Raw genomic sequence first — 57,671 nt, forward strand, 5'->3', positions numbered from 1 at the left:
TATCAACGCCGCTCAAAGGTGCTGATGGCCGACCTGGGATAACAGATCCTTCGCCGGGTGGCGTTGCGCCGGCCCGGCCTCTCTTTCTCACCTCATTCAGAGGGACTCAAATATCGCGCTCAGGCCGCTTCGCCGTTCTGTACGGGTGGCAATCGCCTGCACCAGCACACGCTCGTCGGTATAGAGCGACAAGCGCTGACGCGCGCGGGTGATGGCGGTGTAGATGAGCTCGCGGGTAATCACGGGTGAAAGCTGGGTGGGCAGGATCAACGCCGCATGGTTGAACTCCGAGCCCTGGGACTTGTGTACCGTCATCGCCCATGCTGTTTCATGTTCAGGCAAGCGACTGGGCTGCACAGACTTCACGCTTCCGTCCGGCATCAGGAACCAGACGCGCAGCCCCTGTCCACGGTCAAGCGCAATGCCAATATCGCCGTTAAACAACCCCAGCGCGCTATCGTTACGGGAAATCATCACTGGCCGACCTTCGTACCAGCGTGAATGCGGCGTGCGGATGATTTTGCGCTTTTGCGCAAGCAGTTGCTCAAGCCTGTCGTTGAGGCCGCTGACACCAAAAGGCCCTTCCCTCAGCGCGCACAGCAGCTGATACTCGCCAAACGCGGCAATGACCTGCGCAGGCGTATGTTGCTGCTGCACGCTCGTCAGGAAGTGCTGATAGCCCAGCAGGGCATCATCCAGCATCGCCTGATACTCTTCCCCGGTTTGCAGCGATTTCTTCTCAATATCACTGAAGCTGCCGTCAAAAACGGCACTGGTCGCATGCCGATCCCCTCTGTTCACGGCCGCCGCCAGTTGGCCAATGCCGGAATCACTCCCGAACCGGTAGCTTTTTTGCAGCAGACAGAGGCTGTCTCGCAGCGCCGCCGCGAGAGACTGACTTTCGGCTACGAGCGAACATCCAGTGAGGCGGGCTAACTCCTCAGCACGTTCCGCGGTATACCCAAGACTCGCATAGGTGCAGATATCGCCCAGTACGGCCCCGGCTTCCACCGAGGCAAGCTGGTCACGATCGCCCAGGAAAATTACGCGCGCGTGGGGAGGTAAGGCGTCAATCAGCCGCGACATCATCGTCAGGTCGATCATCGACGCTTCATCCACCACCAGCACGTCAAGATGCAGCGGGTTTCCGGCATGATAACGCAGGCGCTGGCTGCCCGGCTGGGCCCCCAGTAGCCGGTGCAGGGTGCTGGCTTCATTGGGGAAAAGCGCAAGCTGTTCCTGCGTGAGCGGCAGTTTTTGCAGCGCGCCGCCTAACGACTCCGTCAGCCTGGCCGCCGCTTTGCCGGTGGGCGCCGCCAGGCGAATACGGCATTTTTGCTCACCCGACAGCTGAATCAGCGCGGCAAGCAGTTTTGCCACGGTGGTGGTTTTACCCGTGCCCGGTCCGCCCGAGATCACCGAGATCCGCCGCGTTAAGGCGACGGCCGCCGCCACTTTCTGCCAGTCTGTCGCCTCATCTGAGGTAAACAGGGCATCCAGCGTTTGCCGGAGCCGCGCTTCTTCACAGGGAAGCGGCGCATTTGTCTCGCTGAAAAAGCGCGCTACCGTCAGTTCATTACGCCACAGCCGGTTAAGGTACAACCGGTCGCCAATAAGGATCATGGGCGTCTGGGTATCGGCTCTGCTGACAGCAGGAGAGCTTAGCAAAACGCTCTGCCAGTCTACCAACTCGCCCAGCAGGGCAAAACAGGACTGAAGAGCCGCAGGCATTTTCTCATCAATGGTCAGGCGCGAAAGCGGCAGGCAGACATGCCCTTCCCCCGCGTCGTTGCTCAGGATAGCGGCAGCCAGCATCACGGCCGGCTGCTCGCCAGCCACCATGATGGCGAACTGCACATCGAGATGGCGCAGTAAACGCTGTTCTACGGCTTCCAGCAGTAATTCCTGCATCGTCATGCCAACTCCTCCGTGCCTGCGGCAAATAAACTGTCCATTTTCTCAATCAGTGCCGCGTCCGGGCGCGTACTAAAAATACCAGACTGCGGATCGGCGGCATCCACCCCGCGCAGGAAGATGTAAATCACCCCGCCAAAATGGTCTTCGTAGCGGTAATTTGCAATGCGATGACGCAGATAGCGATGCAGCGCCAGGGTATACAGCTGGTACTGCAGATCGTAACGATGCATCTGCATGGCAGAGGCCATCGCCTGTTGGGTATAGGCTTCGCTGTTTTCACCCAACCAGTTCGATTTGTAATCCAACAGGTAGTAACGCCCTTCATGGCGGAACACCAGATCGATAAAGCCCTTCAGCATCCCCTGAACCTGACGGAAGTTAAGTGGCGGGCAACCGGCTGATAGCGGGTCGTGCTCGCGGATCAGCGCATCCAGTGCCTCGGCTCTTAGCGGGCTGGCGATGGGGAGATAAAACTCCATCTCCACCTGCTTATCTCTGGCGGTCAGCTGGCTGAGCGAAACACCCTGTGCCGTGAGCGGGGCGTGAAGGATAGCGGTGATCCATTCGCTGAGCACCGGCTGCCATTGCGCGTCGTAGCCGCCGCTTTGCAACATTTTCAGCACCCACTCCTCAGAGACAGGTTGCGTGAAATCCAGCTCTTCAAACAGGCTGTGTAAAAATGTGCCCGGTGACGCGCCGCGCGGAAATTGATGAGGGGTCAGCACCGGTTCATCTGGCACACTGCCGGTACCTGCGGCATCCACGTCAAGCTTAGGCATCAGATCCTGCGCAATGCTCTGCCCGTGCTGCTGTAAACCGGAATAGCTGGTAACGCGCCAGTCGTCTGCAACGGTTCGCGTAATCTGCCGGGCCTGCAGGTCGGTTATCTGCTGTTCTGGCAGCTGCCAGCGACTGTTATCGGGTTGCGACGGGATATGCAGAGCAATATGTTCCCCGCACAGTGTTTCAATACACTGACGCAGCCCGGCAGCATCTTTTGGCTCACCAAGCTGAATCAGCCTGCCCAGCGCGCTCAGATGAAAATCGGTCTCGCCTGCCTTTTCGCCACGGCGGCGAAATAGCGGAGCGATACCCAGACTGCAGTGCCAGACCGAGCGGGTCAGGGCCACATAGAGCAAGCGTAAATCTTCCGCCAGGCGCTCGGCCTCGGCCAGTTCTACGCTGGACTCTGCTTTGCTGAGATCGAGCACTGCCTCGAACGACTCGCGATCGTGATAAAAAGCCTGATCCTGCACCCGATAATTGGCGATAAAAGGCAGCCAGACCAGCGGATACTCCAGGCCTTTCGACTTGTGAATGGTGACGATTTGCACCAGGTGCTTATCACTCTCAAGACGCATCTGCTGGCTCGACGAGTTACTGTTCGGATCGGCAATTTGCTGCGCCAGCCAGCGCACCAGGGCATGCTCGCTCTCCAGCTGCGTGCCCGCCTCCTGCAACAGTTCGCTGATATGCAAAATATCGGTCAGACGGCGCTCGCCGCCCGCTGTGGCGAGCATATTCTCGGCAATATGACGCTGCCTCATCAGTTCACGCAGCATCGCCATCACGCCGCGTTTTTGCCAGCGCTCGCGGTACTGCACAAACTCTTCGACCACCGCATCCCAGGCGGCTTCGTCGCAATTTAGCGCATCAATATCGCGCGCGTTCAGTCCCAGCATGCTGCTTGCCAGCGCGCTGCGAAGGGTGCTTTCCCGCTCCGGCGCCAGCACAGCCTGCAGCACCCACAGCATCTCCTGCGCTTCCAGCGTTTCAAAGACGCTATCGCGGTTAGAGAGATACACGGACGGGATGTTCAGTGACGTCAGGGCATCACGGATAAGCGCCGCCTCCTGACGGCTGCGCACCAGCACCGTAATATCGGATGCTTTTACCGGAGCTGATGTGTTCCCCTTCCAAAGCAACGCCTCACCGCGCGTACCTGCGCTGAGCCAGTCCCGGATCTGCGCGGCGCAGTGCTGAGCCATCGCATGTTGATAGTCCGTAACGCCGCACCCCTCGCCGTCCAGCAGCCAGAAATTCATGGCGGGCTGGTTCACGCCGTTGAATTCAAAGCGCAACGAAGCATTTCTGGCGGCGAACTTTACCGGCTGGAAGGGAATCTCCCTGAACATAAACGCCGAATCCATGCGGCTGAAGAGCGCATTGACGCTCTCCACCATCCCCGGCGAGGAGCGCCAGTTGGTGTCCAGGGTGTAGTGCGCTTCAACCTCGCTGCGGGCTTTCATGTAAGTGAAAATATCCGCGCCACGGAAGGCATAAATGGCCTGTTTTGGATCGCCAATGAGCAACAGTGCCGTGTTGGGCTGCTGTCGCCAGATGCGGCGGAAAATGCGGTACTGCTGGGGATCGGTATCCTGAAATTCGTCAATCATCGCCACCGGAAAGCGCGTGCGGATGGCGGCGGCAAGCGCCTCGCCATTTTCACTGCACAACGCCGCGTCCAGGCGACTTAGCATATCGTCAAAACCCAGCTCACCCCGGCGGCGTTTCTCACGCGACACCGCTTCACGGATCTCCGCCATGGCGCGGGTGATCATCAGGTCGTTAAGGGTTAATGGCTCTGCCAGCAGGGTTTCAATCTCAACAAACAGCGGGTGCTCCGGGACAATGCCATCGGCTTTGGTTCGCTCAACCAGAAAACGCCGGGAAAATTTTTCCAGCGCATCCGGGAGCTGGTAACCGCGCGTCTCTTCCTGCGCCCAGGCAGTGATCTTGTCGATCCATTTCCCCTGATTGCCACGGTTAAACTTGCGCCTGTCGATCCCGGAGTTTTCGATAATGGCGTCGATCTCGCCGACAGACTCAATCCATTTTTGCTTAACGGCAGCAATCTTTGCGACGATTTTTTCATGGCGCGAGGCCAGCGTTTCATCCGCAGGCGGTGGAGATTTAATGACCGGGGCCTCCCCCTGCAGATAGCGCTCAATGGCGCGCAGAAGCTCCTCAGGGCCTTTCCACAACGCATGTACCGCTTCGGCGATCTCCCGCTGTAACGGATAGCAGTGGCGACGCCAGAAATCAGCACAGGCCTGATAGCGAAGCTCAGACTCATCTTCAATAAGCTGCAGTTCAAACAGCATGCCGGATTCAAACGCGTTCAGACTCAGCATGCGCTGGCAAAAACCGTGGATGGTGAAGACAGAGGCCTCGTCCATTTGCCGTTCAGCCAGAAGCAGCCACTGTGCGGCCTGCTGTTTATCGGCAATCTCTTCCAACAGGCTCGCGTAGAGTGGGTTATCCGTGCTTTCGCGCAGACAGGCGATACGCAGTTCATGAATATTGGCACGGATACGGCCGCGCAGCTCAGCGGTGGCGGCCTCGGTGAAGGTCACCACCAGCAGCTCCTCCACGCTTAACGGACGCGGAAAAGCGGCCTGGCCGCCAAGCCCCAGCAACAGACGCAGATAAAGCGCGGCGATGGTGAAGGTTTTTCCCGTTCCCGCTGAGGCTTCAATCAATCGTTCACCCTGCAGAGGTAAACGTAAGGGATCAAGGGACTCAGCGGTGTCGGTCATTCTTTCTTACTCCAGGGCATAGATTGCTGCAGGGCGCTGACGCTCTTCCAGATTTTCCAGCCTTTCGGGTTAACGTAGTCCGTTTTTCCGTTCTGGCTACCAGAAACCTGAGACAGAATGGCTATTCCCTGCGGTTTTACCACCGCCTGATGGAAGAAGTCGGCAACCTTCTGAGGCGTCAGCTGTTTTATCTCGGCCACTACTTTATCACGCGAATCAAATTTCAGATTACCGCGATCGAAATCTTTGCTCAGCTGGGATGCTTCTTCACCCAGCGTCTGAGGCGGCTGCATCACCTGCGCGATGACGGCCTGCTGGATTTGGGCAAACTCATCCGGCTTCATGGCTCGCAGTTTAGCTTCCGCTTGCGGGAAGAAAGCCTGGTAACGCTGCCAGAGATAAGCGGGCTGTTTATCGCTGCTCTGCAGCAGGAAACCCAGCCCCCACTGGCGGCCAACGTTCATGGAGAATGCAAAGACCGCGTAGCCAAGCTGCTCTTCTGTGCGCAGCTGATTGTAGAACCACGGCTGTATAATTTGTCCCAGAACGGCACTCTGCGCAGAGCTGGCAAATTCATCATAGCCCGTAGGAACAAACACGGCGGCCAGCGCGGAATCCGTGCTGTTACCTGCTTTTTCAAAAATCACATTCTGTTTTTTCTCAACCAGCACGTCCTGGTTACGGCACCACTCGTCGCCTTTTGAACCGAGCTGCTGACGTACGTTCTCTGCCAGCGTTTTGGCCTGGTCCTCGCTCATGTTGCCGACGATAAGAAACTCCGGACGCGTGTTAGTTTTCAGCGCGTCGCGGTAGGCCAGCACCTCTTTTAATGTGATGGATGGCAGCAGCGCCCGGCGATCTTCACGCTGGAAATAGGGGATTTGCGACAGCATCTGCGCCGGCATAATCGCCTGATCGTACGCCTTGCCTTTCTCAGCGGAATCCATCATCTGCGCATACCAGGACTTCGCCTGCTCAAACTGCTCTTCCGTTGGCGTGTAGCTGAAATAGCCCTCCAGCAACGCCTGGAACAGCTGAGGCAGACGCTGGGTATAGCCGTTTGCATTGACCATCAGTCCGTTATTGGCGTTGGTAGAGAAGCTGATCCCACCTACGGCGGCCTGGTTGCTGAGCTGGTCAAGTGCGATACCGGCCAGATAGTCATTGAGCGCAAACATCACCTGATTTTTGGCGCTATCCATCGCTTTCGGGTTGCGAAGAACAACGCTGACATCGGCTTTTGGCTCGCTGGCGAAGTAGTGGCTTGGGGTGTACACCACGCGCAACGTCGGCTCATCAACAATAAGCTGCGGGTGTGGGTACGCTTTCGCGGTTTTAATCAGGGAGAAATCATCCGGGATGTAGGGATTCAGCTCCGGCAGCTTCAACGCGATCTCGCTGGCCTTTTTCTGCCAGTTTGCGAACGTTTGCTCACTGATTTTATCCACCTGGTAAGGGGCATCCACGAAATAGGCCGTTTTGTTATGCGGCTCGTTCGGGCTGATGTACCAGATACGGGCATTCTGTGGGGTCATCATTGCCAGGCGCGCTTTTATCGCCTCAGCGTCATACTGGTCGGCAATGTTGACCGCGTCCAGGGTATGTTCAACCGGCACGCGGATCATGGTATCCGCCAGCCACTCAACATAGTCCATGTCGCGGGTAATGGACGGATAGCGGAAATCGAGATCCAGCACGTGTGCCAGTTCGTCAAAGTAGCGTTTATCGACGCCTTTATCGCGCAGCAACGAGAGATAGCTGAAGATAGCCGCGACCACCTCATCACGGTGCGCCAGCCCTTTGTCGGTCAGGGTGGCGGAAATCGCCAGCACACCGCTGTTGCCGTTAACCACTGGATCGGAGTCGGCACGGATCCCTTCCACCAGCCCCTGCTTTTGCAGCCAGTCAGAAAGCGTTCCCGGGCTGCGGTTACCAATAAGATAGGTGACCAGTTCATCCGTTTTACTGCGGAACTGTGCGGTATTGTTATCAATGCGGAACTCAACGCGTAACACCTTGCGCGGCAGTGCTGGCACGTAGTGGATCACGATCCCTTTCTGCGCGTCGGTGACAACCGGTACGTTTATCTGCGGCAGGTCGATGTTTTTATTTGGTACCCGTCCAAAGGTCTGCGCCGCCATGGCTGCCAGTTCTGGCAACGGTTTGTTGCTGTAGATAACCGCTTTCATCAGGTTTGCGGAGTAGTATTTGTCGCGAAACGCGTGCAGCGCATCAAGCACCGGGCTGTTTGGTTTGTCACTCAGCGTCTCGAGGTTACCCCCGGAAAAACGGGATCCAGGGTGCGCCGGGTTGATGGTTTCGGCGCTCACCTGCGCCATGCGCATACCGTCTCGCGTACGGGCCAGGGTCAATTCAGCATTGACGGCATTACGTTCACGGTCAGCGTATTTTTTATCCAGCAGCGGTGCGGCAATGGCATCGGCGAGACGATCCACCGCCCCTTCCAGCGCATCATTTTCGACTTCCAGATAAAACGCCGTCCGATACGGTGCCGTACTGGCGTTGTGGCTGCCGCCATGCATTTTCAGAAATTCGGAGAGGCTATCCGGCTGGGGGTATTTTTTGGACCCCATCAACGTCATATGTTCCAGATAGTGCGCAAGACCCGGGTGCGCTTCGGGATCTTCCAGCGACCCAACGGGTACCACAAGCGCCGAGAGGGATTTCACCGCCTGCGGATCGGAAACCAGCAGCACGGTCATCCCGTTATCAAGGCGGACAGCCTGATACTGACGGGTATCTTTTTCGCTCTTACGGATAGTTTCCTGAACGGGTTGCCAACCGGAGTCTGCCTGAGTGACGGGAGCCCAAAGGGCGACAAACAAAACAAACGCTTTGAACAAGGTGCTGCCTGGCATTAACGACCTCTTTATCACGGCTACATCATTAACAAACTTCGTGCTGGACACGCCAGCATCTCTTTCTTTCTGTACATCAGTCCGTGATAGCAGGTGCATCATAAATGAACACCCTTTGCTGCGCAATTTTTATACAGCGCTCAGGACTGATTAAATTTGAACAACGGTAACAGGTAACGTTGTGCCTCTTCCGTGATGGTCTCAAAGTATTCTGGCTCAAGCGTTCGCCATAACCGTTGATACCAGACATCATCGCCTTCACCACGGACCATCATGTTACCTTCCCAGGCCTGAACAAATTTACTCCGCGCTTTCTGCAGTGAAACGTCATCCGTTAACATCGCATCATTCTGCGCGTCATAACAGGCTTTTATCCACGCCCCGCCACTTTCAGGCAGTAACAGCAGCGGCTTGTTCATCCCCTGACGGTAACCTTCAATGTACAAGGACAAGTAATGTAACGCCTGCTCCGGCTCCATTGGCGGGAAACGCCACTCGCCCTCCTTGCGTACAAACATCCGACTTTCACCCTGGTTACCGCCAGCACTGTAGACAAGATGTTCGAGCCAGAGTTGCAAACCCTGTGAAACGCTCAGCATGGAAGGCCGCCAGCGCAGCAGCCCGTCCGGTTGAACCTGCGTCAGCCAGCCCGTCAGCTGGATACCGTTGCAGTTGAGGTCGATTTCAAGGCTTGTTCCCGGCTGTCGGCATTCGATAACACGCTCGGCAAGCGCCTTCATCTCTATGCACTGCGCCTCCCAGACGATCTCCCCAAACGCACCATACGGTAATTGCCCCGCAGCGCGATAGCGGCGGAACAGTTTGTCAGCATCTTCCTGCTCCACCAGCGCATTCAGCAGCTGGAGGTTTAACTGATAACGTTCCAGCCCTTCCAGCGTAAACGGTTCTGCGTCAGGAATTTCGCTCTCTTCCGAGCGGAAATTTATCTGCAACCGCTGCTGGAAGAAGGCGCGTACCGGATGCGCCCAAAACCGCTGCAGTTGTTCGAAGGTCAGGGTTTCAATGGGCCGCGCGTCGAGCTCCTGAATGAAATCACTGTGCGCCTTCCCCTCTTTTTTCGCCGCGGGCAGCCACTCCTGGGCATAGCTCTGCAATTCGCTGGCGACGTAGTTCATCGGGTCAAACGGCATACGGCTGTGACAACAGGTGATATGCGCTTTCACCCGCTGGTCGCTCTCATCGCAGTTACGTTCTTCATCCCCCGGCAGGTAGTGGCTCTGTCCGATATAGTCCACCAGTTCCTGCACCAGAACAGAGGGAAAACGCTCGCTGTTGTCCTGAATCGACCGACCGATATAACTGATGTAAAGCTTGTTCTGCGCGGAAATAAGCGCCTCAAGGAAGAGGTAGCGGTCATCATCACGACGGCTACGGTCGCCCCGCTTCGGTGCCGGGCTCATGAGATCAAAGCCCAGCGGCGGCAGGGCTCGCGGATATACACCGTCATTCATACCAAGCAGACACACCACTTTGAAGGGAATGGAACGCATGGGCATCAGCGTGCAGATATTGATCGGCCCGGCAAGGAAGCGCTGGCTGATACGCTCCTGATCGAGGCGCAGGGTCAATTCATCCCGCAGAAGCGAAAGCGGGATCGCTTCGTTATAGTGGGAGTTCACCCCCTCATCGACTATCGCCTGCCACTGTGTTTCAATCAGCGCCATTGCGGCTTCCGTGTCACTGTCCGGCAGGAAGAAATCATTGAGCAGTTCCCGGCAAACCGGCAGCCACTCCTCCAGCGGACGCGGCTGCATTAGCGCACGTCGCCAGCGGTTAAGCTGCATCAGCAGCGAGGCTAAATGCCCGACAAGCTCCGCGATGAGCCCGCTGGATTCATCATAAGGCAGGACCTCGTTCCACTCGCCCTGGCTGCTTTCCATGGCATACCCCAGCAGCATACGCGTCAGACCAAACTGCCAGGTGTGCTGCCCGGTAGGGGGAAGCTCAAACTCCTGTACGTTGTCGTCATCGATCCCCCAACGTACGCCAGACTCGTTTACCCACTGACGAAGGTAGCGCAACCCCTCTTCGTTAATGTTAAAACGAGCGGCCAGCACGGGGACATCGAGCAATGCCAGGACATCTTCGGAAATGAAGCGGCTGTCGGGCAGTGACAGCAGGGTAACGAATGCCTGCAAGGCCGGGTGAGACTGGCGAGCCCGACGGTCAGAGATGGCATAAGGCAGGTAGCGCTCTCCCGTCGCACTGCCGAAAACGGCCTGAATAAAGGGGCTGTAGCTGTCGATATCCGCCACCATCACCACGATATCACGCGGTGTCAGGTCAGGATCGTCCTGTAGCATGGCGAGCAACTGATCGTGCAGGACTTCGACTTCACGCTGCGCACTGTGGCAAACATGCACCGTGATACTGCGATCGTCGGGATCCAGTCTCCGTTTCGTGTCGCTGCGTTCAAATTCTTCGGCCGTCACGCCCATCACCGCGCGATTTTCCAGATCCAGAATATCGGACTGGATATTGTGCAGCAGGCTGTCCGGCGTGATTTCAACAAACGCATCCACGTCGCCTTCGCCTGACGAGGTGATATCAGAGAGCATATGAATGTAGTCCCGGCCCAGCTTGCCCCATGAGGCAAGCAGCGGGTTAGGCAGGTTCTGAATGCCCTGCTCATCAAAAAGCTGCGCGGCAGAGGCACTGTCTTTAAACAAGGGCACCGTGCGTTCTTCAAAGAGACGTCGCCGCTGGCGCGTCACAAGCCGCGAAAGCCACCGGTCATCCTGAATGTCGCCCCAGTAATGGCGGCAGGGGTTAGTAAACAGAATATGGATGTCGGTGTGTTTTCCGAGCGCTTTCAGCGCATCCAGATAGACGGGGGGCAAGGCGGAAATACCGCAGATAAATACGCGGGAGGGCAGCCGGGCCGGTCGGTCAGTGCTATTTTCCAGTATGGAGATGAACCGTTGGTAGAGGTTCGCACGGTGCCACTTGGGTTGACCCAGCTTTTCGGTATGCTCCACCAGCGCTTTCCACAGCGGCGCCTGCCAGACCTGCGCCTCCGGCAGACCTTCCACTAACTCACCCGCCTCCCAGCGAGTCAGCCATTCCGGACGATACACTAAATACTGGTCATAGAGATCCGCGGTACGTGATGCCAGCTGGAACAGCTTGCGTTTGTCGGTATCGTCATGCAGGTAGTGGCGCAGCATGGCAAACTCATCATGCGTGAGCATATCTGGCAAAAGCGCCATCAGCTTCCAGCTCATGCTCTGTTTGTTAAACGCGCTCTGCTCCGGGATGTCAGGCAACACGCGGACAAACATCTCCCAGATAAAGCTCGCGGGAAGCGGAAAATCGATATTCGCCGCGATGCCAAATTTACGGGAAAGCGACATCTGCAGCCATTGTGCCATACCGGTGCTCTGCACCAGCACCATTTCAGGCTCAAACGGATCGTCGAGCCGCTCGCGCTCAACGATAAATTCCATCAGCGCTTCCAGCACATCCAGACGATTTGAGTGGTAGACCCTTAACATAGACGCTCCCGACTACTGGCTAACCGGGCAATGCAGACGCGTCATCTCACCGCGTCGACCCAGAGGAGAAATAAGTGTAACCGTGATGCTGACACATCCAGACTGCGTTGTCTGCATCCGGTTTATCTGCCAGCCTGCTGGCAGCGCACCAGCATCCATCTGCGACTGCGTCCAGGCGATGTGCCAGAGCTGACGATACTGGCTAAACAGGGCAAAGCGGGAAGCCAGCGCCCGGTGATAGCCGGACAGCGCCGTTACGATCGCCACCAGCAGCATCATCGCCAGCAACACGTCGACCATGCTGAACCCCTTTTCATTCTTTACGGCAACCGACATAACGCACGCTCCTTTAGCGGGCAAAAATCACTCCAGCCATGAGGTAAAAAGCGTATGTGCCCGTTGACAATCTCCCCGCCACGCCAGAGCAACAGCTCTCCATCTCCAGCGATGAGTAACACCTGCGACTCATTCAGTACACGCAAACAAACACGTTGCGTTTGTCTCTGTTTGCACTGTACATCAGGCTGCAACGACCAGTGCTGAACGCGCCCCCACTCCAGCGCAGACTGCGCGGCTGCCTGCTGCTGGATGGCGCGGCTCTCGTCGCCAACCAGCATGGTAAATGTTATGAGTTGCTGGTTAAGGCCGGTCAGGATCAGTGTGCCTAACACCAGTAACAGCAGAACCAGCGTCAGTGAGGCAATCCCATTCTGGCGGTTCACAAGTTAAACCCCGTAACGCCATAGCGAGCCTGGTAAGGGGCAGCGTGCTTATCATTCACCCCGCTGGCGGTCAACTCGAGATATAACGCTGGCGCAAATCCCGGGTGCTCATGTTTACGTACCACAAACGTATGGATCATAAGCCGGGCCGGGTCGGTAAGCTTCTCCCATCCTTTTCCTTCACACCCCGTCGCGCCCCGCAGGATTTCCAGCGCGCCTGATTCCAGACGAAACCCCGTACTTTCGTTATCCGATGCTGAGGTGTCCCAGGTGCCGTTACTGTTTGCATCCCACCGGACAATCACACAGCTTCCCTCCCTGCCGATGGTCAGGCTCTGCCCCTGACAATTACCCGCGCAATACCCCGCGCGCTGTAACTGCTTGCCAATCGCGAACAGGCGTTGCCAGATCTCTTCTTCACGCTCTTGCGCCCTGGATTGCAGCAAAACTGCCCGTTGCAGCTCCGGTAAAAAACGCGACGTGCTGAGTAGCAGAATGCTGCTGATCGCCATTGCAATCAGCACCTCTGTGAGTGAGAAGCCGTGCTGGTTCATCGGCATGCATTTTCCCCTGTAACAGTGCACATCCTGATACGCCCTCCGTTTGAGACGACAATCATCCATTCTCCTGCCCTGCTCTGTACGCGTATCCGCCCTGCCCACGCCGTGTCCCTTAATCCATAGAATCCTAATGAAGGCGTAACCTCCCTTAGCACGACGTCAGGCCACAACGGTCTGAGCACATACGGGCTGTTGTTCTCACAGCCCTGCACCGCAGAGCTCATCAAACAGGCGCCTCTGTCGTCCTGCTGAAGCGTAATCAGGTGGTCACGGTTGTGACGATTGGCATCGTTTCGCAGAAACACCAGATAGTCGCGGACCTGACAGGCGACCTGCCACAACCTCTGCCGCTGTTGCCAGTTGTCCCAGCCGGCGAGCCCTGTCGCGCTGAGGATAATAACCAGCGAAATGGCAACCAGAGTTTCGATAAGCGTAAAGACGTGCTCTTTTTTCATGCCGGGAGTGTGGCGAAACGCCGTGAACATGACGAGCCGCAATTCGGGGTTTTACGAGGCGTTATCCAGAGAATGTTATCCGTTGCAGCGCGTTGCACGCCGACTGGACAACGCCTCGGGAAACAGAGTACAGACGAAAAAAAACCGGCGCGTAAATGCGCCGGTTATGTAACGATTTGCTGTATCAGATTGCGACAGGCGCTTTGATGCCCGGATGCGGGTCGTATCCCTCAATCTCGAAGTCGTCAAAGCGGTAATCGAAGATCGATTCCGGTTTACGTTTGATAATCAGCTTCGGCAGTGCACGCGGCTCACGGGTCAGCTGGAGATGCGTCTGTTCCATGTGGTTGCTGTACAGGTGCGTATCCCCACCGGTCCAGACAAAATCGCCCACTTCCAGATCGCACTGCTGGGCCATCATATGTACTAACAGCGCATAGCTGGCGATGTTAAACGGCAGGCCGAGGAAGACATCGCAAGATCGCTGGTAAAGCTGGCAGGAGAGTTTGCCATCAGCCACATAGAACTGGAAGAACGCATGGCACGGTGCCAGCGCCATTTTATCCAGCTCACCCACGTTCCAGGCAGAAACGATAATACGGCGCGAGTCCGGGTCGTTTTTCAGCTGGTTCATCACGGTGGTGATCTGGTCAATATGGCGGCCATCAGGCGTTGGCCACGCACGCCACTGCTTGCCGTACACCGGGCCCAGATTGCCGTTTTCATCTGCCCATTCGTCCCAGATAGAGACATTGTTTTCGTGCAGATAGGCAACGTTGGTATCGCCTTGCAGGAACCAGAGCAGTTCATGAATGATCGAGCGCAGGTGGCAGCGCTTTGTCGTCACCAGGGGGAAGCCTTCTTGCAGGTTGAAGCGCATCTGGTGGCCAAAAATGGAGAGCGTCCCGGTTCCGGTACGGTCATTTTTCGGCGTGCCCTCGTCGAGCACTTTTTTCATCAATTCAAGATACTGTTTCATGGTTCCTCAGGAAAGTTGTTGCTGTGGACGACGACGATACGCCCAAATCATCATAATGGCACCCGCCACGATCATCGGAATGGAGAGGATTTGCCCCATGCTGATGTACTGTACCCACTCGCCGGTGAACTGCGCATCCGGCTGGCGGAAGAACTCAACGATGATACGGAACGCACCGTAGCCAATCAGGAACAGGCCGGAGACAGCCCCCATCGGGCGCGGTTTGCGGATAAACAGATTCAGGATGATAAACAGCACCACGCCTTCCAGCGCCAGTTCATAGAGCTGAGACATGTGACGCGGCAGAACGCCGTACGTATCAAAAATGGATTGCCATTCAGGATGAGACGGCAGCAGCGCCAGGTCTTCTGCGCGCGAGCCCGGGAACAGCATAGTAAAGGAAACGCTCGGGTCGACACGTCCCCACAGCTCGCCGTTGATAAAGTTGCCCAGACGACCAGCCCCCAGACCAAACGGAATCAATGGCGCGATAAAATCCGATACCTGGAAGAAGTTGCGTTTGGTGCGTTTGGCAAAAATCACCATCACCAGAATCACACCAATCAGGCCGCCATGGAAGGACATCCCCCCGTCCCAGACGCGGAACAGATAGAGCGGATCGTTGAGGAATACCGGGAGGTTATAGAACAGGACATAGCCAATACGGCCACCTAGGAACACACCGAGGAAGCCCGCGTAAAGCAGGTTTTCGACTTCGTTTTTGGTCCAGCCGCTGCCAGGACGACTGGCGCGACGGCCAGCAAGCCACATAGCAAAAATGAAGCCCACCAGGTACATCAGACCGTACCAGTGAAGCGAAACGGGTCCTACTGAGAAAATGACCGGATCAAATTCCGGAAAATGCAGATAACCACTGTTCATCTGTCACCACAAGATGTTGTTATTCCGCTGAAAGTGGACAGCGGTAGAGATGCGCCCCGGCGGTCAGCAGAGGCTCCAAAGTTGCGAATCATAGCACAAGGCGAACGCGGAGGATGCGCCAGAGATGTAAAAGATGTGTATAGAGGATGATGTGGGATGTTGCCCTCTCCCACGGGGCTGAGGGATCCCCACAGAAAAAGTGCGCACAGACGGCTCCCTCTCCTCCTGGGAGAGGGCTGGGGTGAGGGGGAACACACTGCTCTGGTGGTCATTCTGAGAGCAGCGTTATTGCTTCTGTTTATGAATCATTGTGGATCCCTCAGCCTACAGGTAGAGAGATAAAAACTTCAGCGGCCACCGCGGATCAGGCCGCCCATGCCGCGTCGCTCCATAAACGCGGCGACCTGATGACGCACTTCTGTTGCCAGTTGCGCTTCAAGACTGCGCTCGGCCAGCTCGCGGGCATCATCGATGTCAATATGGCGCAGCAGGTACTTCACACGTGCGACAGCGCGGCCGTTCATCGACAGATGGCGATACCCCAGGCCGATGAGGATCGCAACGCACATTGAATCCCCGGCCATTTCGCCACACAGCCGCAAATCGATACCGTATTGCTCCGCTTCACGGGCAATCATCGCCAGCGCCCGAATGATGGCCGGATGCAGGCTGTCATAAATACTGGCAACACGCGTGTTGTTACGATCGACGGCCAGAATATACTGCGTCAGATCGTTGGTCCCGACAGAGATAAAGTCGACCCGGTTCGCCAGCTGCGGCAGCATGAAGACCATGGATGGCACTTCGAGCATCACCCCGATCCGCGGTTTGGGGATCGCGTAACCGATCATCTCTTCGACTTCACGGCCTGCACGTTCGATCAACCGTCGCGCTTCGTCGATCTCGTCGATGCTGGTGACCATAGGCAGTAAAATGCTAAGGTTCCCGGTTGCCGCATTCGCGCGCAGCATGGCGCGCACCTGGATCAGGAAGATCTCAGGCTGATCCAGCGTAATGCGGATCCCACGCCAGCCCAGGCACGGGTTTTCTTCACTGATTGGCATATACGGCAGCTGTTTATCCGCCCCAACGTCCAGGGTACGCAGGGTAACCGGCTTGTCGTTAAACATCTGCAACATGCCCTGATACTGTGCGACCTGCTCCTCTTCTGAGGGAAAGCCGCTTTGCAGCATGAACGGGATTTCAGTGCGATATAAGCCGATGCCATCAATGCGGCTGCCGAGCTTCTCTTCATGCTCGGGGCTTAACCCTGCGTTGAGCATAACTTTGATGCGCTCGCCGCTTTTGAGCTGTGCAGGCAGGTCGACGTCATCTTCCGCCAGCTTGCTTAATTCATTCTCTTCACTGATAAGGCGCTGGTATTCCTGGAGCAGGACCGGCTCAGGATCGACCAGGAGCTCACCGCGATAGCCATCCACCACCAGCGTGCGTCGGTGCAGCACCGAGGGCTGAATGTCTGCCCCCATAACGGTGGGGATACCCAGGGCACGTACCATAATGGCCGCATGGGAGTTAGCTGCGCCATCGCGCACCACCACACCTGCCAGCCTGTCCTGCGGCAGCTCCGCCAGCGTGGTCGCGGACAATTCATCGGCAACCAGCACAAAGCGTTTTGGCCAGGCATTCGGCCCCTGGATCGTGTCATCAAGGTGGAACAGCAGACGCTGACCGAGTGTACGTAAATCTCCCGCACGCTCTTTCAGGTAACCGTCTGTCAGTGCGGCAAATTGCTCCGCAAATTTTTCGATGACCTTTTTAACGGCCCATTCCGCTACGGCACCTTTATCAACCTCGGCAAAAAGCTCACGGCGCAGACGCGCATCGGAGAGCAGGTGCGAATAGAGGTCAAAAATGGCCGCCGTCTCTTTTTGCGCCCCGGCGGCAAAGCGTTTGCTGTAACGCCGAAATTCGTTGGCCGCCTCTTCCAGCGCCGCGGTGAGGCGCTCGCGCTCAAGCGCTTCATCCAGCGTTGAGGCTTCGTACACCTGTTCCATCAGCGGCAGGGTGGCGTCCATCCAGCCTTCAGCAATCGCCACGCCAGGCGAGGCCGGCAGCGCACGAATACGCGTGTGACGGTACTGCCCAAACAGGGCGGCAAGCTGAGACTGAGAGAGGATCGCAGCCATCTGCGTGGCTAGCGTCACGAGGAAAGACTCTTCGCTTTCGTCATACTGACGCAGTTCGCGCTGCTGAACGACCAGTACGCCAAGCAGTTGACGACGCTGGATGATCGGTACGCCCAGGAAGGCGCGGAAACGCTCTTCTTTTACGGAGGGAATGTATTTAAAGCTGGGGTGCTTTTGCGCGTCGGCAAGGTTGATGGGTTCAGCCAGTCGCCCCACCAGGCCTACGATACCTTCATCAAAGGCGAGCGTAACGGTACGACCGCGTGGTTTTTTTAAACCACGGGTCGCCATCAGGTAGTAGCAACGTCGGTCATGATCGGCCAGATACACCGAACAGACTTCAGTTTCCATCGCAAGACAGATGTCAGTGACCAGAATATTCAGCGCCTCGTTCAGACGAGGCGCACTGGCCACTTTCTCGACTATTTCTCGCAAGCGGGTGAGCATGATTTGCGTAGCTTAACCTCTTTTACGTCGCCAGGCAGGTGCGCTCTGCGGCTTAGGCGGGATCTCCTGAAGCTGCATGACAACACTTGCGAACTCTTTCATCACCCTACGGTAAACATCGCGTTTAAATGACACGACCTGACGAACAGGATACCAGTAACTCACCCAGCGCCAGCCATCAAACTCCGGCGTACTGCTGGTTTGCATATTGATATCTGAATCGTTGCCCACCAATTGCAACAGAAACCACTTCTGTTTCTGGCCGATACAAACCGGCTTTGTGTCCCAACGCACCAAACGTTTCGGTAACTTGTAACGCAACCAGTTGCGGGTCGAAGCCAGGATGCGAACATCTTTTCGGCTTAAACCGACCTCTTCAAACAGCTCCCGGTACATCGCTTGTTCTGGGGACTCCCCTGGGTTGATCCCGCCTTGCGGAAACTGCCAGGAGTGCTGACCATATCGCCGGGCCCACATCACCTGGCCCTGACGATTACAAATTACTATTCCTACGTTCGGGCGGTAGCCATCGTCATCAATCACCGGACTACCCCAAACTAAATCTGATATATGAATGATTGTTTCACACTACAGGGAGGCGGTAAACCACTCTCTTACAGGCCTGCAACCTAATAACATTTGAATAACTCACAAATATGCGCAGAGTTATAAACAGATAAGCGGCAACAAGGGCAATTTTATTCACCTTTTCTGTGGATATAGTTGTGAAGAAGTGTGGAATTACCGATGAACAACCTGAAGAGCCCTTCGCTACACCGTGTCACCCGCTGAAAACATTCCTATAATATTCATTTAATTAGCTCTGTTTTTAGCGCCCCAGGAAGGAATTACGTGACGATCATCACACCTATGATCGTTATGCTGATGAAAGATCGAACAGCGTCGGTTTTATCCACAGATTGTGCCAATAAGTTAGGCACAATTTGTGTGAAAATTCGATTTTCGTCGCACGTCAAGGCTGTAAATTGAAACAGTAGTCAGGGTTATTCCCAGTTATCCCACTTTTCTGTGGATAACATGGTGTAAGATCCTGTTTATTGCCAGTGACCAGAATTGAACAACCCGTTTTTCGTTTCATAAAGAACGGTCTGGCATGACTAAAAAAACCTAAAAATCATGCACATGGCATATTCGTACAGAAAAAGTTAAACTCTATCCACAGGGGATACTTTCTTAGTTTATTTTTTAATCAAAAGGTTGCCGTCATGCTTGCGCTTTCACCCATGCTTTCTCCGCCAACAAGCGAAGCCCAGTTGCTTGGGCAGGCGCAACGTCTGGCGGGCTTTTCGCTTGGCGAACTCGCAGCGATGGCAGGGTTGCCGATCCCAAAGGATCTGAAACGGGATAAGGGCTGGATCGGCATGTTGCTTGAACTGTGGCTGGGGGCAAGTGCGGGGAGTAAACCCGAGCAGGATTTTGCGGCTCTGGGCGTTGAGCTAAAAACCATTCCCATAGACCGTCTGGGAAAGCCTCTTGAAACCACCTTTGTCTGCGTGGCGCCGTTAACCGGGAATACCGGCGTGACGTGGGAAACCAGCCATGTTCGCCATAAACTCAAGCGTGTGCTCTGGGTTCCGGTTGAGGGTGAACGCCAGATCCCGCTGGCTGAACGCCGGGTAGGCGCGCCGCTGCTCTGGAGTCCCGATGAAGATGAAGAGCGGCAGCTAAGGCTGGACTGGGAAGAGCTGATGGATATGATCGTCCTTGGACAGGTAGAGCGCATCACGGCCCGACACGGAGAAGTTTTACAGCTGCGTCCGAAAGCGGCCAACAGCAAAGCCCTCACCGAGGCTATTGGCGCCAAGGGCGAACCGATACTCACGTTGCCGCGCGGCTTTTATCTCAAAAAGAACTTCACAGGTGCGCTGCTGGCTCGCCATTTCTTACTGAAAACATAGTTTTTTACTCATTTTGCGAACTATCAAACATAATCGACGGGGATTTAAGATTTTCCCCCTTTCTCCTTTCGATATATCAGGTTAATACTACACTATGATTTGATACGAGCCAGGTGAGGACGATAACGATGAAAAAATGGGCAGTGTTGATTTCAGCAGTGGGTTTAGCGTTTGCGGTATCGGGCTGTAGCAGCGATTACGTTATGGCGACGAAAGATGGCCGGATGATCCTGACCGACGGTAAACCTGAAGTCGACGATGATACCGGCCTGGTCAGCTACCATGACCAGCAGGGTAATAAAATGCAGATCAATCGCGACGAAGTTTCGCAGATTATCGAGCGATAAACAGATAAAGGTCAGTGGCTTGCTGGCCTTTTTGATTTTTTTCTTCCCCTTTTGCTTCCCCTCTGCCATGTTTATATTCCTTTGTCGGGAGGTTCCTGACGTGGTCTGTATTTCTAATGAAGGAAGCCGGCTATGCATTATCACCGTATCCCCCACAGCGCTCTGGAAATAAGCCAACTGGGGTTGGGCACGATGACATTTGGTGAACAAAACAGCGAAGCCGATGCCCATGCACAACTCGATTATGCCGTCAGCCAGGGCATTAACCTGATTGATGTTGCAGAGATGTACCCTGTACCGCCTCGTCCGGAAACGCAGGGGCTTACCGAAACCTACGTCGGCAACTGGCTCGCCAAACGCGGGAATCGCGAAAAGCTGGTTGTTGCGTCAAAAGTCAGCGGCCCCGCACGCAACAACGATGCCGGGATCCGTCCAAACCAGATCCTCGATCGCAAAAATATCCGCGCCGCGCTGGATGCCAGCCTGAAGCGCCTGCAAACCGACTATCTCGATCTCTATCAGGTTCACTGGCCGCAGCGCCCCACCAACTGCTTTGGAAAGCTGGGCTATAGCTGGAATGAGAGCGCCCCGGCCGTTACGCTACTGGAAACGCTGGAAGCCCTGGCCGAATGCCAGCGAGCGGGAAAAATCCGCTACATCGGTGTCTCTAACGAAACGGCCTTTGGCGTGATGCGCTATCTGCACCTGGCAGACAAACATGACCTGCCCCGCATCGTCACCATCCAGAACCCATACAGCCTGCTCAACCGCAGCTATGAAGTGGGTCTGGCCGAAGTGACACAATACGAAGAGGTGGAATTGCTCGCCTATTCATGTCTGGGCTTTGGCACGTTGACAGGGAAATACCTCAACGGCGCGAAACCTGCCGGAGCGCGTAACACCTTGTTCAGCCGCTTTACCCGCTACAGCGGTGAGCAGACACAAAAAGCCGTGGCGGCCTATGTGGATATCGCGAAACGTCACGGTCTTGATCCGGCTCAGATGGCTCTGGCCTTCGTGCGTCGTCAGCCGTTTGTTGCCAGCACTCTGCTGGGAGCAACGACCATGGAACAGCTGAAAACGAATATCGAGAGTTTCCATCTGAATCTGAGCGAAGAGGTATTAGCAGAGATTGAAGCAGTGCATCAGGTATACACCTACCCGGCACCGTGATAAAAGCAAACGGCAACCTGGTTGCCGTTTTTAATGTTTGCGCCCTCTCCCGTAAGAGAGGGCCGTGGTGAGGGCGTCAGGCCGCTCTTATCAACGGCGACGCTGCCAGAGCCATAATCCGGCAATCGCCAGCGCAAACAGCGCACCGAATCCTACGCCAATCCCCACCACCGGCACACCGACTTTAACGGCCAGCGAATAGAGCCCCAGCATTAACAGCATCGCCAGGTTTTCACCGAGGTTTTGCACCGCAATGGCATTCCCTGCGCCAACGGTCTGCTTGCCGCGCTCCTGCAACAGCGCATTGAGCGGCACAACGAAAAAGCCCCCCAGAATACCAATCAGGACAAGCAGCGCGTAGGCGGGTAGCAAGGCGTGCTGCAGCGAGAAGATAAGCACCACCACGCCAATCAGGATCCCCGCAGGCATGCAGCGTGCAACGGTCTCAAGCGTCACCAGCTTCGCCGCCGCGCCAGCCCCAACGACAATCCCAATCGCCACCATTGCGTTAAGATAAGTCGGTGTCGCATTGTCAGTAATCCCCAGCGCCACCGGCACCCACAGCACCAGCAGGAAACGCAGCGTGACGCCTGCGCCCCAGAACATGCTGGTGCCCATCAGGGAGAAGCGAGTTTCACCGTTACGCCACAGTACGCGGCAGGCGTTGAAGAAACTGCCTGTCATAGGCGTAAAGCGCCAGGATTGCCCCGGGCGTGCCACCGGCAATTTTGGAATAAACAGGTTGGCTACCACCGCCCCGCCATACACCACTGCACACACGCTCAGCGCCGCCAGCACATGCCAGTCAGCCAGTACGCCCCCTGCGACAGAGCCGAGCAGGATCGCCGCAATGGTAGAGGACTCCATCAGCCCGTTGGCTTTCACCAGCTTATCGCCGGTCGTGAGTTCCCCCAGGATGCCATACTTCGCCGGGGAGTACGCCGCTGCGCCAATGCCCACCAGCGTGTAGCCGATAAACGGGTTGATACCAAAACAAATACTGGCGGCGCCCAGCAGTTTCAGGCCGTTCGCAAACATCATCACCCGGCCTTTCGGGAAGCTGTCCGCCACCTGCCCAACAAACGGAGCAAAAATAATGTAAGCACCCACAAACACCATCTGCAGGATGGGCTGGCTCCAGTCTGGATAAAACTCGGCCTTCAGCAATGCCAGGGTGGCAAACAGTAACGCATTGTCACCGAAGGCAGAGAGAAACTGGGCGGCAATGACCGCCATCATGCCCTTCGACCAGAGTGAAGTGTTAGTGTGTACTGACTCACGCATTTTGCTGTTCCGCCTCGTCAACCATACCCTTCAGGGTCACGAAATCGGGCTTACCGCTGCCCAGCACCGGAAGCTGCTTCAGGTAACGAATATCGCGCGGTACCGCCAGCTCAGGAATGCCATGTTCACGCGCATGCTGTAGCAACCGGTCGCGTTTCAGTTCGCTGTCGGTGGTGAACAACACCAGCGCTTCGCCTTTGCTGGCATCGCTCTTCACAACCGTAGCATGCAGCTTGTCAGCGGATACCGCTGTCGCCAGTTGCTCAACCATCTCCAGCGAGACCATCTCACCCGCAATTTTGGCGAAACGTTTAGCCCGGCCCTGGATCTGCACGAAGCCCTGTTCATCGAAACGGACAATATCTCCGGTGTCATACCAACCCGTCTCACTCTCGCCATTGACGTTTTCCGCCGTCGGCACTTCCAGCACGCCCGGATTTTCCACTCGCAGATAACCGTTCATCACGTTTGGCCCCTTGAGTTGCAGACGGCCACCGTCCTCAATGCCAGGTACCGCCAGCAGACGCGCATCCATTCCCGGCAGAATACGGCCCACCGTCCCCGGCTTCGCCGCCATCGGCACGTTGATCGAGACCACCGGCGCGCATTCGGTAACGCCATAGCCTTCAAGAATGCGCAGACCAAACTTGTCCTGCCAAATCTGGCGCGTGCTCTCCTGCAGTTTTTCCGCCCCGGCCACCACATAGCGCACGCGGTAAAAGTCATACGGATTGGCAAAGCGCGCGTAATTACCGAGGAAGGTTGAGGTGCCAAACAGCACGGTGCAGTTACGGTCATACACCAGCTCCGGCACAATGCGATAATGGAGCGGGCTTGGGTAAAGGAACACTTCGGCACCGGTCAACAGCGGGGTAAAAAGCCCCACTGTCAGGCCAAAGGAGTGGAACAGCGGCAGCGCCGACATGAACCGGTCATTGGCGGTAAAGTCAGCAATACTTTTAATCTGCTCCACGTTTGCCAGAATGCTCTTGTGACTGTGAACCACCCCTTTCGGGTTCCCCTCTGAGCCAGAGGTAAAGAGGATAATGGCGTCATCTTCCGGCTGCTGTTTGACCTGGGCCAGACGCGGCATCAGCAGGTGAGCGAAAATCCACAGCTTGTCACCCGTCGTCACGTCCGCTTTCAGATCTTCCAGGAAGACCCAGCGTACCTGCGTCAGCTGCTCCGGCAGGTGCCACAGCTTGCCTTTATCGAGGAACTGGCGCGAGGTGAAAACGGTATTGATTTGAGCCGCGGTGATGGCGCTGGTCAGCCCTTTTACGCCCGCCGTGTAGTTCATCATCGCCGGGATACGGCCCCGGGAAACCGCACCAAAAATCACCGCCGCGCTGATCCCGGCGTTAGGCAGCATCAGGCCAATCTTCTCGCCTTTCTGGCTATATTTCTCAAGAATACGTCCCACGAACAGGGTTTTGGTCAGCAGCTTGCGATAGGTGTCCGGGGCGAAGTTAATGTCTTCAATGCAGTTTTTCTTCGCGCCATAGCGGTACTGCGCCGACAGCAGAGATTCATAGAGCGTTTCGCGCGGGCGGACGGCCATCCGCGCTTCCATCATGATCTGGTGCAGCATTTCACCGGCGATTTTACGGCGGTCACGCGCACGCGGCGCGTCGGGCATCGGTAATGAGGTTGGCGGCAGAATATGCAGGGTGATTTTCGGGAACAGGCGCTGCTTCACTAACCCTTTCAGACGACTGAAATGGGTGAGCTCCGCCCCTTCAATACGCAGTGGCACAACGGTCGCTTTTGACTTCGCCGCCACAAACCCTGCCCCGTCGTAGATTTTCATCAGCGAGCCGGTGACCGAGATCCGCCCTTCCGGGAAAATCACCACCGGACGTCCCTGCTCAACCAGACGTACCAGATGTTTAATCATCATCGGTTTTGTCGGGTCGAGCGGCACAAAATCAATCAGCGGGGTGAGCCAGCGCATGTACCACTGCTGACTAATAGAGGTATAGACCGCAAACACCGGGCGCACAGGCAGAAACAGCGCCAGCAGGATGCCGTCGATAAAGGAAACATGGTTTGGTGTGATAAGCACGCGCTCGCCGCGGAGCGCCGTTGCATCGCCCGTTAAACGGACGCGAAAGAGGATACGGAACAGTGTGCGAAAGAACCCAAAAAGCATCTCAACTCCCTTTGCCAGCCAGTGTGAAGGGTTAGTAAATGGTGGCAGATTACACGAGAAGTGGTACAGGAGCGACAGCAAAAATAGAGGCGAAAAAAAACCTGCGCATCCGCGCAGGTTGGTGCAAGAGATGAGTACGAAACCGTACTAAGAAATCTCACCAATCAATACCTCTGGGATCTCAACTTTATCAATGTCGTCTTCTTTCCCGCTATCGGACAATCGCAACAGCCTGAGGCAAAGTGTAACTAAAGGTTCAGATTGACATTATTCCGACATGTCTGGCCGTGTAACGATTACACCGCCGGGGTTGTGCTGCGTCACGTTTGTGGAGAGGGAAAGTGCGCCCCCCTTGAATGCACGGCGCTTTTCCGCAACACTTATTGGCGTGTAAACGCTTACCCCCACTAAGAAGGTAATGAATGGCGACAATAAAGGATGTGGCCCGTCTGGCAGGTGTTTCCGTCGCGACCGTGTCGCGCGTGATCAACGACTCCCCAAAAGCCAGTGACGCATCACGCCAGGCGGTGCAAAACGCCATGGAATCTCTGAACTACCATCCTAATGCTAACGCCCGTGCGCTCGCTCAACAGTCAACCGAAACCATCGGGCTGGTTGTGGGTGATGTCTCTGACCCCTTTTTCGGCGCCATGGTGAAAGCGGTTGAGCAGGTTTCTTATCAAACCGGGAATTTTTTGCTGATCGGCAATGGCTATCATAATGAACAAAAAGAACGCCAGGCTATCGAGCAACTGATCCGCCACCGCTGCGCGGCGCTGGTTGTCCATGCCAAAATGATCCCCGACGCCGAACTCATTCATCTGATGAAGCAGATCCCCGGCATGGTGATCATCAACCGGATTATTCCCGGGTTTGAGAAACGCTGCGTGGCGCTCGACGACCGCTACGGTGCCTGGCTTGCCACCCGCCATCTGATTCAACAGGGTCACACCCGCATTGGTTATCTCTGCTCAAACCACCCCATTTCCGATGCCGAAGATCGCCTGCAGGGGTATTACGATGCCCTGCGCGAAAACGGTCTGCCGTGCAATGACCGGCTGGTGGCTTACGGTGAACCCGACGAGAGCGGCGGCGAACAGGCAATGACAGAGCTGTTAGGACGTGGAAGGAACTTCACCGCTGTCGCCAGCTATAACGACTCAATGGCAGCCGGAGCTATGGGGGTGTTAAATGACAACGGGATTGAGGTGCCGGGAGAAATTTCCCTTATTGGCTTCGATGATGTGCTGGTCTCCCGCTACGTGCGCCCTCGCCTGACCACCGTCCGCTACCCCATTATCACCATGGCCACGCAGGCGGCCGAGCTGGCGTTAGCACTCGCCGAGCAGCGTCAGCCACCGGAAATCACCCACCTGTTTAGTCCAACGTTAGTGCGCCGTCACTCTGTTGGGGCACCCGCCGAAGCCCCGGACGAATAGCGATAGAGATGTACCGTTTTGTCCGGGTACTCCAGCGCATCGCCGATATACTGCCAGCCGTAACGTTCGTAGAAGTCACGGCAGGCAGACCAGAGATGCAACGTGTCATACCCGGCCTGTGCGGCATAGTGGATAACATGCTTTTGCAGCAGCCCAGCCAGCCCCTTGCCTCGCGCCGCGTCATCCACATACAGGGCTGCCAGCCAGGGGCAAAGATCCTGTCGGGTGATCAGATCGCAGCGCCAGAGCCCTACGGTGCCCACAAGCTGTTCGTTCTCCAGGGCAATAAAGGTCAGCGGTAATGCGCCCGGCGTCTGGCTGTGCTCAACAATACTGTGGAAAAACGCCCGGGGCAGGCCGTCGCCAAAGGCCTGCCAGATCCAGTCGGTCACCTGCTCCGCATACTGCGGTTCGGCGTAGAGCGGCAGAATAGTCATACCAGCTTCCCCTGGAAAATAGGCACAGATTCAAAGAGATAGCCGTCAAAATCCGGCGCATCTTCGTCTGAGAGTTCAAGTAAGCTTTTTTTCACGTTTTCCAGATGCTGGAACATTGCCTGCCAGGCGCCCATGACGTCACGGCGGCGCAGCGCGGCCAGGATGGTTTGCCGGTCACCCAGCCATTTCAGGCGGTACGCGCGGCTGGCGATGTGGCCATTAAACTGCTGCCACAGCGGACTGCTGTCCATGTGATGCCAGATACTCTCCACCGTCGCCAGCAGCATCTGATTTTGCGTCGCGCCCGCCAGGACCAGATGAAACATCTTATTGTTGTCCTGACTATTATCGTCGGCGGCAATCGCGCGTTGCTCCTGCTCGATAATACGGCGCAGATTGTCGATGTCTGCACGGGTCGCCATTTTGGCGGCAAACGCGGCAATATTGCTTTCGAGGAGCTGACGGGCCTGTAAAATCTCAAACGGCCCCACGTCGCTATTGAGAAAACGCTCTTCTTCGTTTTCATGCTCTTCGGGGATGCGCATCACATAAACACCGGAGCCCTGGCGAATATCCACCGTGCCCTGCAACTCCAGCATCAGTAAGGCCTCACGCACGATGGTGCGGCTTACGCCGTACTTCTCGGCAATATTGCGCTCAGGAGGAAGACGCGAACCAACGGGATAGTGCCCCTGGATAATCTGCGCCCGTAAATCCTCGCCAATTTCCTGGTACTGTTTTTTTTCCGGCAGGATGACAGCCTTATCCACGTTTTCACCTGTTTTTTCAGTTAATGCGCAGACCGGGCGTCCTCCCGGCCAGTTTGTGCGCTATTTTACCAGAACCGGCATGCTTTTCGCCTACTTCCATTCATCATCAACCTGAAGCGTGAGCCTCCGCGTATCGCGTAGCTGCCGGAACCAGGAGGCTGATTTTTTTGCTCGTCTGGCACGCTGGTTATCCAGATCAATCTCAATCAACCCGTAGCGGTTTTTAAACGCGTTCATCGGTGAGACGTTGTCGGTAAATGCCCACAGCATATAGCCATGGCAGTTCGCCCCCTCCTCCCGCGCCAGCAGCGTGTAGTAGAGGTGTTCGCTGATGAAATCGATGCGGTAAGTGTCGTCGATAATCCCATCGCGATTGCGAAATTGCGCTTCGTTTTCCACTCCCATTCCGCTTTCCGCCACGAACCAGTCGATATTGCGATAGTCATTTTTAATCCGCATCGCCATGTCGTAAATAATGCGCGGGTAGATCTCCCAGCCGCGGGAGCGGTTCATGCGCCGCCCCGGCAGTTCAAACGGCTCGTAGTAGTATGCCGGGTGGAATGGCGTGTCCGGATGCCAGGCGCGGGAAGGTGCCTTCACACGGTGCGGGTAGTAGAGGTTAATCCCCAGTTCGTCGACGGTGTTATCCGCAATCAACGCCAGTTCGTTCGCGGTGTACTCCCACTCAACCTGATGCTGCTCCAGCAGGGTAAAAAGCTCTGCGGGATAGCGCCCGTGGACCAGCGGGTCGAGGAAGACACGGTTGTAGAACAGGTCATACATCTCAGCGGCCCGCAGGTCATGCGGTGCGCGGGAGCGGGGATAGGTCACCTCCGGGTTGAGAATACAGCCCACAGAACCGCGATAGCCTTTCTCGCGAAACAGCTTCACCACCTTTGCCGTCGCCAGCACCTTATGGTGATTCCACTGCATCCACGTGCCGGTGTTCTGCTCATACGGCCAACGCAGCGCGTCCAGATAGACGCGGGTCTGGACGACAATCGGCTCGTTGAAGGTAAACCAGCGGGTCACTTTACCGTGGTAGCGTGCAAAGACCTTTTCCGCATAGCGGACAAACAGCTCAACCACATGCTTTGACGCCCAGCCGCCGTAGGTATCCAGCAGCACGCCCGGCAGTTCGTAATGTTCGAGGCAGATCATCGGCTCAATGCCCTGACGGTGCATCTCATCGAACAGCGCGTCGTAGTAGGCAGCGTACTCTTCATCCACCGTCGCGTTTTCGTAGTCGGTTAAAAAGCGTGACCAGTTAATCGAGGTGCGGTAGTGCGTCAGCCCCGCCTGCTTCATCAGGGCCACATCCTCGCGAAAACGGTTGATAAAATCGGTCGCCACCGCCGGGCCATAGCCGTTGTGCCAGACGTGACGGTCATTCTTGTACCAGAGATCGATCCATGAATCCTGCCCCGGCTTTTTACCGCTCCAGCCTTCGGTCTGCCAGGCCGATGCGGCCGCGCCGAGAATAAAATCCTGCGGTATGGCTATCTGTTTTGTGCTCATCGCATCCTCACGGGTTGTCAGTGGCCTGCTGCAGCGCGGCCTGCTCTGCGCGGCGTGAAGCGATTTTCACAAACGGCAGATAGATAATCACCGCCGTCACAATGCAGATTAGCTGGGTGATCACCGCCCCCATCGAACCTGCCGTAGAGAGCCAGGCGTTGATCAGCGGCGGCGTCGTCCACGGCACCATCACCACCGCTTTACCGGCAAACCCGGTCACGGTGGCGAAGTAGCCGATGGAGCCCGTCACCAGTGGAGTGATAATGAAGGGAATGGCGAGGATCGGGTTAAGCATGATTGGCATACCGAAGATCACCGGCTCGTTGATATTAAAAATCCCCGGGCCGATGGAAAGCTTGGCGATCTCTTTCATCTCTTTGCGTTTGGTGGCAATCATCACCGCGATCAGCAGGCCGATAGTCAGGCCCGAACCGCCGATGCTCATATATACATCCCAGAACGGCATGGTGATGATGTTCGGCACCTCTTTACCCTGCTCAAACGCACTCATGTTGACGGTGATCGCCCCCAGCAGCAGCGGCTCGCGGATCGGCTTGATCATCTGGTTGCCGTGGATACCAATCACCCAGAAAAGCTGTGCAACGAACATCAGCAGCAGGATCCCAGGCAGACTTTGCACCACCCGCTCCAGCGGCTGTTGCACCACCTGATACACCGCGTCGTAGAGATACATCCCGGTGATCTGATGAAACACAAACCCCAGCGTGGCAATGGCAGTGGTGGTAATAATCGCCGGGATCAGCGCGGAGAACGACGCGGCCACGTTAGGCGGCACGGTGTCCGGCATTCGGATCTTCAGCCCCGGGCGGTTCTCCAGCCAGCAGTAGATTTCAACGGACAGAATGGCGATAAACATGCCGAGGAACAGGCTGCGGGTATCTGAGAACTGGCGCAGCAGCACATCTTTCACCACGTGCATTTCGCCATCCACCAGCATCTCCACGGTGGTGGGCGTCACGCAAATAAAGCAGATCACCGCCAGCAGCCCCGGGAAAAGGGATTTGATACCGTTGATGCGCCCCAGCTCAATGCCAATCAGGAATACCGCGCCAATGTTGAGGAAGTTCAGCGTGGCGTAATTCAGCGCGCTGGTGATCGGCTTTAGCGCGGCGAGGAACGACAGCGACGAGAAGCTCGCCAGGCCGTTTTTCGGATCCAGCACCATATTGGAGATCAGCACAGAGAACGCCCCAACGATGATGACCGGCATTAAGGTAATGAAGGCTGACTTGATCGCCATGATATAGCGATAACTGTTGAATTTAGTGGCGAAACTGCCCAGAGCGTCGATCAGTTTTTCCTGCAATGCCATAGGGTATTACCTCAGTAAAAGGGCTTTTATTGAATAAGGTGTACAGCCGGATACTATTGGCATACCAAAAATAGCTTTATGAGGGTAATGGTTCTGTGATTAAGCTCTCAACACCACCAGCGGTATTCCAGATCGTGATTTATGACCAATTTGGTATACCAATTGCAGCAATTTCTTCGGTTCTGACAGATCGTTACTGAAAAGCGTGATCGTGATGGGCGTTTTGCCCTTCCCGCGTCGCTTATGCGCCGGATGGTCTGTGTTAAACTGCAGATCGTTACGTGGAATCAGGAATGTCTAATGGCAACAATGCTGGATGTCTCACTGCGCGCAGGTGTATCAAAAGCCACGGTATCGCGCGTGCTGAACGGCACAGGTCAGGTCAAAGAGAGCACGCGTCAGCAGGTGTTCGCGGCAATGGAAGAGCTGGGGTATCGCCCGAATTTTCTCGCGCGTTCGCTGGCTAACCAGACCAGCAACAGCATTGGTCTGGTGGTCTCAACCTTCGATGGCTTTTACTTTGGCCGCCTCCTTCAGCAGGCCTCCCGGCAGACCGAAACGCACGGGAAGCAGCTGATCGTCACCGATGGTCATGACGCGCCGGAACAGGAAGAACAGGCGGTACAGATGCTGGCCGATCGCAAGTGTGACGCCATTGTGCTCTACACGCGCTACATGAGCGAAAAAGCGATCATGAAGTTGATCCACTCCGTGCAAACCCCGCTGGTGGTCATCAACCGGGAAGTCAGCCAGGCTCCCGATCGCTGCGTCTTCTTCGAACAGCAGGATGCCGCCTTTAAGGCCGTGGATTACCTGATAAACCAGGGCCACCGGGAGATCGCCTGTATTACCGTCCCTATCCACACCCCTACCGGTAAAGCCCGCCTGATGGGCTACCGTAAGGCGCTGGAAAAGCACGGCATTCGTCTGGATGAGCGGCGGATTAAGTACGGCGATGCGGGCATGACGCGGGGGTATGAGTTGTGCAGGGAGTTGATTGCTGACGGTGTGCCGTTTAGCGCCCTGTTTGCCTGTAACGATGATATGGCGCTGGGAGCGTCCAAAGCCTTGCACCAGGCAGGGCTGAAGATCCCGCAGGATATTTCACTGTTTGGCTTTGACGATGCGCCCAGCGCAAAATGGCTCGAGCCTGCGCTCTCATCGGTCTATCTGCCGATAGATAATATGATTGTCACGGCCATCGACCAGGCGATCCGGCTGGCAAAAAACCAGCCGGTAGAAGCGATCCCGCCGTTTACCGGTACGCTGGTACTACGCGACTCGGTAACCACGGGGCCATATTTTACTCAGACGAGTTCCAGCGCCAGCAACTCCTGAATGGTCTGGCGGCGACGGATCAGCCGCGCCTTGCCGTTATCAAACAGCACTTCCGGCAGCAGCGGGCGGCTATTGTAGTTAGAAGACATTGACGCCCCATAAGCGCCGGTATCGTGCAGCACCAGATAATCCCCGGGTTTCACCTCCGGCAGCGCGCGGGTTTCTACTTTACCCCCTTCATGCTGGGTAAAGACATCGCCCGATTCACACAGCGGGCCTGCGACAACCGTATCAATACGTGGGGCGTCGGTTAAATCGCGGCCATCGGCGGCGAGCGCTGAAATATGGTGGTAGCTGCCATACATGGACGGACGCATCAGGTCATTAAAGCCCGCATCAATCAGCACAAAGTGTCGCGATCCCATCTCTTTCACGCTACGCACCTGAGCAACCAGCACGCCAGATTCGGCCACCAGGAAACGACCCGGTTCAATTTCGAGCTTCACCGGATGCCCCACATGCGCGGCAACTTTGTCGCGGGCGGCGCTCCACAGGCCGTAATAGTGATCGGTATCGATCGCCTCTTCCCCTTCACGATAAGGAATCGAAAGGCCGCCACCGGCGGAGATCGCCTCCAGATCCTGCCCAAAGTCGATAACCTGACGCACCATCGCGCCGCACACCTGTTCCAGGTGACCGTAATCCACGCCCGAACCAATGTGCATATGAATGCCCACCAGCTTCAGGTTGTAACGCTGTAATACCTCTAGGGCGGCGGGCATATCGGCATACCAGATGCCGTGTTTACTGTTTTCACCGCCAGTGTTGGTTTTCTGGCTGTGACCATGGCCAAAACCGGGGTTCACACGTAGCCAGACGCGGTGGCCGGGGGAAACCTGTCCAAGCTGTTCCAGCATATCCACAGACCCGGCATTAACCGGGATCTGCAGTTCATGCACGCGGGCAAGCGTCGCGTCGTCGATCAGATCCGCAGTAAAGACAATTGCGTCAGGATCGGTTTTAGGATCGAAGCCAGCCGCCAGCGCGCGCTCGATTTCCCCCAGCGACACGGAGTCAACCTTCACGCCCTGCTCGCGCATCAGGCGCAGGATATGGATATTGGAGCACGCCTTCTGGGCAAAACGCACCACGTCAAACTGATGCAGCGCAGCAATCTTCTCGCGAACGATTTGCGCATCGTAGACCCATACCGGGCAGCCAAACTCGGCAGGCAGGCGCAGCAGGTTATCGGCATTTAAATCGGTGTCAGTCTGGTTAAGCGGGCGTGGCATGGTCTTCTCCGGGTGGTCGTCTTTTTATGATTACGCCACAACAGAAAGAGAATAAAAAATATCGTTTTATCGCGAGTCTATGCAAAAATGATATGGACAGTCCTTCGCTTCCAGGTGCCCTATGCCCGCCGTCAACTTACGCCATATTGAGATTTTTCACGCCGTGATGACCGCCGGCAACCTCACCGAAGCCGCGCAGATGCTGCACACCTCGCAGCCTACGGTAAGCCGCGAGCTGGCACGGTTCGAGAAAGTGCTGGGACTGAAACTGTTTGAACGCACCCGGGGCCGGCTGCACCCAACGGTACAAGGGCTGCGTCTGTTCGAGGAAGTGCAGCGCTCGTGGTATGGGCTGGACAGAATTGTCAGTGCGGCGGAAAGCCTGCGCGAGTTTCGTCAGGGCGAACTGTCGATTGTCTGCCTGCCCGTCTTTTCACAATCCTTTTTACCGACGCTGCTGCAGCCTTTTCTGGCCCGTTATCCAGAGGTCAGTCTCACTATCGTGCCGCAGGAATCTCCGCTGCTGGAAGAGTGGCTTTCAGCGCAGCGTCACGACCTGGGGTTAACCGAAACCCTCACTACCCCAGCAGGTACAGAGCGCACGGAACTGCTCACGCTGGATGAGGTTTGCGTGCTTCCTGCCGGGCACCGGCTTGCCAGTAAAGCAATGCTGACCCCCGCTGATTTCCACGGGGAAAATTACATTAGCCTGTCGCAGACCGACAGCTATCGACAGCTGCTGGACACGCTGTTTGCCGAACATCAGGTAAAACGCCGGATGGTGGTGGAAACGCACAGCGCGGCCTCAATATGCGCGATGGTACGTGCCGGGGTAGGCGTAGCCGTGGTTAACCCGCTTACAGCGCTGGACTACGCCGGGAGCGAGATTGTGATTCGCCCGTTTAGCCTCTCCGTCCCGTTTACCGTCAGCCTGATCCGCCCCCTGCATCGCCCGGCGTCGGCACTGGTAGATGCCTTTACCGGGCATTTGATTGAGCATGCGCGTGAGGTGGCGCTTCGCTTACCTGCTCTGCAAAATCCGTTATGACAGCATAAACTCCACCGCATCAGCGGCGTGAATGGCGGCAGTGTCGAATACCGGGATCGGGCTTCGCTCAGCCGGTACCAGCAGGCCGATCTCGGTACAGCCGAAGATCACCCCTTCTGCCCCCTGCCGGGCAAGTTGTTCAATCACGCTGACGTAATACGCCCGGGAAGACTCACTGAAGGTGCCGAGGCAAAGCTCATCAAAAATAATCTGATTAATGCGCGCCCGGTCGGCGTCATCCGGGATCAGGCTTTCGATACCGAACTCACTGCTCAACCGGCCACGGTAAAAATCCTGCTCCATGGTGTAGCGCGTTCCCAGCAGCGCCACGCGACGCATCCCCGCCGCGCCAATCGCGCGCCCGGTCGCATCCGCAATATGCAAAAACGGCAGCGGGCAACGCGCTTCAATGTGCGAAGCGACTTTATGCATCGTGTTGGTACAGAGCAAAATCCCTTCGGCACCGGCACGCTGAAGCCCGAGTGCCGCCTGCGCCAGTATCTCTCCGGCTTTGTCCCATTCACCGCTCGACTGGCACGCTTCAATCTCATGGAAGTCCACGCTGTGCAGCAGCAGACTGGCAGAATGCAGTCCCCCGAGGCGCTGCTTCACCCCTTCATTAATTAAACGATAGTAGGGAATGGTCGATTCCCAGCTCATGCCACCCAGCAGGCCGATTGTTTTCATTATCCCTCCTTCTTTGTTTATCTCAGTGAAGCAAACTTGTGATCGCGTTTCCAGTTCTTTGTCGCGCCGTTTCTTTTTAAAAGAAGGTGATATAAATTAAATGAAACAATATTTCATTTTATGACAAGGGAAAGCATGTTTATTTTCCACAACGAGACCACGCTTGACGATCTGGGTAACGGCGTAACCCGTCGGATCCTGGCCCATAGCGGTAAGATGATGGCGGTTGAAGTGAATTTCGCCCAGGGCGCGATTGGCCCGATGCATAGCCATCCGCATGAACAGCTAACCTATGTGCTGTCCGGTGAGTTCGAATTCACCATTGGTGAAGAGAAGCATATCGTCAGGGCCGGCGATACGCTCTACAAAGCGCCACACGTCATGCACGGCTGCGTGTGTCTTCAACCCGGCACCCTGCTGGATACCTTTACCCCCGTACGGGAAGATTTTCTACAATAAAAAAGGGCGCTGATTTCAGCGCCCTTTTTCTCTGCGTCAGTTATTCCGCTACCGGCTCTGGCAGCGGGTTACGGCTAAGCATTGCTTCACGAAGCAATACGCTACCGCAGGCGAACAGCCCACCCAGAATCCCCGCCAGCATGACAATCAGCGCTTTCCCCGGGCCATCTTTTTTCACCGGCATGGAAGGCGAAAGCTGATATTTGAAGGGTTCCAGTTTAACGTCTTCAACGGAGAGTTTTTTCAGCTGCGCCAGATAATATTCACGGTTCTGGAAGTCTGCATTCAGCTCAGACACATCCTTAAGATTTTTCTCGATCTGCAATTTCTGCGCGATACCGTCAGCGCCGAGGGCAACGGAGTAATCCGGATCGTCTTTTACGGCCTGTCCGTTGCTGTAGACAGGTTTCTTAATGCCCGCCGCGTTAGCCACTTCCAGCGAATAGTTAAGACGCTGCAGATTGGTGTTGTGAATATTGGTCAGACGCACCCGATCCAGGTCCAGCTGCTGCTCTACCACCTTCGTTTTGAGGGCGAGCTGGTTACGGATATTCAGCATGATCTCTTGCTCGACAATCGCGGCAATATACTTGATATACCCTTCCAGAACGGTTTGCGCATCTCCCGCCGTGGGGGCGGTGAAGCTGAGCGTCCAGGAGACGTAAGGCGCTTTATCCGCGTCTTTTACCTGAGTGTTATCAATCGCTTTCATCTTCTCAGAGATATTGACCACCGCACGATGCAGCTCCAGCGGATCCACGTTTGTCCCCTCAAGCTGTGACATAACGTAAGGGGAGGATTTCATATACTCTTCAAGCAATGACTGCGACTGAAACTTTTTGATAAACAGTCCAAACACTTCATCACGGGACACTTTTACGTCCACATCCAGAACCTGGAGTGCCACCATCATCTGGCGCAGCGGGTTCCACTGCGTCTGTTCGGCAGGCGTGATCACCGCTTTACTGGTCCATTTCTGCGGCAGTAAAAAGGCAATCGCCAGTCCGGCCAGCGCAAACGCGAACGCAATTGCGATGATGCGTTTTTTGGCGGCAAGCAGGATGTCTAACAGCCCCAAAAGGTCGATTTCTTTAGTGCTGACAGCCGGGGTGGCATAAGAAGGAAAATCGAGGTCCGTGTTTTTTTTGAAATCCATCGCTGACATAGACGTTCTTCTGTTAAGAGTGCAGGTAATTTCTGCCTCGTGAGTTCAAGTGGTCCGATGATACAAGAAAGTAAGAATAATCTGAACGCGATATTGATCTATCTGTGTACTGGCTATCAAAGTTGGTAGTTAGTACCTTTCCGGTATTATTGTTATTAATCATCCGCTTTTCTTTCTGCTTACATGCAAGACCTGCCTTGATCGCCAGAAATAGCGGCAAAATGCCACCCTCCTCACTTTATTGAAACAGCGTTTCGATGCTGATCACATTTCCATCATTAAGCGAATGACGCGGGAAAAAATAGCCATAATATAAAATAAAACACTGTTTTATTATTCGAAAACTACGGTTCGGATGTCCTGAAACTCATACCGTCATTTCACCCACTGATTGCCAGGTAGGTCTGTATGAATGAAAACAAGCTGCTGGGGCTCGCATGGATATCACCCTACATTATTGGGTTGATACTCTTTACGGCTTTCCCCTTCGTCTCATCGTTTTTCCTCAGTTTCACGGATTACGATTTGATGAGCCCGCCGGTGTTTAACGGCATCGAAAACTATCGCTATATGTTTACTGAAGACACGCTCTTCTGGACATCAATGGGTGTCACGTTCGCGTATGTATTTTTGACCATTCCGCTGAAGCTCGCGTTTGCATTAGGGATTGCGTTTGTTCTCAACTTCAAATTACGCGGGATCGGCTTTTTCCGTACCGCTTACTATATTCCGTCGATCCTCGGCAGCTCCGTGGCGATTGCTGTCTTGTGGCGCGCCTTATTTGCGATAGATGGTCTGCTGAACAGCTTTATTGGCGTATTTGGCTTCGACCCGGTGAACTGGCTGGGTGAGCCCTCTCTGGCGCTGATGTCCGTGACCCTGCTGCGCGTCTGGCAGTTCGGCTCCGCGATGGTCATCTTCCTGGCGGCGCTGCAAAACGTTCCGCAGTCTCAGTATGAAGCGGCAATGATCGACGGCGCGTCCAGATGGCAAATGTTCATGAAAGTGACCGTGCCGCTGATTACGCCAGTGATTTTCTTCAACTTCATCATGCAAACCACTCAGGCATTCCAGGAATTTACCGGGCCGTACGTCATTACCGGCGGCGGGCCAACCTACTCGACCTATCTGTTCTCGCTCTACATCTACGACACGGCGTTTAAATATTTCGATATGGGTTATGGCGCGGCGCTGGCGTGGATCCTGTTCCTGGTGGTGGCCGTCTTTGCCGGTATCGCCTTTAAGTCGTCGAAATACTGGGTGTTCTACTCCGCCGATAAAGGAGGCAAAAATGGCTGATATTCAACACCTTTCCACGGCAAGAAGCGTCGCCGAACGCGAGGTTGCCCGTACGCAGCGCAGAGAGAAAATCAACGCCACCGTTCGCTATACGATCCTGCTGTTTGTCGGCCTGCTGATGCTCTACCCGCTGGTGTGGATGTTCTCAGCGTCGTTCAAACCGAACCACGAGATCTTCACTACCCTGAGCCTGTGGCCGGCACATGCCACCTGGGACGGGTTTATCAACGGCTGGAAGACCGGGACCGAGTACACCTTCGGCCATTACATGCTGAACACCTTTAAGTACGTGATCCCCAAAGTGATCCTGACCATTATCTCCTCCACCATTGTGGCGTATGGTTTTGCCCGCTTTGAGATCCCGTGGAAAAAATTCTGGTTCGCCACGCTCATCACCACCATGCTGCTGCCCAGCACCGTGCTGTTGATTCCGCAGTACCTGATGTTCCGTGAAATGGGCATGTTGAACAGCTACATGCCGCTGTACCTGCCGCTGGCCTTCGCCACGCAGGGGTTCTTCGTCTTTATGCTGATCCAGTTCCTGCGCGGTGTGCCGCGTGACATGGAAGAGGCGGCGCAAATCGACGGCTGTAACTCCCTTCAGGTGCTGTGGTACGTGGTGGTGCCGATCCTGAAACCGGCCATTATCTCCGTCGCCCTGTTCCAGTTCATGTGGTCAATGAATGACTTTATCGGGCCGCTGATTTACGTCTACAGCGTGGATAAATACCCGATTGCATTAGCGCTGAAAATGTCCATCGACGTTACCGAAGGTGCGCCGTGGAACGAAATTCTGGCAATGGCGAGCATCTCCATTCTGCCATCCATCATTGTGTTCTTCCTGGCCCAACGCTACTTCGTGCAGGGCGTCTCCAGCAGCGGAATTAAAGGTTAAGAGGGAAATATCATGGCTGAAGTTGTCTTCAATAAACTGGAAAAGGTTTACTCCAACGGCTTCAAAGCCGTACATGCTATCGACCTGAAGATCGCCGAGGGGGAGTTTATGGTGATCGTCGGTCCATCCGGCTGTGCCAAGTCCACCACCCTTCGCATGCTGGCGGGGCTGGAAACCATCAGCGGCGGTGAGGTGCGGATCGGCGATAAGATCGTGAACAACCTCGCACCGAAGGAGCGCGGCATTGCGATGGTGTTCCAGAACTACGCGCTCTACCCGCACATGACGGTGCGCGAAAATCTGGCCTTTGGTCTGAAGCTGAGCAAACTGCCGAAAGAGCAAATTGAGTCGCAGGTAAACGAAGCGGCCAAAATCCTGGAGCTGGAGTCGCTGCTTGACCGCCTGCCGCGTCAGCTTTCCGGTGGACAGGCCCAGCGCGTTGCGGTTGGCCGCGCGATTGTGAAAAAGCCGGACGTGTTTCTCTTTGACGAACCGCTGTCAAACCTTGATGCCAAGCTCCGTGCCTCGATGCGTATTCGTATTTCAGATCTGCATAAGCAACTGAAGCAGTCCGGTAAACCGGCCACCACCGTCTACGTCACGCATGACCAGACCGAAGCGATGACCATGGGCGACCGTATCTGTGTAATGAAGCTGGGCCACATCATGCAGGTCGATACCCCGGATAACCTCTACCACAAGCCCAACAACATGTTCGTCGCGGGATTCATCGGTGCACCGGAGATGAACATTCGTAAAAGCCAGCTGGTGGAAAAAGCCGGTCAACTGCACATCACCATCGGAAATGAAACCATGCCGCTCAATGCACAAACGCAGGAAAAAGTCGCTGCTTATGCCGGTCAGGACGTGTTCTACGGCGTGCGCCCGGAATTTGTGTCGATCTCAGACTCGCCTTTCCCGGATGGGTGCAGCGGCGAAATGGTGCGCGTGGAGAACATGGGCCACGAATTCTTTGTGTACCTGAAGGTAGCAGACCACGAACTGACCGCCAGAATCCCTTCGGAAGAGGCTAAGCCGATGATTGCTAAAGGGCTTAACCGCAAAGTCTATTTCCGCTTCGACATGAATAAGTGCCATATTTTTGACGCAAAAACTGAACTGAACCTCTCTCTCTGATGGAGCAAGAAAAATGAAAAATGTGCTTTTAAGCGCAGCAATCTCCGCGACCCTGGGCCTTACTGCTTTGCCATCGATGGCGCAAACTACCGATTTACGTATGTCCTGGTGGGGCGGTAATGGCCGTCACCAGGTGACGCTGAAAGCGTTAGAAGAGTTCCATAAACAGAACCCGGACATTAACGTTAAGGCGGAATACACCGGCTGGGACGGGCATCTTTCCCGTCTGACCACCCAGATCGCAGGCGGCACAGAGCCGGATGTGATGCAAACCAACTGGAACTGGCTGCCGATCTTCTCGAAAACCGGCGACGGCTTTTACGATCTGAACAAAATGAAGGACGTGATAGATCTAAGCCAGTTTGATGCCAAAGAGCTCCAGTCCACAACGGTCAACGGCAAGCTGAACGGGATCCCAATCTCCGTGACCGCGCGCGTCTTCTACTTTAACGACGAAACGTGGAAAAAAGCGGGCATCGACTACCCAAAAACCTGGGACGAACTGATGGCCGCCGGTAAAACCTTCGAAAGCAAGCTCGGCAAGCAGTATTACCCTGTCATACTGGAACAGCAGGACACGCTGGCGCTGCTGAATTCTTACATGGTTCAGAAATACAACATCCCTGCCGTGGACGAGAAAACCAAAAAATTCACCTACAGCAAGGCGCAATGGGTGGAGTTCTTCCAGACCTACAAAAAACTGATTGATAGCCACGTGATGCCGGACACCAAATACTATGCGTCGTTTGGCAAGAGCAACATGTATGAGATGAAGCCGTGGATCCAGGGGGAATGGGGCGGCACCTATATGTGGAACTCCACCATCAACAAATACTCCGATAACCTCAAGCCACCGGCAAAACTGGTGCTGGGCAGTTACCCGATGCTGCCGGGTGCCACGGATGCGGGCCTGTTCTTCAAACCGGCACAGATGCTGTCGATCGGTAAATCGACCAAAAACCCGGAAGCGGCGGCAAAGCTGATTAACTTCCTGCTGAACAGTAAAGAGGGCGTGGAGACGCTGGGCCTGGAGCGTGGCGTACCGCTGAGCAAAGTGGCGGTTCAGTACCTGACTGAAGCCGGTACCATTAAAGAAAACGACCCGTCGGTTGCAGGCCTGCGTCTGGCGCAGTCGCTGCCTGCAAAACTCAGCGTGTCACCTTACTTTGACGATCCGCAGATTGTGGCACAGTTCGGCACCTCGCTGCAGTATATCGACTATGGTCAGAAATCGGTGGAAGAGACCGCTGCAGATTTCCAGCGTCAGGCTGAGCGTATTTTGAAGCGGGCGATGCGTTAAAAGGCGACGCCTTACCGGGCCGACAAGGTATTGTAGGCCCGGTAAGCGAAGCGCCACCGGGCAATAACATTACACGCCAATATTACGTAATTTCTCCCCGCTCATCAGCTTGCGTTCAATATGCTCCAGCGTCACGCCTTTGGTTTCAGGAATCAGCCAGAAGGTCACCCCGATAAACACCACGTTCAGTACCGTGTAGAGCCAGAACGTTCCTGCTGCACCAATGGCATCCAGCAGCGTCAGGAAGGTTGCGCCGATGATCATGTTCGACACCCAGTTGGTGGTGGTGGAACAGGTGATGCCAAAGTCGCGGCACTTCAGCGGCTGAATTTCAGAGCACAGGATCCACACCACCGGTGCGGCGCTCATGGCATATCCGGCGATACACATCATGGTCATCCCGACAGAGAGCCAGGAGAGACCGCTCGAGGCGGTGCCATTATCAAACTGCATCAGACAGTAACCGAGGATCAGCGTACCGAGCGCCATTACGCTAAAGCCAATCTTCAGCGCCGGTTTACGACCGGCTTTATCCACGGTAAATACCGCGATAAACGTGGCAAACATAAAGGTCAGCCCGACCACCAGCGTTGCAATCATCTGCTGTTCGGTGGTGGTGAATCCGGCCATTTTGAAGATACGCGGCGCGTAATACATGATGATGTTCATCCCGGTGAACTGCTGCATCGCCTGCAGCAGCATGCCAAGGAACACCGCGCGACGCACGTTGCGGTTGGCTTTAAACAGCGACCAGCCGCCCTGCTTCAGCTTCAGGCTTTCGCGGATCTCGTTCAGCTCTTCACGCGCTTTCTCTGAGGTATCACGCAGCATGCGCAGCACCTCTTCCGCTTCCACGTGACGACCTTTCTGCGCCAGCCAGCGCGGGCTGTTCGGCAGGAAAATCACCAGTACAATCAGCAACAGCGCGGGCAGCGCCAGCACGCCCAGCATGGCGCGCCAGTTACCGCTGTAGCTGAAGTAAGTATCTGACAGAAACGCCAGTACGATACCCAGCGTGACCATCAGCTGGTACATACTGATCATCTTGCCGCGCACGTTCTCGCTCGCCATCTCCGAGAGATACAGCGGCGCAGTGTAGGAGGCAATCCCGACCGCCACGCCCAGCAGGACGCGGGAGAGCAGCAGCACTTCCACGTTGGTGGCGAACGCAGAGCCAATGGAGCCTGCCACAAACAGGATCGCCCCAACCATCAGGCTATATTTGCGCCCGAGACGGAACGAGAGCCAGCCGTTGAACAGCGCGCCGATGGCCGCGCCAAGCATCATGCTGCTCACCACCCACTCCTGCAGGCGACTGCTCAGCGTAAAGTGATCGGTAATAAACGGTAATGCGCCAGCAATGACGCCGATATCCAGTCCAAATAACAAGCCAGCCACTGCCGCCGCAATGGAGACAAACTGGTTCATGCGGCGAGTATCGCGCAGCGCCGCGGGCATGAGGGTAGAGTCATTTATAGATGTCATAGTTTCCTGCCTGAACAGAGAAATTCGTTAAGTGAAATTACGAGATAGCGAAGAAAAGTGTCAGGCCGGAATTCGCGAAGATATGGATTATTTCGCTATGGCATGGCGATCTGTGATGGACATTACAATTTCAACTCGCGGTGAAATATCGCCATATTTTACTAATTGATTAATATTTAAGTAATAAAACTGTGATGCGTGTCATTTATGATTTTTTAGTATGGATTTTTCATCTTTGTCGATATGGATAATGACAATTTTTGAGCAAAAAAAACCTCCACCCGCAGGCAGAGGCTCTTTCGTCAGCGCGAATTAACGCGCCAGCCAGCCGCCATCAACCGCTACGGTATAACCGTTGATGTAGTCCGACGCCTTCGATGCCAGGAACACCACAGGTCCTTTCAGATCGTCCGGCAGCCCCCAACGCCCTGCCGGGATTCGGTCAAGGATTTCCGCGCTACGCTGCTCGTCCGCACGCAGCTGCTGGGTGTTGTTGGTCGCCATGTAGCCCGGGGCAATGGCGTTAACGTTGATATTGTGCTTCGCCCATTCGTTCGCCAGCAGACGGGTGACCCCCATCACTGCGCTTTTTGACGCGGTGTAAGACGGCACCCGGATGCCCCCCTGGAAGGAGAGCATGGAAGCGATATTGATAATCTTGCCGCCGTTCCCCTGAGCGATGAAGTGTTTCGCCGCCGCCTGAGACATAAAGAACACGCTTTTGATATTCAGGTTCATCACGTCGTCCCAGTCGCGCTCGCTGAAGTTAATCGCGTCTTCACGGCGGATCAGCCCGGCATTATTGACCAGAATATCGATGTGACCGAATTCCGCCACGGCGCGATCCAGCAGGTCAGGAATGGCGTCGATTTTACGCAGATCCGCGGTCAGGCTCAGGAAACGGCGGCCCAGCGCGGTCACGCGCTCGATGGTTTCCGTAGGCTCGACGATGTTGATGCCCACGATATCGCAGCCCGCTTCTGCCAGCCCCAACGCCATGCCCTGGCCCAGACCGGTGTCACAACCGGAAACCACAGCCACTTTACCTTGCAGAGAGAATGCATCCAGAATCATGTTTGTTCCTTACTCTTTCGATGCCTGTCAGCAACAGGCAGATTTATGCTTAACTGCCCGCGACTAGCGCAGATCTTTTACCGCGACGTGGTCCATGTCATCAAAGACCTGGTTTTCACCGACCATTCCCCAGATGAAGGTATACGCCTTCGTCCCCACCCCGGAGTGAATTGACCAGCTTGGAGAGATAACCGCCTGCTCGTTATGCATCACGATATGGCGTGTTTCCTGCGGTTGACCCATCATGTGGAATACGCAGGCATCCTCATCCATGTTGAAGTAGAAATAGACCTCCATACGGCGCTCGTGGGTATGGCACGGCATGGTGTTCCACAGGTTGCCCGGCGCCAGCTCGGTCAGCCCCATGCTGAGCTGGCAGGTCTCCAGCACATCCGGAACGAAGTATTTGTTGATGGTACGACGGTTGCTGGTGAGGTTATCGCCCAGTGTCACCGGGGCTACGTCTGCCGGGGTAACTTTTTTGGTAGGACAGGTGGTGTGAGCCGGGGCGCAGTTGTAGTAAAACTTCGCTGGCGTGCTGCCGTCGACGCTGGCAAAAACCACCTCTTTCGCGCCCTTGCCGACATACAGCGCGTCGCGGTGACCAATTTCGTAGCACTGGCCGTCAACCGTAATGGTGCCCGGCCCGCCAATGTTAATCACGCCCAGTTCACGCCGTTCCAGGAAATAGCTCACGCCGAGCTGCTTACCCACTTCCCCACCCACGGAGACAGTTTTGGTCACCGGCATAATTCCGCCCACAATAATGCGGTCAATGTGGCTGTAGACCATGGTGTAGCGATCGGCTTCGAACACCTGCTCAACTAAAAATTCACTGCGCAGCCCCTGCGTGTCGAGGGTTTTGGCGTGCGCGCTGTGGATGCTTTGTCTGACGTCCACGATAACCTCCAGAATGGATCGTGCCCGAAGGCAGAAAATTAACGAAACGACGTTCCGTTTTAAGGATAAGCACAGTGTAAACGCCCATAATGGGGTTTTCAATTACATTTAAAACATCGTTTCATTTTTTGTGATTCTTTATACCAGAAATGGTGTTCCGATCACGGAAGCGTCAGGATTCGCCGCTTCACCTCACTCAAACTGACAAACTGCGCGATAAGTCACACTAAATAAAACGGTGTTTTGATAATTTAACACCTGCTTTTTAATCTTATTTTTATTGCCGAAAGGAGCGCATTATGGCTAAAGGTATGCGGGTCAAGCTGAACTACGAGATCGGCCGGGATCCGGATACAGGCGTCGAAGTCACGCGTCTGACCCCGCCTGAAGTAACCTGTCATCGCAACTACTTTTACCAGAAGTGCTTCTTTAATGACGGCAGTCATCTGCTGTTCGCCGGAGCGTTCGATGGTCACTGGAACTATTACCTGCTGGATCTGCAGAACGCCGAAGCCGTACAGCTGACAGAGGGCGCAGGCGATAACACCTTTGGCGGATTTCTCTCCCCGGACGATCGCGCCTTCTACTATGTGAAGAACGATCGCACGCTTCTGGAGGTCTCTCTTGAGACACGGGCAGAGCGTGAAGTGTACCGCGTCCCGGATGACTGGGTCGGTTACGGCACCTGGGTGGCGAACAGCGACTGCACCAGCCTTGTGGGCATTGAAATTGCGAAACGCGACTGGACACCGCTGAACGACTGGCAAATTTTCCACGACTTCTTCCATAAAGGGCCACACTGCCGGCTGCTGCGCGTGGATCTGAAAACCGGCGAGAGCTCAATCATTCATGAAGAGAAGAAGTGGCTGGGGCATCCTATCTATCGTCCGTTTGATGACCATACGGTGGCGTTTTGTCACGAGGGACCACACGATCTGGTCGATGCCCGGATGTGGCTGGTCAACGAAGATGGCACCGACATACGTAAAGTCAAAACCCATGCACAAGGTGAAAGCTGTACCCACGAATTCTGGGTCCCGGATGGCTCCGCGCTGGTATACGTCTCGTATCTGAAAGGCCAGCAGGGTCGTTCCATCTGCCGCTTCGATCCACAAACCGGCGTGAATGAGACGATAATGCAGATGCCATCCTGTTCACATTTGATGAGTAATTTCGACGGCACGTTACTGGTGGGCGACGGTTCCGGCACACCGGTGGATGTGAAAGACACCCACGGTTACACCATCGATAACGATCCCTATCTCTACGCCTTTGACGTGGCCAAAAAGCGCTACTATCGCATCGCCCGTCATGACACCTCCTGGGCGACGGTAGAAAATAGCCGCCAGGTCACCCATCCGCATCCCTCCTTTACACCGGACGAGAAAGCGGTACTGTTCAGTTCCGATAAAGACGGCAAACCTGCCCTCTATATTGCGAAACTTCCCGCGCAACCGGATATGTTGTCTGCATGATTTAAAAATGTGTTTCTGTAACTGGCCTTGCCCTCCTTACGGAGGGCTTTTTTTGCTCTGAACGTTTTGCCCGGTGACGCTGCGCTCACCGGGCCTGGAGGGAAATATCAGAAGGAATACGCCACGCCTAAACGGAAGCGGGTCTGACGTTCATCGCTCTCTTTCACACCCACGTTACCCACCTCAACATATGGCGCCCAGTTTTTATCCCATTTATACGCCAGCTTCGCGTTATATTCGGTGGAATAATCTTTATTATTATTACGGACCATCCCTTCCGTACTTTTTGCATAAACATAATTCAGTTCGGTACGCCAGTCTCCCATAACCCAGCCGACCCAGGCATCACCACGGTTAACTTTGTCATCGTCTTTATTAGAGCTCGACGGATAACGGGTATATTCATAACGGTAACGCGCGGCCACGTAAAAGCCATTATCGAAACTGTATTGCAGGTGCAGGTTCGGTTTATAAATGGTACGGCTGTCGTTACTCTCAAGCGTGAACGCGGGAGTCAGCGCAATATTCTCTGTCGCTTTCCAGCGCCAACTAATTTGATCTTCATGACCGTTACCCACCACATCCGCAAACGGCTGGTCGGCCTTATCGCCACCCGATTTCCATTTCGCTTCTACAGAAAAACCGACGCCATTCGCAAAGCGATGCGAGACTGAAACACGATCTGCATTTGCGCCGCTGTCGATGTATTCATGACGCAGATCGACGGTCACCGCCTGCGCGGCGAAAGAAGTACCAATAAGAGAAGCTACAACCAGAGATTTGTTAAACATGACAAAAACCCTCAATTAAAATAACGTTTCATTTTTATGAAATGGCAGTTTATTTTTTAATAAATGCTATTTTAGTGAGCAAGATCGTAATTATTTGTTTCATTTTTTTCGGTACAAATCGGCGTGATACACGTCAACAAACAAGTGGGATTTAGGCGAAATTAATGGAGGGAGATCACGTCAGGCAGGAATAACGCGCATAAAAAAACCTCCCATCGGGAGGTTTTTTTTATGAAGGAAGGGATTAACGTTCGATAGCCAGCGCTACTCCTTGCCCACCGCCGATACAGAGCGTGGCAATGCCTTTACGGGCATTACGCTTTTTCATCTCGTGAACCAGCGATACCAGAATGCGGCAGCCGGAAGCACCGATGGGATGACCGAGCGCAATCGCACCGCCGTTGACATTCACCCGCAGCGGATCCCACTCCAGCATTTTGCCCACTGAGATCGCCTGCGCGGCAAAGGCCTCGTTGACTTCAATCAGATCCACATCGGAAAGCTGCCAGCCCGCGCGATCCAGGCAGCGGCGGGTCGCATACACCGGCGCGATCCCCATTAATGCCGGATCAACCCCCACGCTGGCAAACGCCTTAATCCGGGCCAGCACGGGGAGATCCAGTTCCTGCGCTTTGCTTTCGCTCATCATCATCACCGCCGCCGCACCGTCGTTAATCGAAGAGGCATTTCCCGCCGTGACCGACCCTTGCGTTTCAAAAGCAGGATTGAGCATGGCCAGCCCTTCTGCGCTGGCATCGGTTCGCGGCTGCTCATCGGTGTCGACGACAATCGTCTGACCGTTCTGACGCTGGGCGCACACCGGGACAATTTCATCGCGAAAACGCCCGGAATCAATCGCGGCACGCGCTTTCTGCTGCGAGCTCAACGCGTAAGCATCCTGCAGCTCACGGCTTATACCGTACTCACGCGCCAGGTTTTCCGCCGTCACGCCCATATGATAATCATTAAACGCGTCCCACAGCCCGTCATGCACCAGGCTGTCGAGCAACTGGCTGTTACCCAGCTGCGCGCCGGTGCGGCTGTCGGTGAGGACATGCGGCGCGCGGCTCATGTTCTCCTGCCCACCGGCAATGACCACATCCGCTTCACCACACTGGATGGCCTGCGTGGCAAGATGCAGCGCCTTTAACCCTGAGCCACAGACGTCGTTGATGGTGATTGCCGAGACGGTGTTGGGCAGGCCGCCTTTTAGCGCCGCCTGACGGGCAGGGTTTTGCCCGGCGCCGGCCGTCAGGACCTGTCCGAGGATCACCTCATCGACTTCATGTGCCGGGATCCCGCTGCGCTCCACCAGCGCTTTCACCACCACGCTACCCAGTTCAACAGCCGAGTGACGCGCCAGCGCTCCCTGAAAACAGCCGATAGCTGTACGCAACGCACCCACTATAACGACATCTTTCATCACCACCTCTGCGTTAAAGGACATGACGATAGTAGAGGATTGTTACTGGCATTTATCTTAATTGTTTAAAAATAGTGAGTTTAATCACAAGGATCAGCGTGCGTCCTGCAGATACTGCCGCAGCCAGCTTCCGGCGACGCCGGGAGGGGATCGTTTATTCCATAGCAAATCAATACCGATCGCGCGAGGCCAGCCAGGAACATTCAACTGCACCAGCGATTTCGCGGCGGCAAATTCTTCCACCAGCGCACACGGCAACACGCACCAGCCAAATCCCTGCACCGCCATACTCAGCAGTAACAGGTAATTCGGTGCCGACCAGACCGGCCCCCGGGCGAGCGTTGCCTCGCGCTCCAGGTAGGTGCTGAGCCGCAGTTCCCGCCAGCCGTGCAGCTCATCGGCCTGCACTTCATGTTGCCCGGCCAGAGGATGCGTGGTCGCGACATAAATCGCCATCCGGGTTTGCATCGGCAGCCGGGTGACGCCGATATCGGTCGGGTAAGCGTCACGCGCCTCCGTCAGGCCAACCTGCGCCCTCTCCTTTTGCAGCAGATCGATGACGTCCTCTTCCTCGCCAATCAGGCACTCAAATTCCGTATGGGGAAAACGCTGGTCAAACTGGTTCATCAGATCTTCCAGCACGTCCGGGTTAAGCGTATCAGAGAGGACAAACGTCAGGCGCGCCTCCGTTTGCGCGGTCAACGATACCGCCAGTTCGTCCAGCCGCGTGCTGGCGGCGAGGATCGCCTGGACATAGCCCAGCACCTGCTCTCCCTGAGCGGTTAACACCGGCTGGCGCGCCGAACGGTCGAACAGATCAAAGCCGAGGTCAGCTTCAAGATTGGCAATCGAGGTGCTGATTGTTGACTGGCTTTTACGCAGCCGCCGTGCGGCAGCAGAGAAAGAGCCCGCTGCCACGGTTTCAACAAACGCGGTAAGGGCTTCAGGTGAGTAGCGCATAACCTATCTACTTTATCGATGGATACCATCTTTAATATATCACCTTTAGCGATAAAAATAGGCACCATCAACGCCCATACCGGCGAATTAACGAGGTCGAAAGCTATGCAACATCAGGATGCACTCCAACGTAAACTGCCGGAGCGGATCTTCCACGCGGTCTGCTTTGAGGGGATTGCCACGGCGATCCTCGCCCCAACGGCGGCGTGGCTGATGCAGCGTTCCGTGGTGGAGATGGGTGGGTTGACCATTATCCTCGCCACCACGGCCATGCTCTGGAACATTATTTATAACTTCGGTTTCGACCGTTTCTGGCCTGTCCAGCGCGTAAAACGCACGGCAAAAGTCCGCGCGATGCATGCCCTGGGGTTCGAATGTGGGTTTATCGTGATTGGCGTGTCGATTGTCGCCGCGGTTCTGGGCGTCACGCTGCTACAGGCATTCACGCTGGAAATAGGTTTCTTCCTGTTCTTCCTGCCCTACACCATGTTCTACAACTGGGCGTATGACACGTTACGTGAGAAATTCCTGAAGCGCCGTCAGCAGCGACGCGCTCTGGCGGGCTAACTCCCCCCTGGCCGGACGACTGGTCCGGCCAAACTCCGTCGAAGCAACTGCGCTCTCAACGCATAACTATGGTAAATTGCACTCCATTCTGAATGGTTTGCTAGTTGATACGTTGCTCTAATGTCGAAAATTTGGTCAAAAGATGAGACTCTGTGGAGTTTCGCTCTCTATGGCACGGCCGTGGGCGCAGGAACGCTGTTCTTGCCCATCCAGCTGGGCTCCGCAGGCGCTATTGTCCTGTTCATTACCGCCCTTGTGGCCTACCCATTAACCTACTGGCCGCATAAAGCGCTGGCGCAATTTATCCTGTCGTCAAAAACGAAAGGCAATGAAGGGATCACCGGCGCGGTCTCCCACTACTACGGCAGGAAAATCGGGAATCTGATCACCACGCTCTATTTCGTCGCCTTCTTCGTGGTGGTGCAGATTTACGCCGTGGCCATCACCAATTCATTAACCGAGCAACTGGCAAAAAGGATGACGGTGGATACCGCCACTCGCGTGCTGGTCAGTTTTGGCGTGGTGCTGGTATTGAATCTTATCTTCCTGATGGGGCGACATATCACGATCAAAGTGATGGGCTTCCTGGTGTTTCCGCTGATCGCCTATTTCCTGTTTGTCTCCCTGTACCTGACCGGCAGCTGGCAACCCTCACTGCTTACCAGCCAGATGGCGTTTGATCGCCACACTTTGCATCAGGTGTGGATCTCAATCCCGGTGATGGTGTTCGCGTTTAGCCATACGCCGATTATCTCCACCTTTGCCGTCGATCGCCGCGAGAAGTTCGGTGACGCAGCCATGGACAAGTGCAAGAAAATCATGAAGGTGGCGTATCTGATCATCTGCCTGAGCGTGCTGTTCTTTGTGTTCAGTTGCCTGCTCTCGATTCCGCCGTCCTATATTGTGACCGCAAAAGAGCAAGGGGTGACGATCCTGTCAGCGCTGTCGATGATGCCCTCTTCTCCGGCCTGGCTCGGCATTTCCGGCATTATTGTGGCGATTATTGCCATGTCGAAATCGTTCCTGGGCACCTATTTTGGGGTGATTGAAGGGGCGACGGAAATCGTGAAGTCGTCGCTGAATCAGGTCGGCGTGAAGAAGAGCCGCGCCTTTAACCGTGCGATTTCTATTCTGGGCGTGTCGCTGATCACCTTTGCGGTCTGCTGCATTAACCCGAACGCCATTTCGATGATTTACGCCATCAGCGGTCCGCTTATCGCCATGATCCTGTTTATCATGCCGACGCTGTCGACCTACCTGATCCCCGCCCTGAAGCCGTATCGCTCCATTGGCAGCCTGCTCACGCTGATTGTTGGCGTGCTGTGCGTGTCGGTGATGTTTGTCGGCTAACCCTCGCGTGCCCGGCCTTCTGCCGGGCGCGTCTGATTTTTACAGTGGAAACGGTCTGTCCTGCACGACCGTTTTCATCACCAGCGTAGAGCGAAGATGCTGTACGCCTGGCATGGCAGAAAGTTTCTCGTCATACAGTTTCTGAAAAGCCGACAGATCGCGGGTGACAACATGCATCAGGTAGTCGGGATCACCAAATAATCGCTGGGCCAGCACGATTTGCGGGATCTCTTCCACCGCCTCTTCGAACGCGCTGACCGCTTTCTTATCACCCTCTTTCAGGGTGGCAAACACAATCGCCAGGAAATTAAACCCCATTTTGGCGGGATCGAGATTGGCGCGATACCCCGTAATGGCTCCGCTCTGCTCCAGCGCACGTACACGTCGGTGACACGGAGAGAGGCTCAGGTTCACCCGCTCCGCCAGCTCCGTAAGAGATAAACGGCCATCAGCCTGCAGTTCAGCAAGAATTTTTCGATCAATGCTATCCATATGGAAGATTTTCTCAATTTTAGCGTTTTATGAGCATAACATTGAAAACTCATTTCGTACCGATACCGATATTCTTTCTCTCCGGGTAATTCAGATACAGGGGTTTCACAGACGATGGAAATGAGTATTGTGGCCGGTTTTTGGGTGGTGTCCTTCCTGCTCATCATGACACCGGGTGCAGACTGGGCCTATGCGATCAGCGCCGGGATCAACGGGCGGCGCGTAGTGCCGGCGGTGATGGGACTGATGTCCGGGCATCTGCTCGCCACGCTGGTCGTAGTGGCGGGCGTGGGTGTGTTGATGGCTCAACATCCACTGGCATTATCAGGGCTGACAATTGCGGGGGCGGTTTATCTGCTGTGGCTCGGCATCACGCTGTTACGCCATCCTGCTGCGCCGGAAAGCACCGTACAGCATGCAGGAAACTGGAAACAGTGGGCGGTGAAGGGATTATGTATCAGCGGGCTCAATCCAAAAGTCTTCTTACTGTTTCTGGCGTTGCTTCCGCAGTTTACCGATCCAAAGGGAAGCTGGTCGATTGCCACGCAGATGTCAGCCTTGGGTGTGATGCATCTTATCACCTGCACACTGGTCTATTTGCTGGTGGGGTATGGTTCGAAAGCGGTGCTGGCGACCCGTCCGCAGGCGGCACGTGCGGTGAGCATGGCCTCAGGGGGGATTATGGTGGCGATCGCGCTGGGATTGCTGCTGGAGCAGGTGAGATAAAAAAACACCGGCCATCGCCGGTGTGTTTTACGCCCGAATATCGTCATATTCCCGCGTGTTATCAAACTCATGCTTTGCAAACGGGCACAGCGGGATAATTTTGCGATTCTCACCGCGCATTTTCTCCACCACCTTCGCCACCAGCTGCTTACCAACCCCTTGCCCCTTCAGGCTCGGATCGACATCGGTGTGCTCAATAATGCTCAGATGCTCACCTGTGGGTACGAAGACAATCTCTGCAACCTGATTGCCGTTCGCATCGTTCACATAAAACTTGTTATGGCCTTCCAGAATATCCATGGTTCCTCGCTTATTTTTGGCGATACTGCAACGCACCGCTCGGGCAGGTATCAATCACGCGTACAACGGTTTCCACGTCCACTTCATCAGGAATGATCCACGGTTTACGTTTCAGATTAAACAGCTTTGCGCTGCCGCGCACGCAGTTACCGGAGTGTTTGCAGATCCCGGTATTGAAGTAGACGTCAATTTTCTCCCCGGTATAGGCCCGGTAACCCGCATCCAGTAGTTCTTTATCCATGACATTGCCTCTGTAATTATTATCGTGCTGAATGAAGCATAGCCTTACGGGATCCTGATGGCTATAACGTATAGCGTTTTCTTGCCGGATTGTTTCCCCTGCGTGCATGACTGACGCAGACGGGGTGGCTGCGTCAGCCTGGCTGATTATTCCCGCCGGGATATTTAAAATTAAACAAGTTTAATCTGAAGATGTATCGGTTGTTTACGATAATGTCCGCTCTGCTTATTTAACACGAGTACCCCATGAAGAAACGGTCATTATTACTGACTCTGCTCAGCCTCAGTTTATTAACCGCCTGCAGCGCTTCTGCGCCTGATAAGGTTGAACAAATCCATCATCTGCAGATCCCATTAGTTTTACCCGGAGAAAAACCGCCAGAAATTCCGGCATCGCATATCGCTGCGCTGTATCAGGAAAATAAAGTTCAGATCGACCGTTTAACAGCGCAGTTGAAATCAGATTATTTACAACAGACTACCGCGAAAGATATTTTTACCGAAGATAGCCCTGTTCAGCCGGTCTTCGCCTCGCTGACTAAACTTGAGCAGCTGGAAATGGTTAATCAGCAGTACCTGAAAGATAAAAACGTCACGGGACTGCAAAAGATTAACATTGTCCTTCAACCTTTAGTCACCGGTTAAATGCCAAAAGCCCAACTGCTGAACAGTCGGGCTTTTGTAACGGAAAGGATGGCAAAGATTAATCGTGCTGTCCAAATCGCCATGTCAGACCTGCAGTCACAGAGCTTACGTCACTGCTGACGCCAATCTGGTTGGCATTACCCACGTTGCTTACCCATTGATATTCCAGACGGCCCGCTAAATTTTTGTTAAACGCATACTCCGTCCCGACTGCGGCAAGCGGGCGAACGCCTGTTTCAAAACGATTGTGACCACTTACATCAGATTCAGCACGATAGGCCATCGCTCCGGCACGACCATAGATATCCCAGCTGTCGGTCACGGCATAGCTGGCTTTTAAGGACATCTGTAGCCCCTGGCTTTTCATTTGTGCCCCCGCGCTATGTTTGCCTTTAATCTGCATATTGCCTAAATAATCGTACCCGCCTTCCAGTGCCAGCCACGGAGTCATCTGATAACCCGCGTATACCCCACCACCGACATTATCATGATCGATATTATACTGGTTCGAGCCATTATTATTATCGCTCGCTTTCGAGCCGGTGTTGGCGTCAAAATAGTGTGACCAGCCGAATTTAGCACCGCTATACCAGGTGCCTGTATCTGCCGCTGCAAATGCAGACGTTGCGGTAAAAGCGTTAGCCAGAATTAATGCAACAAGTGTCTTTTTCATAGAAATCCCGTTTACTCTGTTGAATATTTCAGTGAGCAAACGATATCGACAAACACGACGATCGCGAAATCATTTTCTGTTTATTTTTAAATTTTAAAATGACTCTGGCAAATGCCCTACCTCCAGTAAATATCCGCCACGTTTGAACGCGATATATTTACCTTGCTTAAGTGCAGATAATACATTGAGAATACTGCTGCGGGAAAGAAGCGTACGATCCTGAATATATTCCAGAATAGTTGTTCGCATCCGCACCTCATCGGGCAGTAATATCATCTCCTGCAGATAGCTGCGAATCACGGAATAGGTGCGCTGCTGCACAACCTGGGCATCACGATAAATGAGATAGGCCGTATGGTACGACAGCAAAGCTGCCACATCCTCCCAGACGCCCTGTTCACGAAATCGCGCGGCGGCTTCATCTGCATCAGCACGCAAAATCAGAGACTCCCGTTCTGCGCGTAGTATATGTCCTTGCGTCGGCTGGATCATCTCGGCAATGCCGAACAGATGAGGCTCAAAAACGCTAACTAACAGCAACCCGTCAGATGCCCGCAACAAAGAAAGCTCTCCTTCCTGAAAAAGATACATTTGCTGGCGGCCTTTATGTTTCCAGGTAATCCGCTTACGCGGCGCAAGCTTCACTTTTTCCGCAATGGGTTCAAGTACCGCCGTCAGACGTTCAATGGAGTGTTCAGGGCGAACAGGAGGCAATATATGCATGACACCACCTTTGGGTATTCGATAATGGCCAGTATAGACCACAGCGGTCATCACTCAGACTGGTATGAGGGAAGGAAGGTATATCAGAGGTCGCTGCATGCGTAAAAAGATAATTTGTTTATTTTTGAACTTTACCTGCGTGACACGTGATAAGTATGCCCGATTTCCTGAAGTGCTTACATGATTATCAACGTAAACAATGGGGAGAATAAACGATTTAAAAACCCTGCACTCACCCTCATATTGCTTAAGATTATTCCTAATTCAGCGATAATTATTTTATTATTTTTAATTAATTACAAAATCGCAACCCTTAATAAAGCTTTTAGCGTTTTGAATTGTATATACCACCTGACTATTCTCATTCCTGCCGATAACAACCGGGTAATGATGATGAGAAGTTCGTGCTTCTCAGGATTTTATTTATTCAAATTATCAGGCGGTTAGCAGAACTGAGTGACTTAAATCACGCATTTCGTAAGGACTATCTTTCAATGGCGAAATTCTTCGCCACGCTGTCACAGGAGTCAGACATGAGCGAAAATTTAATCTGGTCAGGAAAAGTTGACGCAAAAAATGCCGAAGGGACAAATACAGGAGTTGCCCTCAAAGCGGGAGAGATAATTACTATTCTGGCCAGTGGTTGGGCCAGGAATGGAAGTGAAAATTTTGCGCTTACCGCACCACAGGGGCGTATTCCCCGAGAGGGTGAAACGCTAACGTTACGCAATCCTTCGCTTCAGGCACGCCTTGGTAACGAAAATTATCCGGTTGGTAATCATAAATACCGCTGGTCGGTGCCAGCTGAAGGGACGTTGACGCTGTTTTTTGCCGATGGCAAAGACCAGTACAAAGACAACGCCGGTGAATTCAGCGTTGAAGTGTATCGCGAGGCAGATATTTCCGCCGCGGCGGCAGCTCCGTTTGAAGATTTAACCAACTTTGAGCGCGATAACTGGAATAACTGGCAGGCCGGACCTGCCGGTCACGATCTTTACCTGGTTGACGCCAGCACCCGCGCCGTCGAGTTTATTACCAGACCTAATAAAAACCATGCCGGTGAGATCCTCAAAAAGACACTGACAGGTCTGACTGCCGGGTATGAATATACCTGGACGGTGAAAATTGCGCGCATCATAGGAAAATATGAAGCGCCAAAGGTTTCGCTGCGTGCTGATGGCAAAGACATTTCCGCCCCCCTGGAACTGAAGCAGGCAAATGAATGGGTAACCCTGAGTGGAAAATTCAAAGCCACGGGCAGTCAGGCTGAACTCGCGGTAGTCAGCCATGTGTCAGCCAGTATGGGAAATGATTTCCGCATCAAGGAACTGAAGATAAAGGGTTAACGTCAAATAGTCGGGCTGCTATTTAGCGGGAATGCTGAATGGCAGTGCGATGTTCAAAATTGTGTAGCGCACATGTTCAACATATGCGCTACACCAACAGGTAATAAACACCAGTGGGCAAGGTTATTGTGCGCTGCTATATCGCTAAACGATACAAGACCTGTCTGGTTATGGTTAATTCAAAGGAATAGTGAGATCAGAACTGGATAAATAAATACAAACAACACAAAGCCTGTCGATAAGGGTATGGGCGGGCCAGACAGTCATTCTGTTAGCAGCCTCCGCATTAAGGCTATCGTTCGTACTGCGAATCGTAGTATGCAACACTGCAAAAAGCCCCTACCGGGGCTTATATTGAACACTACCAGCGATGCTCTGAGGTTGGCATAAATGTTACAGATAAAGCATTGTCCATTACGTCATAATCAATCTGCATACTCACTGGGATGTCTCCAGTTGCGGCATCAAAAAGATCTACCCATCCCAAGGCACGCCTCATAATAGTTTTAGGTGGTGAACTTCTTAGCGGCTCTCCGAAATGTTCATGAATCCATTGTCGTGACATTTCGCTTTTGAGCCCGAACGGCAACTTATTAGGAAAATGCCAGCCCTTAATTTCCGGCCTGAGTAGAATTGCTGTAATTTCCTGGAGAATGCGCCCTTCACGCCTGAATGATAAATATATCCCCTCCAGCGCCATATTCAGGCTCAGATCAGGATCACCAGAAAAACCTGTTGGAGGGGTTTTGTAAGGTATCAGCTCAGCGTCAACCAAGTTTTGATAAGATTTACCGAAGCTATGAATTAACGCTTCAACATTCACTGTCATTTGTATAACCCCACGTTTCGATTCAATGTGTGCATTTTGACTCTTGCCGTTTCTATCTGGCTTTCTGTTGCGCCATTTGCTTTAAGGGCTGGCTTGATTGCGTCCAGGTTACGATCAACTGCCGCACGGAGATTCATTGAGTCAAGTTCAATTTGTGCTGGCGTATTGCGGCCACCATAAGTTTCACTCATTTTTTGATGAATTTCTTTTGGAACGACTATGGCTGCAACATCCTGCGCCATTTCATCCACCAGATTTTTACTGAGACGTGGATTTTCGCGCAATAACGCTGTTCGCACCGCAGCAGCAGACGGCATATGATCAGCCTCATATATCCCCTGCCGCGAACGGCGTTTAAAGTCACTGTATAGCTCAACCTCCAGAAACTCCACCGGTGGTTTGCTCAGGTAGATATAAATCGGCGGCAGGTCAGGGAACGGCAGAATCAGAATGTAATCCGCGAAACGCTTTTCTTCCTGTTCCGGGCTGGTAGTCGCCGTTATGCCGGTGTTAACGGGCAGCGGGTCAACAACAACCGGGTTCGGTAGCACCGGCCGCGCTGCCGGTATTCAACGGCGTTTTCTCGTCCGTCCGGTCAGGCGTCCACACGATGGTGACGCGCGGTTCTTCCTCCGTAGTGAAGGTGTACGCCTGCACCCTGCTGTCGTACTCCATTTTTCTGACGCGCACACTGTCCC

Annotated in this window: 51 protein-coding genes and 2 pseudogenes (2 of these 53 only partly in view); 19 read left to right on the top strand and 34 right to left on the bottom strand. The window is 54.6% G+C overall.

What is annotated here, in order from left to right:
- Positions 1-42: the end of an amino-acid N-acetyltransferase gene (argA, locus tag ECL_RS20670; protein ID WP_013098542.1), read on the top strand. Its footprint begins 1,290 nt before the window's first position; only the last 42 of its 1,332 coding nucleotides appear in the window; its start codon lies off the left edge, out of view; the stop codon is at positions 40-42.
- Between the two features lie 54 nt (positions 43-96).
- Here argA and recD read toward each other — a convergent pair whose 3' ends face one another.
- The 12 genes from recD to rppH all read right to left on the bottom strand — a co-directional run bounded on the left by recD (position 97) and on the right by rppH (position 18,585).
- The gene (recD, locus tag ECL_RS20675) at positions 97-1,917 is read right to left on the bottom strand and encodes an exodeoxyribonuclease V subunit alpha (RefSeq protein ID WP_013098543.1); all 1,821 of its coding nucleotides are present in this window, start codon (positions 1,915-1,917) and stop codon (positions 97-99) included.
- Positions 1,914-5,456, bottom strand: a complete 3,543-nt coding sequence (gene recB / locus ECL_RS20680) for an exodeoxyribonuclease V subunit beta (RefSeq protein ID WP_013098544.1) — start codon at positions 5,454-5,456, stop codon at positions 1,914-1,916. The genes recD and recB overlap by 4 nt, the downstream gene beginning before the upstream one ends.
- A complete protein-coding gene (gene ptrA, locus ECL_RS20685; protein ID WP_013098545.1) occupies positions 5,453-8,335 on the bottom strand; it encodes a pitrilysin in 2,883 nt (960 codons plus the stop codon). The genes recB and ptrA overlap by 4 nt, the downstream gene beginning before the upstream one ends.
- A gap of 140 nt (positions 8,336-8,475) precedes the next feature.
- Positions 8,476-11,850 (bottom strand): exodeoxyribonuclease V subunit gamma, encoded by a 3,375-nt coding sequence (gene recC / locus ECL_RS20690; protein ID WP_013098546.1) that lies wholly within the window; start codon positions 11,848-11,850, stop codon positions 8,476-8,478.
- 12 nt (positions 11,851-11,862) lie between these two features.
- Entirely contained in the window at positions 11,863-12,186 is a 324-nt protein-coding gene (locus ECL_RS20695) for a prepilin-type N-terminal cleavage/methylation domain-containing protein (RefSeq protein ID WP_013098547.1), read from the bottom strand.
- Positions 12,171-12,572 (bottom strand): DUF2509 family protein, encoded by a 402-nt coding sequence (locus ECL_RS20700; RefSeq protein WP_013098548.1) that lies wholly within the window; start codon positions 12,570-12,572, stop codon positions 12,171-12,173. The genes ECL_RS20695 and ECL_RS20700 overlap by 16 nt, the downstream gene beginning before the upstream one ends.
- Positions 12,569-13,132 (bottom strand): prepilin peptidase-dependent protein, encoded by a 564-nt coding sequence (locus ECL_RS20705; RefSeq protein WP_013098549.1) that lies wholly within the window; start codon positions 13,130-13,132, stop codon positions 12,569-12,571. Before ECL_RS20705 ends, ECL_RS20700 begins: the two co-directional genes overlap by 4 nt.
- Positions 13,123-13,587, bottom strand: coding sequence for a prepilin peptidase-dependent protein (locus ECL_RS20710; RefSeq protein ID WP_044159206.1), 465 nt, complete (start codon positions 13,585-13,587; stop codon positions 13,123-13,125). The genes ECL_RS20705 and ECL_RS20710 overlap by 10 nt, the downstream gene beginning before the upstream one ends.
- A gap of 184 nt (positions 13,588-13,771) precedes the next feature.
- Positions 13,772-14,566: a thymidylate synthase gene (gene thyA, locus ECL_RS20715; RefSeq protein WP_013098550.1), complete on the bottom strand. Its 795-nt coding sequence runs from the start codon at positions 14,564-14,566 to the stop codon at positions 13,772-13,774.
- A gap of 6 nt (positions 14,567-14,572) precedes the next feature.
- Positions 14,573-15,448, bottom strand: coding sequence for a prolipoprotein diacylglyceryl transferase (lgt, locus tag ECL_RS20720; RefSeq protein WP_013098551.1), 876 nt, complete (start codon positions 15,446-15,448; stop codon positions 14,573-14,575).
- Between the two features lie 347 nt (positions 15,449-15,795).
- Positions 15,796-18,042 (bottom strand): phosphoenolpyruvate--protein phosphotransferase, encoded by a 2,247-nt coding sequence (gene ptsP, locus ECL_RS20725; RefSeq protein ID WP_013098552.1) that lies wholly within the window; start codon positions 18,040-18,042, stop codon positions 15,796-15,798.
- Between the two features lie 12 nt (positions 18,043-18,054).
- Positions 18,055-18,585: an RNA pyrophosphohydrolase gene (rppH, locus tag ECL_RS20730; RefSeq protein ID WP_013098553.1), complete on the bottom strand. Its 531-nt coding sequence runs from the start codon at positions 18,583-18,585 to the stop codon at positions 18,055-18,057.
- Between the two features lie 442 nt (positions 18,586-19,027).
- On the opposite strand from rppH, the pseudogene ECL_RS27800 reads away from it, so the two are divergent.
- From ECL_RS27800 to ECL_RS20745, 4 genes and pseudogenes are all read left to right on the top strand, one after another.
- Positions 19,028-19,114: pseudogene (locus ECL_RS27800) on the top strand (hypothetical protein); the annotation flags it as partial.
- Positions 19,115-19,268: 154 nt separating this feature from the next.
- Positions 19,269-19,961 carry a DNA mismatch repair endonuclease MutH gene (mutH, locus tag ECL_RS20735; RefSeq protein WP_013098554.1) on the top strand — a complete coding sequence of 231 codons (693 nt, stop codon included), beginning with the start codon at positions 19,269-19,271 and terminating at the stop codon, positions 19,959-19,961.
- 128 nt (positions 19,962-20,089) lie between these two features.
- Complete coding sequence (locus tag ECL_RS20740; RefSeq protein ID WP_013098555.1) at positions 20,090-20,308, top strand: YgdI/YgdR family lipoprotein; 219 nt, start codon at positions 20,090-20,092, stop codon at positions 20,306-20,308.
- A gap of 132 nt (positions 20,309-20,440) precedes the next feature.
- Positions 20,441-21,481 (top strand): NADP(H)-dependent aldo-keto reductase, encoded by a 1,041-nt coding sequence (locus tag ECL_RS20745; RefSeq protein WP_013098556.1) that lies wholly within the window; start codon positions 20,441-20,443, stop codon positions 21,479-21,481.
- Positions 21,482-21,571: 90 nt separating this feature from the next.
- Here ECL_RS20745 and lplT read toward each other — a convergent pair whose 3' ends face one another.
- Together lplT and aas are read right to left on the bottom strand one after the other, a co-directional pair.
- Positions 21,572-22,765, bottom strand: a complete 1,194-nt coding sequence (gene lplT, locus ECL_RS20750) for a lysophospholipid transporter LplT (RefSeq protein ID WP_038983856.1) — start codon at positions 22,763-22,765, stop codon at positions 21,572-21,574.
- Positions 22,758-24,917 carry a bifunctional acyl-ACP--phospholipid O-acyltransferase/long-chain-fatty-acid--ACP ligase gene (aas, locus tag ECL_RS20755; RefSeq protein WP_013098558.1) on the bottom strand — a complete coding sequence of 720 codons (2,160 nt, stop codon included), beginning with the start codon at positions 24,915-24,917 and terminating at the stop codon, positions 22,758-22,760. Before aas ends, lplT begins: the two co-directional genes overlap by 8 nt.
- Positions 24,918-25,339: 422 nt before the next feature.
- On the opposite strand from aas, the gene galR reads away from it, so the two are divergent.
- A complete protein-coding gene (gene galR / locus ECL_RS20760) occupies positions 25,340-26,356 on the top strand; it encodes an HTH-type transcriptional regulator GalR (protein WP_013098559.1) in 1,017 nt (338 codons plus the stop codon).
- Here the strand turns inward: galR and ECL_RS20765 are convergent.
- The 4 genes from ECL_RS20765 to ECL_RS20780 form a co-directional block, all read right to left on the bottom strand.
- On the bottom strand, positions 26,317-26,793 hold the full coding sequence (locus ECL_RS20765) for a GNAT family N-acetyltransferase (RefSeq protein WP_013098560.1): 477 nt from the start codon (positions 26,791-26,793) through the stop codon (positions 26,317-26,319). The genes galR and ECL_RS20765 overlap by 40 nt on opposite strands.
- Positions 26,790-27,563, bottom strand: coding sequence for a GntR family transcriptional regulator (locus tag ECL_RS20770; RefSeq protein WP_013098561.1), 774 nt, complete (start codon positions 27,561-27,563; stop codon positions 26,790-26,792). The genes ECL_RS20765 and ECL_RS20770 overlap by 4 nt, the downstream gene beginning before the upstream one ends.
- A 90-nt stretch (positions 27,564-27,653) precedes the next feature.
- The gene (locus ECL_RS20775; RefSeq protein WP_013098562.1) at positions 27,654-29,081 is read right to left on the bottom strand and encodes a glycoside hydrolase family 1 protein; all 1,428 of its coding nucleotides are present in this window, start codon (positions 29,079-29,081) and stop codon (positions 27,654-27,656) included.
- Between the two features lie 7 nt (positions 29,082-29,088).
- Positions 29,089-30,414 (bottom strand): PTS sugar transporter subunit IIC, encoded by a 1,326-nt coding sequence (locus tag ECL_RS20780; protein WP_013098563.1) that lies wholly within the window; start codon positions 30,412-30,414, stop codon positions 29,089-29,091.
- Between the two features lie 300 nt (positions 30,415-30,714).
- On the opposite strand from ECL_RS20780, the gene ECL_RS20785 reads away from it, so the two are divergent.
- Positions 30,715-31,752 carry a LacI family DNA-binding transcriptional regulator gene (locus tag ECL_RS20785; protein WP_013098564.1) on the top strand — a complete coding sequence of 346 codons (1,038 nt, stop codon included), beginning with the start codon at positions 30,715-30,717 and terminating at the stop codon, positions 31,750-31,752.
- Here the strand turns inward: ECL_RS20785 and lysA are convergent.
- Entirely contained in the window at positions 31,722-32,984 is a 1,263-nt protein-coding gene (lysA, locus tag ECL_RS20790; RefSeq protein ID WP_013098565.1) for a diaminopimelate decarboxylase, read from the bottom strand. The genes ECL_RS20785 and lysA overlap by 31 nt on opposite strands.
- Before the next feature lie 121 nt (positions 32,985-33,105).
- Here lysA and ECL_RS20795 point away from each other — a divergent pair, with 121 nt between their 5' ends.
- The gene (locus ECL_RS20795) at positions 33,106-34,032 is read left to right on the top strand and encodes a LysR family transcriptional regulator (protein ID WP_013098566.1); all 927 of its coding nucleotides are present in this window, start codon (positions 33,106-33,108) and stop codon (positions 34,030-34,032) included.
- On the opposite strand, the gene ECL_RS20800 is transcribed toward ECL_RS20795, so the two are convergent.
- Positions 34,027-34,719: an aspartate/glutamate racemase gene (locus ECL_RS20800; protein ID WP_013098567.1), complete on the bottom strand. Its 693-nt coding sequence runs from the start codon at positions 34,717-34,719 to the stop codon at positions 34,027-34,029. The two genes, ECL_RS20795 and ECL_RS20800, sit on opposite strands and share 6 nt — an antisense overlap.
- A gap of 135 nt (positions 34,720-34,854) precedes the next feature.
- Here ECL_RS20800 and ECL_RS20805 point away from each other — a divergent pair, with 135 nt between their 5' ends.
- On the top strand, positions 34,855-35,178 hold the full coding sequence (locus ECL_RS20805) for a cupin domain-containing protein (protein ID WP_013098568.1): 324 nt from the start codon (positions 34,855-34,857) through the stop codon (positions 35,176-35,178).
- Positions 35,179-35,218: 40 nt separating this feature from the next.
- On the opposite strand, the gene wzz(fepE) is transcribed toward ECL_RS20805, so the two are convergent.
- The gene (wzz(fepE), locus tag ECL_RS20810; protein ID WP_013098569.1) at positions 35,219-36,343 is read right to left on the bottom strand and encodes an LPS O-antigen length regulator Wzz(fepE); all 1,125 of its coding nucleotides are present in this window, start codon (positions 36,341-36,343) and stop codon (positions 35,219-35,221) included.
- Between the two features lie 408 nt (positions 36,344-36,751).
- On the opposite strand from wzz(fepE), the gene ECL_RS20815 reads away from it, so the two are divergent.
- The 4 genes from ECL_RS20815 to ECL_RS20830 are packed head-to-tail and all read left to right on the top strand — an operon-like array spanning position 36,752 to position 40,974.
- Entirely contained in the window at positions 36,752-37,642 is an 891-nt protein-coding gene (locus ECL_RS20815) for a carbohydrate ABC transporter permease (RefSeq protein WP_013098570.1), read from the top strand.
- A complete protein-coding gene (locus ECL_RS20820) occupies positions 37,635-38,537 on the top strand; it encodes a carbohydrate ABC transporter permease (RefSeq protein WP_013098571.1) in 903 nt (300 codons plus the stop codon). Before ECL_RS20815 ends, ECL_RS20820 begins: the two co-directional genes overlap by 8 nt.
- Before the next feature lie 12 nt (positions 38,538-38,549).
- Positions 38,550-39,674, top strand: coding sequence for an ABC transporter ATP-binding protein (locus tag ECL_RS20825; protein WP_013098572.1), 1,125 nt, complete (start codon positions 38,550-38,552; stop codon positions 39,672-39,674).
- A 13-nt stretch (positions 39,675-39,687) separates the two neighbouring features.
- Positions 39,688-40,974: an ABC transporter substrate-binding protein gene (locus ECL_RS20830; protein ID WP_013098573.1), complete on the top strand. Its 1,287-nt coding sequence runs from the start codon at positions 39,688-39,690 to the stop codon at positions 40,972-40,974.
- Between the two features lie 69 nt (positions 40,975-41,043).
- Here the strand turns inward: ECL_RS20830 and araE are convergent, their stop codons facing one another.
- The 3 genes from araE to kduI all read right to left on the bottom strand — a co-directional run bounded on the left by araE (position 41,044) and on the right by kduI (position 44,433).
- A complete protein-coding gene (gene araE / locus ECL_RS20835) occupies positions 41,044-42,477 on the bottom strand; it encodes an arabinose-proton symporter AraE (protein WP_286012102.1) in 1,434 nt (477 codons plus the stop codon).
- Between the two features lie 294 nt (positions 42,478-42,771).
- The gene (kduD, locus tag ECL_RS20840; protein ID WP_013098575.1) at positions 42,772-43,533 is read right to left on the bottom strand and encodes a 2-dehydro-3-deoxy-D-gluconate 5-dehydrogenase KduD; all 762 of its coding nucleotides are present in this window, start codon (positions 43,531-43,533) and stop codon (positions 42,772-42,774) included.
- 63 nt (positions 43,534-43,596) lie between these two features.
- Entirely contained in the window at positions 43,597-44,433 is an 837-nt protein-coding gene (kduI, locus tag ECL_RS20845) for a 5-dehydro-4-deoxy-D-glucuronate isomerase (RefSeq protein WP_013098576.1), read from the bottom strand.
- A gap of 299 nt (positions 44,434-44,732) precedes the next feature.
- Between kduI and ECL_RS20850 the strand changes: the two genes are divergently transcribed.
- The gene (locus ECL_RS20850) at positions 44,733-45,908 is read left to right on the top strand and encodes an oligogalacturonate lyase family protein (RefSeq protein ID WP_013098577.1); all 1,176 of its coding nucleotides are present in this window, start codon (positions 44,733-44,735) and stop codon (positions 45,906-45,908) included.
- Positions 45,909-46,015: 107 nt separating this feature from the next.
- Here ECL_RS20850 and ECL_RS20855 read toward each other — a convergent pair whose 3' ends face one another.
- From ECL_RS20855 to ECL_RS20865, 3 genes are all read right to left on the bottom strand, one after another.
- Positions 46,016-46,699, bottom strand: coding sequence for an oligogalacturonate-specific porin KdgM family protein (locus tag ECL_RS20855; RefSeq protein ID WP_013098578.1), 684 nt, complete (start codon positions 46,697-46,699; stop codon positions 46,016-46,018).
- 244 nt (positions 46,700-46,943) lie between these two features.
- Positions 46,944-48,122: an acetyl-CoA C-acetyltransferase gene (locus ECL_RS20860; protein ID WP_044159208.1), complete on the bottom strand. Its 1,179-nt coding sequence runs from the start codon at positions 48,120-48,122 to the stop codon at positions 46,944-46,946.
- Positions 48,123-48,215: 93 nt separating this feature from the next.
- Entirely contained in the window at positions 48,216-49,082 is an 867-nt protein-coding gene (locus ECL_RS20865; RefSeq protein ID WP_013098580.1) for a LysR family transcriptional regulator, read from the bottom strand.
- A 105-nt stretch (positions 49,083-49,187) separates the two neighbouring features.
- Between ECL_RS20865 and ECL_RS20870 the strand changes: the two genes are divergently transcribed.
- Together ECL_RS20870 and ECL_RS20875 are read left to right on the top strand one after the other, a co-directional pair.
- On the top strand, positions 49,188-49,649 hold the full coding sequence (locus ECL_RS20870; RefSeq protein ID WP_038983886.1) for a multidrug/biocide efflux PACE transporter: 462 nt from the start codon (positions 49,188-49,190) through the stop codon (positions 49,647-49,649).
- Positions 49,650-49,769: 120 nt separating this feature from the next.
- Positions 49,770-50,999 (top strand): amino acid permease, encoded by a 1,230-nt coding sequence (locus ECL_RS20875; RefSeq protein ID WP_044157536.1) that lies wholly within the window; start codon positions 49,770-49,772, stop codon positions 50,997-50,999.
- Positions 51,000-51,038: 39 nt separating this feature from the next.
- On the opposite strand, the gene ECL_RS20880 is transcribed toward ECL_RS20875, so the two are convergent.
- Complete coding sequence (locus tag ECL_RS20880) at positions 51,039-51,491, bottom strand: Lrp/AsnC family transcriptional regulator (RefSeq protein ID WP_013098583.1); 453 nt, start codon at positions 51,489-51,491, stop codon at positions 51,039-51,041.
- A 114-nt stretch (positions 51,492-51,605) separates the two neighbouring features.
- Here ECL_RS20880 and ECL_RS20885 point away from each other — a divergent pair, with 114 nt between their 5' ends.
- Positions 51,606-52,217 (top strand): LysE family translocator, encoded by a 612-nt coding sequence (locus tag ECL_RS20885; protein ID WP_013098584.1) that lies wholly within the window; start codon positions 51,606-51,608, stop codon positions 52,215-52,217.
- Positions 52,218-52,244: 27 nt separating this feature from the next.
- Here ECL_RS20885 and ECL_RS20890 read toward each other — a convergent pair whose 3' ends face one another.
- A complete protein-coding gene (locus ECL_RS20890) occupies positions 52,245-52,517 on the bottom strand; it encodes a GNAT family N-acetyltransferase (RefSeq protein ID WP_013098585.1) in 273 nt (90 codons plus the stop codon).
- Between the two features lie 10 nt (positions 52,518-52,527).
- The gene (yjdI, locus tag ECL_RS20895) at positions 52,528-52,758 is read right to left on the bottom strand and encodes a 4Fe-4S mono-cluster protein YjdI (protein ID WP_013098586.1); all 231 of its coding nucleotides are present in this window, start codon (positions 52,756-52,758) and stop codon (positions 52,528-52,530) included.
- Between the two features lie 245 nt (positions 52,759-53,003).
- On the opposite strand from yjdI, the gene ECL_RS20900 reads away from it, so the two are divergent.
- Positions 53,004-53,402: a hypothetical protein gene (locus tag ECL_RS20900; RefSeq protein ID WP_013098587.1), complete on the top strand. Its 399-nt coding sequence runs from the start codon at positions 53,004-53,006 to the stop codon at positions 53,400-53,402.
- A 58-nt stretch (positions 53,403-53,460) separates the two neighbouring features.
- Here ECL_RS20900 and ECL_RS20905 read toward each other — a convergent pair whose 3' ends face one another.
- Both ECL_RS20905 and ECL_RS20910 read right to left on the bottom strand, forming a co-directional pair.
- The gene (locus ECL_RS20905) at positions 53,461-54,075 is read right to left on the bottom strand and encodes an outer membrane beta-barrel protein (protein WP_013098588.1); all 615 of its coding nucleotides are present in this window, start codon (positions 54,073-54,075) and stop codon (positions 53,461-53,463) included.
- Positions 54,076-54,168: 93 nt separating this feature from the next.
- A complete protein-coding gene (locus ECL_RS20910) occupies positions 54,169-54,798 on the bottom strand; it encodes a helix-turn-helix domain-containing protein (protein WP_013098589.1) in 630 nt (209 codons plus the stop codon).
- 404 nt (positions 54,799-55,202) lie between these two features.
- Between ECL_RS20910 and ECL_RS20915 the strand changes: the two genes are divergently transcribed.
- Complete coding sequence (locus tag ECL_RS20915; RefSeq protein WP_236906582.1) at positions 55,203-56,144, top strand: LecA/PA-IL family lectin; 942 nt, start codon at positions 55,203-55,205, stop codon at positions 56,142-56,144.
- A 361-nt stretch (positions 56,145-56,505) separates the two neighbouring features.
- On the opposite strand, the gene ECL_RS20920 is transcribed toward ECL_RS20915, so the two are convergent.
- Positions 56,506-56,973 (bottom strand): DUF6392 family protein, encoded by a 468-nt coding sequence (locus ECL_RS20920; protein WP_013098592.1) that lies wholly within the window; start codon positions 56,971-56,973, stop codon positions 56,506-56,508.
- Positions 56,970-57,671 (bottom strand): annotated as a pseudogene (locus ECL_RS20925) (S-type pyocin domain-containing protein) (it continues 991 nt past the right edge of the window). Before ECL_RS20925 ends, ECL_RS20920 begins: the two are co-directional and overlap by 4 nt.

The sequence above is a fragment of the Enterobacter cloacae subsp. cloacae ATCC 13047 genome, assembly GCF_000025565.1.
In the GTDB taxonomy this organism is placed as follows: Bacteria; Pseudomonadota; Gammaproteobacteria; order Enterobacterales; family Enterobacteriaceae; genus Enterobacter; species Enterobacter cloacae.

Coding starts and splice junctions, on each gene's coding strand:
- recD (WP_013098543.1), bottom strand. CDS start 1,917: ATGACGATGCAGGAATTACTGCTGGAAGCCGTAGAACAGCGTTTACTG.
- recB (WP_013098544.1), bottom strand. CDS start 5,456: ATGACCGACACCGCTGAGTCCCTTGATCCCTTACGTTTACCTCTGCAG.
- ptrA (WP_013098545.1), bottom strand. CDS start 8,335: ATGCCAGGCAGCACCTTGTTCAAAGCGTTTGTTTTGTTTGTCGCCCTT.
- recC (WP_013098546.1), bottom strand. CDS start 11,850: ATGTTAAGGGTCTACCACTCAAATCGTCTGGATGTGCTGGAAGCGCTG.
- ECL_RS20695 (WP_013098547.1), bottom strand. CDS start 12,186: ATGTCGGTTGCCGTAAAGAATGAAAAGGGGTTCAGCATGGTCGACGTG.
- ECL_RS20705 (WP_013098549.1), bottom strand. CDS start 13,132: ATGCCGATGAACCAGCACGGCTTCTCACTCACAGAGGTGCTGATTGCA.
- ECL_RS20710 (WP_044159206.1), bottom strand. CDS start 13,587: ATGAAAAAAGAGCACGTCTTTACGCTTATCGAAACTCTGGTTGCCATT.
- thyA (WP_013098550.1), bottom strand. CDS start 14,566: ATGAAACAGTATCTTGAATTGATGAAAAAAGTGCTCGACGAGGGCACG.
- lgt (WP_013098551.1), bottom strand. CDS start 15,448: ATGAACAGTGGTTATCTGCATTTTCCGGAATTTGATCCGGTCATTTTC.
- ptsP (WP_013098552.1), bottom strand. CDS start 18,042: ATGCTCACCCGCTTGCGAGAAATAGTCGAGAAAGTGGCCAGTGCGCCT.
- mutH (WP_013098554.1), top strand. CDS start 19,269: ATGCTTGCGCTTTCACCCATGCTTTCTCCGCCAACAAGCGAAGCCCAG.
- ECL_RS20740 (WP_013098555.1), top strand. CDS start 20,090: ATGAAAAAATGGGCAGTGTTGATTTCAGCAGTGGGTTTAGCGTTTGCG.
- ECL_RS20745 (WP_013098556.1), top strand. CDS start 20,441: ATGCATTATCACCGTATCCCCCACAGCGCTCTGGAAATAAGCCAACTG.
- lplT (WP_038983856.1), bottom strand. CDS start 22,765: ATGCGTGAGTCAGTACACACTAACACTTCACTCTGGTCGAAGGGCATG.
- aas (WP_013098558.1), bottom strand. CDS start 24,917: ATGCTTTTTGGGTTCTTTCGCACACTGTTCCGTATCCTCTTTCGCGTC.
- galR (WP_013098559.1), top strand. CDS start 25,340: ATGGCGACAATAAAGGATGTGGCCCGTCTGGCAGGTGTTTCCGTCGCG.
- ECL_RS20765 (WP_013098560.1), bottom strand. CDS start 26,793: ATGACTATTCTGCCGCTCTACGCCGAACCGCAGTATGCGGAGCAGGTG.
- ECL_RS20775 (WP_013098562.1), bottom strand. CDS start 29,081: ATGAGCACAAAACAGATAGCCATACCGCAGGATTTTATTCTCGGCGCG.
- ECL_RS20780 (WP_013098563.1), bottom strand. CDS start 30,414: ATGGCATTGCAGGAAAAACTGATCGACGCTCTGGGCAGTTTCGCCACT.
- ECL_RS20785 (WP_013098564.1), top strand. CDS start 30,715: ATGGCAACAATGCTGGATGTCTCACTGCGCGCAGGTGTATCAAAAGCC.
- lysA (WP_013098565.1), bottom strand. CDS start 32,984: ATGCCACGCCCGCTTAACCAGACTGACACCGATTTAAATGCCGATAAC.
- ECL_RS20795 (WP_013098566.1), top strand. CDS start 33,106: ATGCCCGCCGTCAACTTACGCCATATTGAGATTTTTCACGCCGTGATG.
- ECL_RS20800 (WP_013098567.1), bottom strand. CDS start 34,719: ATGAAAACAATCGGCCTGCTGGGTGGCATGAGCTGGGAATCGACCATT.
- ECL_RS20805 (WP_013098568.1), top strand. CDS start 34,855: ATGTTTATTTTCCACAACGAGACCACGCTTGACGATCTGGGTAACGGC.
- ECL_RS20815 (WP_013098570.1), top strand. CDS start 36,752: ATGAATGAAAACAAGCTGCTGGGGCTCGCATGGATATCACCCTACATT.
- ECL_RS20820 (WP_013098571.1), top strand. CDS start 37,635: ATGGCTGATATTCAACACCTTTCCACGGCAAGAAGCGTCGCCGAACGC.
- ECL_RS20825 (WP_013098572.1), top strand. CDS start 38,550: ATGGCTGAAGTTGTCTTCAATAAACTGGAAAAGGTTTACTCCAACGGC.
- ECL_RS20830 (WP_013098573.1), top strand. CDS start 39,688: ATGAAAAATGTGCTTTTAAGCGCAGCAATCTCCGCGACCCTGGGCCTT.
- kduD (WP_013098575.1), bottom strand. CDS start 43,533: ATGATTCTGGATGCATTCTCTCTGCAAGGTAAAGTGGCTGTGGTTTCC.
- ECL_RS20850 (WP_013098577.1), top strand. CDS start 44,733: ATGGCTAAAGGTATGCGGGTCAAGCTGAACTACGAGATCGGCCGGGAT.
- ECL_RS20855 (WP_013098578.1), bottom strand. CDS start 46,699: ATGTTTAACAAATCTCTGGTTGTAGCTTCTCTTATTGGTACTTCTTTC.
- ECL_RS20860 (WP_044159208.1), bottom strand. CDS start 48,122: ATGAAAGATGTCGTTATAGTGGGTGCGTTGCGTACAGCTATCGGCTGT.
- ECL_RS20865 (WP_013098580.1), bottom strand. CDS start 49,082: ATGCGCTACTCACCTGAAGCCCTTACCGCGTTTGTTGAAACCGTGGCA.
- ECL_RS20870 (WP_038983886.1), top strand. CDS start 49,188: ATGCAACATCAGGATGCACTCCAACGTAAACTGCCGGAGCGGATCTTC.
- ECL_RS20875 (WP_044157536.1), top strand. CDS start 49,770: ATGTCGAAAATTTGGTCAAAAGATGAGACTCTGTGGAGTTTCGCTCTC.
- ECL_RS20880 (WP_013098583.1), bottom strand. CDS start 51,491: ATGGATAGCATTGATCGAAAAATTCTTGCTGAACTGCAGGCTGATGGC.
- ECL_RS20885 (WP_013098584.1), top strand. CDS start 51,606: ATGGAAATGAGTATTGTGGCCGGTTTTTGGGTGGTGTCCTTCCTGCTC.
- ECL_RS20890 (WP_013098585.1), bottom strand. CDS start 52,517: ATGGATATTCTGGAAGGCCATAACAAGTTTTATGTGAACGATGCGAAC.
- yjdI (WP_013098586.1), bottom strand. CDS start 52,758: ATGGATAAAGAACTACTGGATGCGGGTTACCGGGCCTATACCGGGGAG.
- ECL_RS20900 (WP_013098587.1), top strand. CDS start 53,004: ATGAAGAAACGGTCATTATTACTGACTCTGCTCAGCCTCAGTTTATTA.
- ECL_RS20905 (WP_013098588.1), bottom strand. CDS start 54,075: ATGAAAAAGACACTTGTTGCATTAATTCTGGCTAACGCTTTTACCGCA.
- ECL_RS20910 (WP_013098589.1), bottom strand. CDS start 54,798: ATGCATATATTGCCTCCTGTTCGCCCTGAACACTCCATTGAACGTCTG.
- ECL_RS20920 (WP_013098592.1), bottom strand. CDS start 56,973: ATGACAGTGAATGTTGAAGCGTTAATTCATAGCTTCGGTAAATCTTAT.